This is a genomic window from Pseudomonas monteilii (assembly GCA_001534745.1).
Lineage (GTDB): Bacteria > Pseudomonadota > Gammaproteobacteria > Pseudomonadales > Pseudomonadaceae > Aquipseudomonas > Aquipseudomonas alabamensis.
Genome location: CP013997.1, coordinates 57,672 through 114,495 on the forward strand (window position 1 = coordinate 57,672; position 56,824 = coordinate 114,495).

The 56,824-nt window shown below is 65.7% G+C and carries 54 protein-coding genes (2 of these 54 only partly in view); 23 read left to right on the forward strand and 31 right to left on the reverse strand.

All coding sequences use genetic code 11. The annotated features are described in order from the left end of the window. The 6 genes from APT63_00265 to APT63_00290 all read right to left on the reverse strand — a co-directional run. A protein-coding gene (locus tag APT63_00265) for a histidine kinase (protein ID AMA44161.1) crosses the window boundary here: on the reverse strand, positions 1-160 show its start. 1,229 nt of this gene lie to the left of the window's left edge; 160 of the gene's 1,389 nt are visible here — the first part of the coding sequence; the start codon lies at positions 158-160; its stop codon lies beyond the left edge, outside the window. A gap of 67 nt (positions 161-227) precedes the next feature. Then, positions 228-2,306 (reverse strand): ATP-dependent DNA helicase RecG, encoded by a 2,079-nt coding sequence (locus APT63_00270; GenBank protein AMA44162.1) that lies wholly within the window; start codon positions 2,304-2,306, stop codon positions 228-230. A gap of 3 nt (positions 2,307-2,309) precedes the next feature. Next, positions 2,310-3,236, reverse strand: coding sequence for a LysR family transcriptional regulator (locus tag APT63_00275; GenBank protein AMA44163.1), 927 nt, complete (start codon positions 3,234-3,236; stop codon positions 2,310-2,312). Between the two features lie 91 nt (positions 3,237-3,327). Further along, entirely contained in the window at positions 3,328-4,065 is a 738-nt protein-coding gene (locus tag APT63_00280; protein ID AMA44164.1) for an energy transducer TonB, read from the reverse strand. Further along, the gene (locus APT63_00285; GenBank protein AMA44165.1) at positions 4,062-4,490 is read right to left on the reverse strand and encodes a protein TolR; all 429 of its coding nucleotides are present in this window, start codon (positions 4,488-4,490) and stop codon (positions 4,062-4,064) included. Before APT63_00285 ends, APT63_00280 begins: the two co-directional genes overlap by 4 nt. Before the next feature lie 3 nt (positions 4,491-4,493). After that, entirely contained in the window at positions 4,494-5,444 is a 951-nt protein-coding gene (locus tag APT63_00290) for a biopolymer transporter ExbB (GenBank protein AMA44166.1), read from the reverse strand. 184 nt (positions 5,445-5,628) lie between these two features. Between APT63_00290 and APT63_00295 the strand changes: the two genes are divergently transcribed. Further along, complete coding sequence (locus tag APT63_00295; protein AMA44167.1) at positions 5,629-6,483, forward strand: NAD(P)-dependent oxidoreductase; 855 nt, start codon at positions 5,629-5,631, stop codon at positions 6,481-6,483. A 5-nt stretch (positions 6,484-6,488) separates the two neighbouring features. On the opposite strand, the gene APT63_00300 is transcribed toward APT63_00295, so the two are convergent. From APT63_00300 to APT63_00320, 5 genes are all read right to left on the reverse strand, one after another. Beyond that, positions 6,489-7,223 carry a hypothetical protein gene (locus APT63_00300; GenBank protein ID AMA44168.1) on the reverse strand — a complete coding sequence of 245 codons (735 nt, stop codon included), beginning with the start codon at positions 7,221-7,223 and terminating at the stop codon, positions 6,489-6,491. A 53-nt stretch (positions 7,224-7,276) separates the two neighbouring features. After that, positions 7,277-7,657, reverse strand: coding sequence for a reactive intermediate/imine deaminase (locus APT63_00305; protein ID AMA44169.1), 381 nt, complete (start codon positions 7,655-7,657; stop codon positions 7,277-7,279). 23 nt (positions 7,658-7,680) lie between these two features. After that, positions 7,681-9,789 (reverse strand): (p)ppGpp synthetase, encoded by a 2,109-nt coding sequence (locus APT63_00310; GenBank protein ID AMA44170.1) that lies wholly within the window; start codon positions 9,787-9,789, stop codon positions 7,681-7,683. Positions 9,790-9,848: 59 nt separating this feature from the next. Then, the gene (locus APT63_00315) at positions 9,849-10,112 is read right to left on the reverse strand and encodes a DNA-directed RNA polymerase subunit omega (protein AMA44171.1); all 264 of its coding nucleotides are present in this window, start codon (positions 10,110-10,112) and stop codon (positions 9,849-9,851) included. A 189-nt stretch (positions 10,113-10,301) separates the two neighbouring features. Further along, positions 10,302-11,177 carry a LysR family transcriptional regulator gene (locus tag APT63_00320; protein AMA44172.1) on the reverse strand — a complete coding sequence of 292 codons (876 nt, stop codon included), beginning with the start codon at positions 11,175-11,177 and terminating at the stop codon, positions 10,302-10,304. A 503-nt stretch (positions 11,178-11,680) separates the two neighbouring features. Between APT63_00320 and APT63_00325 the strand changes: the two genes are divergently transcribed. Further along, on the forward strand, positions 11,681-13,216 hold the full coding sequence (locus APT63_00325; GenBank protein ID AMA44173.1) for an amino acid transporter: 1,536 nt from the start codon (positions 11,681-11,683) through the stop codon (positions 13,214-13,216). A 52-nt stretch (positions 13,217-13,268) separates the two neighbouring features. Here APT63_00325 and APT63_00330 read toward each other — a convergent pair whose 3' ends face one another. After that, positions 13,269-13,889 (reverse strand): guanylate kinase, encoded by a 621-nt coding sequence (locus tag APT63_00330; protein ID AMA44174.1) that lies wholly within the window; start codon positions 13,887-13,889, stop codon positions 13,269-13,271. A 12-nt stretch (positions 13,890-13,901) separates the two neighbouring features. Continuing rightward, complete coding sequence (locus APT63_00335; GenBank protein AMA44175.1) at positions 13,902-14,765, reverse strand: hypothetical protein; 864 nt, start codon at positions 14,763-14,765, stop codon at positions 13,902-13,904. Positions 14,766-14,954: 189 nt separating this feature from the next. Between APT63_00335 and rph the strand changes: the two genes are divergently transcribed. Beyond that, positions 14,955-15,677, forward strand: coding sequence for a ribonuclease PH (gene rph / locus APT63_00340; protein AMA44176.1), 723 nt, complete (start codon positions 14,955-14,957; stop codon positions 15,675-15,677). Between the two features lie 77 nt (positions 15,678-15,754). On the opposite strand, the gene APT63_00345 is transcribed toward rph, so the two are convergent. Continuing rightward, the gene (locus APT63_00345) at positions 15,755-16,534 is read right to left on the reverse strand and encodes an exodeoxyribonuclease III (protein ID AMA44177.1); all 780 of its coding nucleotides are present in this window, start codon (positions 16,532-16,534) and stop codon (positions 15,755-15,757) included. An 80-nt stretch (positions 16,535-16,614) separates the two neighbouring features. Between APT63_00345 and pyrE the strand changes: the two genes are divergently transcribed. Beyond that, complete coding sequence (gene pyrE, locus APT63_00350) at positions 16,615-17,256, forward strand: orotate phosphoribosyltransferase (protein ID AMA44178.1); 642 nt, start codon at positions 16,615-16,617, stop codon at positions 17,254-17,256. Between the two features lie 675 nt (positions 17,257-17,931). Here pyrE and APT63_00355 read toward each other — a convergent pair. The 4 genes from APT63_00355 to APT63_00370 all read right to left on the reverse strand — a co-directional run bounded on the left by APT63_00355 (position 17,932) and on the right by APT63_00370 (position 22,037). Next, entirely contained in the window at positions 17,932-18,837 is a 906-nt protein-coding gene (locus tag APT63_00355; GenBank protein ID AMA44179.1) for an acetylglutamate kinase, read from the reverse strand. A 30-nt stretch (positions 18,838-18,867) separates the two neighbouring features. Beyond that, positions 18,868-20,265 carry a phosphoglucomutase gene (locus tag APT63_00360; GenBank protein ID AMA44180.1) on the reverse strand — a complete coding sequence of 466 codons (1,398 nt, stop codon included), beginning with the start codon at positions 20,263-20,265 and terminating at the stop codon, positions 18,868-18,870. Between the two features lie 99 nt (positions 20,266-20,364). After that, entirely contained in the window at positions 20,365-20,820 is a 456-nt protein-coding gene (locus APT63_00365; GenBank protein AMA44181.1) for a deoxyuridine 5'-triphosphate nucleotidohydrolase, read from the reverse strand. A 5-nt stretch (positions 20,821-20,825) separates the two neighbouring features. Then, complete coding sequence (locus tag APT63_00370; protein AMA44182.1) at positions 20,826-22,037, reverse strand: phosphopantothenoylcysteine decarboxylase; 1,212 nt, start codon at positions 22,035-22,037, stop codon at positions 20,826-20,828. Positions 22,038-22,164: 127 nt separating this feature from the next. On the opposite strand from APT63_00370, the gene APT63_00375 reads away from it, so the two are divergent. Next, positions 22,165-22,851: a hypothetical protein gene (locus APT63_00375; GenBank protein AMA44183.1), complete on the forward strand. Its 687-nt coding sequence runs from the start codon at positions 22,165-22,167 to the stop codon at positions 22,849-22,851. Here APT63_00375 and APT63_00380 read toward each other — a convergent pair. Then, complete coding sequence (locus tag APT63_00380) at positions 22,835-24,424, reverse strand: peptide ABC transporter substrate-binding protein (protein AMA44184.1); 1,590 nt, start codon at positions 24,422-24,424, stop codon at positions 22,835-22,837. The two genes, APT63_00375 and APT63_00380, sit on opposite strands and share 17 nt — an antisense overlap. Positions 24,425-24,770: 346 nt before the next feature. Further along, positions 24,771-25,034, reverse strand: a complete 264-nt coding sequence (locus APT63_00385; GenBank protein ID AMA44185.1) for a hypothetical protein — start codon at positions 25,032-25,034, stop codon at positions 24,771-24,773. On the opposite strand from APT63_00385, the gene rpmG reads away from it, so the two are divergent. After that, positions 25,033-25,188 (forward strand): 50S ribosomal protein L33, encoded by a 156-nt coding sequence (gene rpmG, locus APT63_00390; protein ID AMA44186.1) that lies wholly within the window; start codon positions 25,033-25,035, stop codon positions 25,186-25,188. The two genes, APT63_00385 and rpmG, sit on opposite strands and share 2 nt — an antisense overlap. Before the next feature lie 64 nt (positions 25,189-25,252). Here rpmG and APT63_00395 read toward each other — a convergent pair whose 3' ends face one another. From APT63_00395 to APT63_00405, 3 genes are all read right to left on the reverse strand, one after another. Continuing rightward, positions 25,253-25,453 (reverse strand): hypothetical protein, encoded by a 201-nt coding sequence (locus APT63_00395; protein ID AMA44187.1) that lies wholly within the window; start codon positions 25,451-25,453, stop codon positions 25,253-25,255. 206 nt (positions 25,454-25,659) lie between these two features. Beyond that, positions 25,660-25,866 (reverse strand): hypothetical protein, encoded by a 207-nt coding sequence (locus APT63_00400; GenBank protein ID AMA44188.1) that lies wholly within the window; start codon positions 25,864-25,866, stop codon positions 25,660-25,662. 148 nt (positions 25,867-26,014) lie between these two features. After that, a complete protein-coding gene (locus APT63_00405; GenBank protein AMA44189.1) occupies positions 26,015-26,374 on the reverse strand; it encodes a transcriptional regulator in 360 nt (119 codons plus the stop codon). Positions 26,375-26,567: 193 nt separating this feature from the next. Here APT63_00405 and APT63_00410 point away from each other — a divergent pair, with 193 nt between their 5' ends. Next, positions 26,568-28,061, forward strand: a complete 1,494-nt coding sequence (locus APT63_00410) for an aldehyde dehydrogenase (protein ID AMA44190.1) — start codon at positions 26,568-26,570, stop codon at positions 28,059-28,061. Between the two features lie 94 nt (positions 28,062-28,155). After that, complete coding sequence (locus tag APT63_00415) at positions 28,156-29,295, forward strand: MFS transporter (GenBank protein AMA44191.1); 1,140 nt, start codon at positions 28,156-28,158, stop codon at positions 29,293-29,295. On the opposite strand, the gene APT63_00420 is transcribed toward APT63_00415, so the two are convergent. Further along, positions 29,292-30,845 carry a phospholipase gene (locus APT63_00420; GenBank protein ID AMA44192.1) on the reverse strand — a complete coding sequence of 518 codons (1,554 nt, stop codon included), beginning with the start codon at positions 30,843-30,845 and terminating at the stop codon, positions 29,292-29,294. The genes APT63_00415 and APT63_00420 overlap by 4 nt on opposite strands. A 117-nt stretch (positions 30,846-30,962) precedes the next feature. After that, positions 30,963-32,255: an FAD-dependent oxidoreductase gene (locus APT63_00425; protein AMA44193.1), complete on the reverse strand. Its 1,293-nt coding sequence runs from the start codon at positions 32,253-32,255 to the stop codon at positions 30,963-30,965. 262 nt (positions 32,256-32,517) lie between these two features. On the opposite strand from APT63_00425, the gene APT63_00430 reads away from it, so the two are divergent. Then, complete coding sequence (locus tag APT63_00430) at positions 32,518-32,871, forward strand: Fe-S oxidoreductase (GenBank protein ID AMA44194.1); 354 nt, start codon at positions 32,518-32,520, stop codon at positions 32,869-32,871. A 2-nt stretch (positions 32,872-32,873) separates the two neighbouring features. Here APT63_00430 and APT63_00435 read toward each other — a convergent pair whose 3' ends face one another. Then, positions 32,874-33,362, reverse strand: coding sequence for an AsnC family transcriptional regulator (locus APT63_00435; GenBank protein AMA44195.1), 489 nt, complete (start codon positions 33,360-33,362; stop codon positions 32,874-32,876). A gap of 156 nt (positions 33,363-33,518) precedes the next feature. Between APT63_00435 and APT63_00440 the strand changes: the two genes are divergently transcribed. The 5 genes from APT63_00440 to APT63_00460 all read left to right on the forward strand — a co-directional run bounded on the left by APT63_00440 (position 33,519) and on the right by APT63_00460 (position 39,101). After that, positions 33,519-34,820: a D-amino acid dehydrogenase small subunit gene (locus tag APT63_00440; GenBank protein ID AMA44196.1), complete on the forward strand. Its 1,302-nt coding sequence runs from the start codon at positions 33,519-33,521 to the stop codon at positions 34,818-34,820. Positions 34,821-34,909: 89 nt separating this feature from the next. Beyond that, entirely contained in the window at positions 34,910-35,983 is a 1,074-nt protein-coding gene (alr, locus tag APT63_00445) for an alanine racemase (protein ID AMA44197.1), read from the forward strand. Positions 35,984-36,102: 119 nt separating this feature from the next. Continuing rightward, positions 36,103-36,651 (forward strand): XRE family transcriptional regulator, encoded by a 549-nt coding sequence (locus APT63_00450; GenBank protein ID AMA44198.1) that lies wholly within the window; start codon positions 36,103-36,105, stop codon positions 36,649-36,651. A gap of 86 nt (positions 36,652-36,737) precedes the next feature. Then, on the forward strand, positions 36,738-37,154 hold the full coding sequence (locus tag APT63_00455; GenBank protein AMA44199.1) for a cytochrome C: 417 nt from the start codon (positions 36,738-36,740) through the stop codon (positions 37,152-37,154). Between the two features lie 81 nt (positions 37,155-37,235). Then, positions 37,236-39,101 (forward strand): acetyl-CoA hydrolase, encoded by a 1,866-nt coding sequence (locus APT63_00460; GenBank protein AMA44200.1) that lies wholly within the window; start codon positions 37,236-37,238, stop codon positions 39,099-39,101. A 396-nt stretch (positions 39,102-39,497) separates the two neighbouring features. Here APT63_00460 and APT63_00465 read toward each other — a convergent pair whose 3' ends face one another. Both APT63_00465 and APT63_00470 read right to left on the reverse strand, forming a co-directional pair. Then, complete coding sequence (locus tag APT63_00465) at positions 39,498-40,070, reverse strand: xanthine phosphoribosyltransferase (GenBank protein AMA44201.1); 573 nt, start codon at positions 40,068-40,070, stop codon at positions 39,498-39,500. Positions 40,071-40,132: 62 nt separating this feature from the next. Beyond that, a complete protein-coding gene (locus tag APT63_00470; GenBank protein ID AMA44202.1) occupies positions 40,133-42,142 on the reverse strand; it encodes an ATP-dependent DNA helicase Rep in 2,010 nt (669 codons plus the stop codon). 351 nt (positions 42,143-42,493) lie between these two features. Between APT63_00470 and APT63_00475 the strand changes: the two genes are divergently transcribed. Then, entirely contained in the window at positions 42,494-44,170 is a 1,677-nt protein-coding gene (locus tag APT63_00475) for a diguanylate cyclase (GenBank protein AMA44203.1), read from the forward strand. A 40-nt stretch (positions 44,171-44,210) separates the two neighbouring features. On the opposite strand, the gene APT63_00480 is transcribed toward APT63_00475, so the two are convergent. From APT63_00480 to APT63_00490, 3 genes are all read right to left on the reverse strand, one after another. After that, positions 44,211-45,599 (reverse strand): MATE family efflux transporter, encoded by a 1,389-nt coding sequence (locus APT63_00480; protein ID AMA44204.1) that lies wholly within the window; start codon positions 45,597-45,599, stop codon positions 44,211-44,213. Positions 45,600-45,713: 114 nt separating this feature from the next. After that, the gene (locus APT63_00485; protein ID AMA44205.1) at positions 45,714-47,108 is read right to left on the reverse strand and encodes a hypothetical protein; all 1,395 of its coding nucleotides are present in this window, start codon (positions 47,106-47,108) and stop codon (positions 45,714-45,716) included. 111 nt (positions 47,109-47,219) lie between these two features. After that, a complete protein-coding gene (locus APT63_00490; GenBank protein AMA44206.1) occupies positions 47,220-48,113 on the reverse strand; it encodes a LysR family transcriptional regulator in 894 nt (297 codons plus the stop codon). 128 nt (positions 48,114-48,241) lie between these two features. Between APT63_00490 and APT63_00495 the strand changes: the two genes are divergently transcribed. From APT63_00495 to APT63_00530, 8 genes are all read left to right on the forward strand, one after another. Further along, positions 48,242-49,732 (forward strand): aldehyde dehydrogenase, encoded by a 1,491-nt coding sequence (locus tag APT63_00495; protein AMA44207.1) that lies wholly within the window; start codon positions 48,242-48,244, stop codon positions 49,730-49,732. A gap of 110 nt (positions 49,733-49,842) precedes the next feature. After that, positions 49,843-51,129, forward strand: coding sequence for an FAD-dependent oxidoreductase (locus tag APT63_00500; protein ID AMA44208.1), 1,287 nt, complete (start codon positions 49,843-49,845; stop codon positions 51,127-51,129). Positions 51,130-51,205: 76 nt separating this feature from the next. Beyond that, positions 51,206-52,024, forward strand: a complete 819-nt coding sequence (locus APT63_00505) for an arylesterase (GenBank protein AMA44209.1) — start codon at positions 51,206-51,208, stop codon at positions 52,022-52,024. Positions 52,025-52,630: 606 nt separating this feature from the next. Then, positions 52,631-53,653 carry a transcriptional regulator gene (locus APT63_00510; protein AMA44210.1) on the forward strand — a complete coding sequence of 341 codons (1,023 nt, stop codon included), beginning with the start codon at positions 52,631-52,633 and terminating at the stop codon, positions 53,651-53,653. Positions 53,654-53,723: 70 nt separating this feature from the next. Beyond that, the gene (locus APT63_00515; protein AMA44211.1) at positions 53,724-54,503 is read left to right on the forward strand and encodes an AP endonuclease; all 780 of its coding nucleotides are present in this window, start codon (positions 53,724-53,726) and stop codon (positions 54,501-54,503) included. Further along, positions 54,496-55,446: a 2-dehydro-3-deoxygluconokinase gene (locus APT63_00520; protein ID AMA44212.1), complete on the forward strand. Its 951-nt coding sequence runs from the start codon at positions 54,496-54,498 to the stop codon at positions 55,444-55,446. The genes APT63_00515 and APT63_00520 overlap by 8 nt, the downstream gene beginning before the upstream one ends. Before the next feature lie 55 nt (positions 55,447-55,501). After that, on the forward strand, positions 55,502-56,794 hold the full coding sequence (locus APT63_00525) for an MFS transporter (GenBank protein AMA44213.1): 1,293 nt from the start codon (positions 55,502-55,504) through the stop codon (positions 56,792-56,794). 9 nt (positions 56,795-56,803) lie between these two features. After that, positions 56,804-56,824, forward strand: the start of a protein-coding gene (locus APT63_00530; protein ID AMA44214.1) for a D-glycerate dehydrogenase. It continues 945 nt past the right edge of the window; 21 of the gene's 966 nt are visible here — the first part of the coding sequence; it begins with the start codon at positions 56,804-56,806; the stop codon falls past the right edge of the window.

Below are 56,824 nucleotides of genomic sequence, written 5' to 3' on the forward strand. Positions count from 1 at the left end.
CACCGACTTCGTCATCCAGCAGCACGGCCTGGACCTTGCGGGCCGGCTGGTGACCGGGCTGGTCTGGAACCTCGCGGTAGGTGACGCCCAGCTTGTCGAGCAAGCGACAGATCACGGACGGTGCACGAGCGGCGGTGGTTTCCAGAGCAACTTCAGTCATGATGACGATCCAGTGTTAAGCGCGAATATAAACAGTCCCAAGGGCGGACGGTTCCAGGTGAAGCAGGTCACACTTGGCCATACTGCTGGCCATGGCGCAACCAGCGGTCGAGCAGGGGGCTGACGTGATCGGGCCAGCGGGCCAGCAACGCCTGAGCCGCATCACGCACCGCCGGCAGCAGGTCCGCGTCGCGCATCAGGTCGGCTACCTTGAACTGTAGCAAGCCGGTCTGGCGCGTACCGAGCATCTCGCCGGGACCACGCAGTTCGAGGTCCTTTTCGGCGATCACGAAGCCGTCGTTGGTCTCGCGCATGATGCCCAGACGCTCACGACCGACCTGCGACAACGGCGGATGGTACAGCAGCACGCAGTGACTGACCGCGCTGCCCCGACCTACGCGACCCCGCAACTGATGCAACTGGGCCAGGCCCAGCCGCTCGGGGTTCTCGATGATCATCAGGCTGGCATTGGGCACGTCGACCCCGACCTCGATCACCGTGGTGGCGACCAGCAGCTGCAGGTGGCCGGCCTTGAACTCGGCCATGATCGCGGCTTTCTCGGTCGGCTTCATGCGACCGTGGATCAGGCCCACGCTGAGCTCGCCCAAGGCGCTGCCCAGGTCTTCGTAGGTGCTTTCGGCCGCCTGGCAGGTGAGTTCCTCGGATTCCTCGATCAAGGTGCAGACCCAGTAGGCCTGCCGACCTTCGGCGCAGGCGGCACGCACCCGCTCCACCACTTCGAAGCGTCGGCTGTCGGCGACCAGCACCGTGTTCACCGGGGTTCGCCCCGGCGGCAGTTCGTCGAGCACCGACGTGTCCAAGTCGGCATAGGCGCTCATGGCCAACGTCCGCGGAATCGGTGTGGCGGTCATGATCAGCTGGTGCGGGCACAACGCGCCGCCCACGCCTTTCTGGCGCAGGGCCAGGCGCTGCTGAACGCCGAAGCGGTGCTGCTCGTCGATGATCGCCAGGGCCAGGTGCTTGAATTTCACCTCTTCCTGGAACAGCGCATGGGTGCCTACCACCATCGGTGCGCCTGCAGCGATGCGTTCGAGGGCATTGACCCTGGCCTTGCCCTTGAGCTTGCCGGCCAGCCAGGCGACCTCGAGACCCAAGGGTTCGAGCCAGCGCTTGAAGGTGATGAAGTGTTGCTCGGCAAGGATTTCGGTCGGCGCCATCAATGCCACCTGGTACCCGGCCTCGAGCGCCTGCAGCGCTGCCAGGGCCGCGACCACGGTCTTGCCGGCGCCGACATCGCCCTGCACCAGCCGCATCATCGGTTCGCCCTGGCTGAGGTCGTAGGCGATCTCGTTGCCCACGCGCTGCTGCGCGCCGGTGGGTTGAAAACCCAGGTTGGCCAGGTAGCGGGCGGGCAGGCGGCTGGCTTTCGGCAGCACGGGTGCACGCAGGGTGCGCAGGCTCTCGCGCACGCGCTGCTGGGAGAGCTGGTGCGTCAGCAGTTCTTCGAAGGCCAGGCGGTGCTGGGCCCAATGGTGCCCTTCGACCAGTTCGTCGACGTCCGCGTCCGCGGGCGGGTTGTGCAGGTAGCGGATGGCTTCGTCCAGCGGTGCCAGCTGGTAGTCGCGGGCCAGCTCGTCCGGTATCCAGTCCGGCAGGCTGCTCGGGCCGAGCTGCGCCAGGCTCTGCTGGCACAGCGCGCGCAGGCGCTGCTGGGTCAGCCCCTCGGTGGTCGGGTAGATCGGCGTCAGGGTCTGCTCGACCGCCGGTGGTGGTTCGTCACCATTGAGCGCTCGGTATTCGGGGTGGTAGATCTCGAGACCCGAAGCGCCCGGGCGAACCTCGCCATAGCAGCGCAGGTGCGTGCCCCGCTTGAGGCCTTCGCGCTGCGCATGGCTGAAATGATAGAAGCGCAGGCTCAGCACACCGCTGCCGTCGCCCATGCGCACCACCAGGCTGCGGCGCTTGCCCATCACCACGTCGGCACCGCTGACCACGCCCTCGACCACGGCATCCTGGCCGGGGCGCAAGGCGCCGATGGGAATCACGCGGGTGCGGTCCTGGTAGCGCAGGGGCAGGTGGAACAGCACGTCCTGCAGGTTTTCCAGGCCGACCTTGGCGAGTTTCTGCGCCATGGCCTCGCCTATCCCCTTGAGCGCGGTCACCGGCACCTTCGACAGCTCGTTCATGGGTCAGGCCATCGGGTCCACGGGCGGCTTGGCGACCGAGCACAGGCGTATCGAGTCGGCGAGGATCTCGATGGCCTTGGGCCGCGGGAAGCTGGCACGCCAGGCGATGGCTACGGTACGGAAGGGCGACGGCGCGGTCAGCGGGCGGACCTCGATGACGCCAGGCGCATAGTGATGACTGTGCACGGCCGACAGGGGCAGGATCGAGATGCCCAGGCCGGAGGCGACCATGTGCCGGATGGTTTCCAGGGAGCTGGACTCCACCGTGGTATGACGCGAGCCTTCGCCGCCCTTGGTCAGGGTCGGGCAAGCCTCCAGGACCTGGTCGCGGAAGCAGTGGCCTTCGCCCAGCAGCAGCAGGCTCTTGTCGTTGAGCGCCGCGGTGTCGATGCTCTTCTTGGCCGTCCAGGGGTGGTTGCTCGGCATCAAGGCATAGAACGGCTCATCGTAGAGCGGCATGGTCAGCACGTCGGCCTCGTTGAACGGCAAGGCGATGATCACCGCGTCGAGTTCGCCATTGCGCAACTTTTCGCGCAGCACGTGGGTGAAGTTCTCTTCGATGTACAGCGGCATCTGCGGGGCGACCCGGTGCAGCTGCGGAATCAGGTGCGGGAAGAGGTAGGGACCCACGGTATAGATGGCGCCGACCTTGAGCGGGGCGGTCAGCTGGTTCTTGCCGGCCTGGGCCAGTTCGCGGATGCCCTGGGCCTGCTCGAGGACCTTCTGGGCCTGGGCCACGATGCTTTCGCCGACCGGCGTCAGACGGACCGCGCTCTTGCTGCGCTCGAAGATCAGCACGCCCAGCTCGTCCTCGAGCTTCTTCACGCCCACCGACAGGGTCGGCTGACTGACGTGGCAGCGTTCGGCAGCATGGCCGAAGTGTTGCTCCTGGGCGAGGGTGACGATGTAGCGGAGTTCTGTGAGGGTCATAACGTGCGTCCATGAAGTTGCGGCCCCAGCATAGCGGCTGCACTCGATGGACGCACGCTATCAGACGTGCGTTTTCGCCACGGGAACGCCTTCAGCGACGGTCCAGGGAGTAGACGAAAGGCGCGACCACTTCGATGGTGCCGTTGTTGAGCACCTCCTGAGGCGGCTTGGGCACCGGCTGCGCCCGCCGGATCATCTCCAGCGTGGCCCGGTCCAAGGCTGCGCTGCCCGATCCGCCGGCCAGGGCATAGGACAGGATCTTGCCATCGGCATCGACCGTGAAGCGCAAGCGGTTGATGCCCTGCAGGCCGCGACGGCGCGCGTCCTCGGGGTAACGCTTGTACTTGGCCAGATGGCGCAGCAGGTCACTCTGCCAGGTCGGCAGGGCCTTGCTGTTGGACGCGACGCTCGGTGCCGGCGCGGCCGAGGGTTTCGGCGGTGTCGTTGTCGGCGGCGTCTCGGCCACGTGCTCGGTCGGCGGCTTTTCCTGGGGCGGCTCAGGCTTCTTCTCAGGCTTGGGCGGCTGCGGCTTGGGCTTGGGTTGAGGCTTGGGCGGCTTGGGAATGGCGATCTTGGGCTTAGGGGCTTCCGCGACCTTGGGCAACGGAGGCTCCTCCACGGGCGTCGGCGGCTGCGGTGCAGCCTTCGGCGGTGGAGGCGGCGCCGGCTCCGGCAGCGGGGCCATCTGGACCATCATGGCCGCAGGGGGCAGTTCGACGACCTGTGGCTTGGTCCAGTTCATGGCGAGCAGCACCGCAGCGGCATGCAGGCCGAGCACGAGCGCCAGGCTGCCACTGTAGCGTGCCAGGTTATGCCGCTTCTTGGTCATTTCTTGGCTGCCGTCTCTAGTCCGACCAGGCCGACCTTGAGGTAGCCTGCCGCGCGCATGGTGTTCATCACTTCCATCAGGTCGCCGTAGTCGACACCCTTGTCGGCCTGGAAGAAGATCGTGGTCTCTTTGTCGCCCTTGGTGCGCGCGTCGAGCATCGCCCCAAGCTGACCGGGTTGCGCCACCAGGTCATCGCCGACGTACAGCTTCTGGTCGGCCTTGACGCTGACGAACACCGGCTTCTCCGGCCTCGGCGCCGGCTTGGCGGTCGAGGCCGGCAGGTCCACCTTGATGTCGACCGTTGCCAGAGGCGCGGCGACCATGAAGATGATCAGCAGCACCAGCATCACGTCGATGAACGGCGTGACGTTGATTTCGTGGTTCTCGGCGAGGTCGTCGCCGCCTTCGTTGAGATGCAGGCCCATGGCTTACCCCACTTTCACCATGTGGGGGGCGGCGCGGTCGCTGCCCTGATGATCCAGGTCGCGGCTGACCAGCAGCAGCACCTGGGCCGAGGCGTCGGAGACCTGCGCCTTGTAGCCGGCGATCGAACGCGCGAAGACGTTGTAGATGACCACCGCCGGAATGGCCGCGACCAGGCCCAGGGCCGTGGCGAGCAGGGCTTCGGCGATACCGGGTGCGACCACGGCCAGGTTGGTGGTCTGGGTCTTGGCGATGCCGATGAAGCTGTTCATGATGCCCCAGACGGTGCCGAACAGGCCGACGAAGGGTGCGGTGGAGCCGATGGTGGCGAGCACGCCGGTGCCGTTGCTCATGTTGCGACCGCTGGCCGCGACCAGGCGCTCCAGGCGGAAGCTGACACGTTCCTTGATGCCTTCCTTCTCGCGCGCGTTGGCCGACAGGCGCATCTCTTCGAGCGCGTCGTGCACCAGGGTGTGGGCCAGGGTGCCTTCCTTCTGGCTCGACTCGCTGGCTTCGCGCAGGGTGGCGGAGCGCTTCAGCGTGGCGATTTCACCGCGCAGGCGGCGCTTGGCCCCGAGCAGCTCGAAGCCTTTGGCGATCCAGATGGTCCAGGTGATGATCGACGCGATGGCCAGACCGATCATGACCGCCTTGACCACGATGTCGGCGTTCTTGTACATGCCCCAGGGCGACAGGTCGTGCGCCATGCCGAGGCTGGTATCCTCGACCAGGGCCTGGGTGTCGTCGGCGTCAGCTGGCGCCGGGGTCACGGCAGGCGTATTCGGCGTCGCGTTCGGTGCTGCGGCGGCGGGCGCCGTCGCCGTGGAAGTGGCCGGCTGCGCAGCCGGCTCGTCTGCCATGGCCGCCGGGGCCAGTGCCAGGCTGAACATCAGCGCGGCAATGGCGCGCCAGGCGCGCGAGGTGGTTGGCGAAGCGGAGGGTTGAATACGTGTCATGCTGGCCGGACCTGATGAAGATGAAGGTGGATGTCCTCGAGGCCTGAGGAAGACCGAGAACAGGCAGGCCGGCATTATTGCAATTAATTCTTGTTAGCAGAAGCAATAGAGTATCTTTTTTTTACGAACGGCCCGCCCAGGCAGGCGCGCGGCGGTTCGAAGGCGAGGCAGAGGAGAGGCATCGATGTCCGAACGTTACGCAATGATCGTGGGCTGCGGCGACGTGGGCGGCCGCTTGGCCAAACGACTGCTCGCCCAGGGCTGGCAGGTCAGCGGGCTGCGCCGTCATGTCGAAGGGTTGCCCGAAGGGGTGCAGCCGGTCGCCGCCGACTTGCACGAGCCGGCGTGTCCTGCGGACTGGCCACGGCAGACCCCGGACTGTCTGATCTACTGCGTGGCAGCGAGCCAGCATGACGAAGCCGGCTATCGCGCCGCCTATGTCGACGGTCTGCGCCATGTACTCGACTGGCTTCAGGCCCATGGGCAGCGGCCTCGGCGGTTGCTCTTCGTGTCGAGCAGCAGCGTGTATGGGCAGCAAGCTGGCGAGTGGGTCGATGAGACGTCCCCCACCGAGCCGCAGGGGTATTCAGGGCGCCTGATGCTGGAGGCCGAGCGACTGGCCTTGGACAGCGGCCTGCCGGCGACCGTGGTACGCCTGACCGGGCTCTACGGGCCAGGGCGCCAGTGGTTGCTCGGCCAGGTGCGCCAAGGCTACCGGGTGACCGAAACCCCGCCGCTCTACGGCAACCGCATTCATGTCGAGGATGCGGCCGGGCTGCTGGACTTCCTGCTGCAGGCCGACCTGCAAGGCGTGCCGTTGCAGACGCTGTACCTGGGCGTGGACGATGCACCGGCGCCGCTGGCCGAGGTGGTGGGCTGGTTGCGTCAGCAGTTGGGGGTCACCGCATGGTCCGACCAGGAGCGCGTGCGGCGTACGGGCAGCAAGCGCTGCAGCAATGCCCGGGCCAGGGCCTTGGGCTGGATACCTGTCTATCCGAGTTACCAGGAGGGCTACGGCGCGCTCCTGGCCTCGTCATGACCTGATCAGTCGCGCTCCAGCAACCACTGGCGTGGCCCGGGTGTCAGGTTCGGCATCTGGCCGGCCGGTGCGTTGTCGAGCGCCTGGAAGATTTCCAGCTCATCGCCATCGCGTTTGAAGATCCATGGGCCACCGCGCTGATCGCGCTCGAGCCACAGGCTGTCGTGTTCGCCGCTGAGCGTCGTGCAGTCGCCTGCCAGGCACAGTGCGTAGCGGTCGAGCTGAGGGAGGCCTTCGACCTTGCCGTCGTCATGGAAGCGAACCTGCGCGCCCTTGCCGGGGCCTTCGACGATCTGCCACTCGCCGCCCAGGTAGGCGGCATAGAGTGCCTTCTCGAAGCTGGCGCCAACGGGCGCTTCGGCAGAGACAGGGGTGGTGGCGCGTTCGAAGTCCAGGCGCGGGGTCTGGTCGTGCCCGGTCTGCACCAGCTCGTCACCGTTCAGGTCGAGCTGCTCGGTCTGGCCGTTCTCGAAGACGACCCGCCATTTCGCATCATCGGCCTCCAGGCGCCCTTCGGCCACCTCGAAACCATTGCTGTAGCTGGCCTGGTGGCGATTCATGTCGATCTTCCATTCGAAGATCGGACCGTTGCCGGCCAGGGCCTTGCGCAGGCTGACGCCCTTGGCGGCCGCATCGATCGCATTCTGGTTGAGCCAGGTGCCGTTGTAGTCTTCCGGCGCATGGCTTGCGCAGCCGCCCAGTACCAGGGCAGCCAGTGAGATAAGCACTGCACGTTGCATGATGGGTCTCTTTCGGGGAGGGCGGCAGGCACCGGGGCCTGCCGCAGGGAGCGTCATTCCAGGACCAGGATGGCGTCCATTTCGACCTGGGCGCCTTTCGGCAGCGCGGCGACGCCGATGGCGGCGCGGGCAGGGTAGGGCTGCTGGAAATAGCGACCCATGACTTCGTTGACCGTGGCGAAGTGGCCGAGGTCGGTCAGGAAGATGTTGAGCTTGACGATGTCCTTGAAGGAACCGCCTGCGGCCTCGGCCACGGACTTGAGGTTCTCGAAGACCTGGACGGTCTGTGCTTCGAAGCCTTCGACCAGTTCCATGGTCTTGGGGTCGAGCGGGATCTGGCCGGACATGTACACGGTGTTGCCGGCCTTGATGGCCTGGGAGTAGGTGCCGATGGCGGCCGGGGCCTTGTCGCTGTTGATGACGGTCTTGGTCATGGTGACTCCTTGTTGTTGACGGGCTACGCGCGCATGCGAGTGATCCGGACCACACCGAGCAGGGTACGCAGCTTCTTGATCACGCGCGCCAGGTGCACACGGTCACGCACGCTGACCACCAGCTGGACCACGCTGACCCGACCGTCGCGCTCGTCCATGCTGATCTTCTCGATGTTGCCGTCGGCAGCGTTCACGCTGCTGGCCAGCAGGGCGATCAGGCCGCGTTGATGCTCCAGTTCCACTCGAAGCTCGACATTGAATTCGCCGGTGACGTCCTTGGCCCAGGACAGCTGGACGCATTTTTCCGGGTTGTGACGGATCTCGCTGATGTTCCGGCAGTTCTCCAGGTGCACCACCATCCCCTTGCCCGCCGAGAGATGACCGACGATGGGGTCACCCGGGATCGGCGTGCAGCACTTGGCGTAGCTCATCACCAGGCCTTCGGTGCCGCGGATGGCGAGCGGGCCTTCCGGTGCCGGCAGCTGCTCGCCCTCGGTCGACAGCAGGCGACGCGCCACGACATAGGCCATGCGGTTGCCCAGGCCGATGTCTTCGAGCAGGTCCTCGATCAACTCCAGACGGTACTCGTCGAGGATCGATTGGACGCGCTCGGCGGGAATCTGCTCGAGGCCGCTGTCGAAGCCGGTCAGCACCTTGTTGAGCAGACGCTCGCCCAGGTTGATCGATTCGGAACGGCGCTGCAGTTTGAGCGCATGGCGGATGTGCGTACGCGCCTTGCCGGTGACCACGAAGTTGAGCCAGGCAGGGTTCGGCCGTGCCCCCGGCGCGCTGACGATCTCCACCGTCGAGCCGCTTTGCAGCGGCTCGGAGAGCGGGGCCAGGCGGCGGTTGATGCGGCAGGCGATGCAGCTGTTGCCGACGTCGGTGTGCACTGCGTAGGCGAAGTCGACGGCCGTGGAGCCCTTGGGCAGCTCCATGATGCGGCCTTTGGGCGTGAAGACGTAGACCTCGTCCGGGAACAGGTCGATCTTCACGCTTTCGATGAATTCCAGGGAGTTGCCGGCCCGTTGCTGCAGTTCCAGCACGCCCTTGACCCACTGGCGGGCACGGGCGTGGTTACCCTTGGGCTGTTCCTCGCCATTGGACTTGTACAGCCAGTGGGCAGCGATGCCGTTGTTGGCCATCTCTTCCATCTCGCGGGTGCGGATCTGGATCTCGATGGGCACGCCGTGCATGCCGAACAGCGTGGTGTGCAGCGACTGGTAGCCGTTGGCCTTGGGGATCGCGATGTAGTCCTTGAAACGCCCTGGCAATGGCTTGTACAGGTTGTGGACGGCGCCCAGCACGCGGTAGCAGGTGTCGACCTTGTCGACGACGATCCTGAAGGCGTACACGTCCATGATCTCGTTGAAGGCACGGTGCTTGCCGCGCATCTTCTTGTAGATGCCATAGAGGTGCTTCTGCCGGCCGCTGACCTCGCCATCGATGCCATCGACCTTCAGGCAGTGGACCAGCGACTGCTCGATCTTGCCCACCAGCTCCTTGCGGTTGCCGCGGGCGCGCTTGACCGCCTGGTGGATGCGTTCCGAGCGCATCGGGTGCATGGCCTTGAAGCCAAGGTCCTCGAACTCCACGCGCACGGTGTGCATGCCCAGCCGGTTGGCGATGGGCGCGTAGATCTCGAGGGTTTCCTTGGCGATGCGCCGGCGTTTTTCCCCGGACAGCACTTCCAGCGTGCGCATGTTGTGCAGGCGGTCGGCCAGCTTGACCAGGATCACGCGAATGTCGCGCGCCATGGCCATGGCCATCTTCTGGAAGTTTTCGGCCTGGGCCTCGGCCTTGGTCTCGAAGTTCATCTGGGTCAGCTTGCTGACCCCGTCCACCAGTTCTGCGACGGTCTCGCCGAACTGCTGGCTGAGCGCTTCCTTGGCGATGCCGGTGTCTTCGATCACGTCGTGCAGCATGGCGGCCATCAGGCTCTGATGGTCCATGTGCATGTCGGCCAGGATGTTGGCCACCGCCAATGGGTGGGTCACATAAGGCTCGCCGCTACGGCGACGCTGGCCGTCATGGGCCTGTTCGGCGTAGAAGTAGGCGCGCCGGACCAGGTTGACCTGCTCCGGGCCCAGGTAGGACGACAGCCGATCAGCGAGGGCTTCTATGCTCGGCATGAGTGGACCTCCTGCCGGACAAGATGACCTGACGCCGCTCGATGTCGACCGGGCATGATTCAGACGGCCTCGTTGGGCTCGTCCTCGAATGCCGCGAAGACGGGATCTTCGGTGACGATCTCTTCAGCCGCGATGAACTCGGGGGTGACGATGCCTTCGGCGATTTCGCGCAGGGCGACGACGGTCGGCTTGTCGTTTTCCCATGCCACGCGTGGCTCCTTGCCGCCGGTAGCCAGCTGACGGGCACGCTTGGTGGACAGCATGACCAGCTCGAAGCGGTTATCCACGTGTTCCAGACAGTCTTCAACAGTTACGCGGGCCATGGTCTTCCTCAGTAGCAGATGCGATAGGCAGGCAGCCCAGAATGGGCGAGCGGACTCGGTAGTTTAAAAAATCACCAGCCAATAGGGAAGGGCTGTTTTGCAGGCGGCCGCCCGGCGGAAGGTGCACGACAGGCGTATCGAGTCGGACGATACCGCGTGAGGCACCGCTTGCACAGCCTGCGCGAGGCGTCAGCGCAGCAGCGCATCCCGCAGGCGCGGGGTCAATTCCTCGAACAGCGCCTGCACCGAGCGCAAGGCGCGGCAGTCCGGGCGGGTCAGCAGCCACAGCTGCGTATCGCAGCCCGGCAAGGGGTCGCTCAAGGCTTCGACGCCCGGCAGGTCGCGCACCATGTAGTCGGCCAGCGCCGTGACGCCCAGGCCCTGGCTGGCCAGCTGCGCCAGGGTCGACATGCCGCTGCACTGATAACGCGGCATCAGGTCCGGGTAGTGTCGCGTGCGCCAGATGGCCGTCGGGTGATCGTGCATCGAATCGTCGAGTGCGATCCAGGGCACGGCGGTAGGGGCTTCGGTCAGGCGCTCACGCCATTCGGGCCGCCCACAGACGACGTAGGACGTCGACCCCAGGCAGCGACCGACCAGGTGCTCCGGTGGCGTATTGGTCAGGCGCAGGGCGATGTCGGCATCGCGGCGACTGAGGTTGGCGAAGGTGTTGGAGGTGCTCAGCTCCAGCGACAGGGCTGGATAACCCGGCATGAAGTCGGCCAGGGCGGGCAGCAGAAGGCTGTGCAGCACCGCTTCGGTACAGGTCAGGCGCACCGTGCCGCTGACGACCTGCTCGCCGCTGGTCAGGGCGATGCGGGCGGCCTCGAGGGCCTGTTCGGCACGCTCGGCCTGTTCGGCCAGCGCCTGAGCGGTGTCGGTGGGCAGGTAGCCTTTGCGGCTCTTGACGAACAAGGCCGTGCCCAGCGCCGACTCCAGGCGGCGGATGGAGCGGAATACGGTTGATACGTCGACCTTGAGCAATTCGGCGGCCTTGGCCAGGGAGCGGCCCCGTTCCAGGGCGAGCACCAGCGTGAGGTCGGCATGGGAGATCTGGTATTGCATAGGTGCACGCTCTGATTGCCAAAACGCCAATGTCTGTTGCATTGGGGCCATTTTATAGTGAATCGGCACCCGCTTGGCAAACGGGGTCAGTACCTCGCTTCACCGGCCTGTCCGGCGTGAGGTCCCACAACAATAAGTCGCCCGCTTTCGTCCCGACACGGTCCGTCCATGGTCGTCGTCTGGTCAGCAGAGGATGTAACGCCATGTCGGTCTCCACCTGCGCCACCCCCTGTCACGCCTTGATCGCGCCTGCCGCCCGCCGGTTCGCCTTCACAACACGTCTCACCGCTCTACAATGGCCGTTTCGATTCGACGGGCCTCTCCTCCATGACGCTTTCCTCTGCTCTGTGGCCACCCCTCCAGGCGTCCGGCAGCGCTCGCCTGGCCTGCGCCCACCGACCCTGTGAGGCCGGATCGATCGCCTGTACCCACACGTGCATGGCATGAAGCGCTGGCTTCGTGCACGCCCTTCACAACAACTCCAACAGCGACGGCAGACCTCCATGAGTGAATACAGCGACACCCGTCAGCCCCCCGACGCGCCCACCCTCTCCACCACGTCTGGAAAGGGCCTGGCCAAGGGGCGCCTGGGCCTGCTGGCGAGCATCGTGCTGGGCATCTCGACCATCGCGCCGGTCTATACCCTGACCGGCGCCCTCGGCCCGACCGTGCGCGAAGTCGGCGCCCACCTGCCGGCGGTGTTCATCGTCGGCTTCCTGCCCATGCTGCTGGTCGCCCTGGGCTACCGCGAGCTCAATGCCGCCGAGCCGGACAGTGGCACCTCGTTCACCTGGTCGGCTCGCGCCTTCGGCCCGATGATCGGCTGGATCGGTGGTTGGGGGCTGGTGACCGCCACCACCATCGTGCTGTCCAACCTGGCCGGGGTCGCAGTGGATTTCTTCTATCTCTTCCTGGGCCAGATCACCGGCAGCGAGGCGGTGGTCGCGCTGAGCGACAACCTGTTGATCAACGTCACCACCTGTTGTGTGTTCATCGCCCTGGCCGTGTGGATCTGCTGCCGAGGCATGGGCACCACCATGACCGTGCAGTACGGCCTGGTGGCGCTGCAACTGCTGGTGCTGATCGGGTTTGCCTTCGCCGCGTTCGGCGAGACCACCGCGCCGGCGCCCCTGGCGTTCGATGTCGACTGGTTCAACCCGTTCGCGGTCGGTTCGTTCTCGGCCTTTGCCGCCGGTTTGTCACTGTCGATCTTCATCTTCTGGGGATGGGACGTCTGCCTGACCGTCAGCGAGGAATCGGTCGGCAGCGAGGAAGTACCCGGCAAGGCGGCGACCTGGACGGTGCTGCTGATCCTGGGCCTGTACCTGCTCACCGGCATCGCCACGCTGCAGTTCGCAGGCATCGGCGAAGCCGGCCTTGGACTCGGCAACCCGCGCATCCAGGAGAACGTGTTCGCTCACCTGGCCGGTCCGGTCATGGGGCCCCTGGCGATCCTGATGTCCATCGCGGTGCTCGCCAGCACGGCCGCGTCGCTGCAATCGACCTTCGTCTCGCCGGCCCGCACGCTGTTGGCCATGGGGTACTACGGCGCGGTGCCACGGCGCTTCGCCCGCGTCTGCCCGCAGTCGCAGACGCCACGCTATGCGACCATCTGCGCCGGCATCGCCGCGGGGGTGTTCTACGTGACCATGCGCACGCTCAGCGAAAACGTGCTGGCCGATACCATCACCGCCCTGGGCATGATGATCTGCTTCTACTATTCGCTGACCGCCTTCGCCTGCGTCTGGTACTTCCGCCACAGCCTGTTCTCCAGCCTGCGCAACCTGCTGATGCGCGGCCTGTGCCCGTTGCTGGGCGGCTCGATCCTGTCGGTGATTTTCGTGCGCACGGCGATCGACAGCGCTTCACCGGACTTCGGCAGCGGCTCGCACGTCGGTGGGCTGGGGCTGGTGTTCGTGATCGCGTTGATCATTTCGTTGCTGGGCATCGGGCTGATGCTGCTGGCGCGACTGCGGGCGCCGGCCTACTTCCTCGGCACCACGCTGAACCGGCAGGTGGCGTTGCACGTGCCGGACTGACGGTCAGGTCCGACCCGGGGGCCGCCTTGCGCGGCTCCGGGTCGAAGGCGACTCAGGCCAGCAACTGGTCGAGCAAGGCCTGATGACGCTGCTGCTGGACTGCCCGGTGCAGGCGGTTGGCGCGGAACACGGCTTTGAGGTCTTCCAGCGCGACGGCAAAGTCATCGTTGATGATGAGGTAGTCGTACTCGGCGTAGTGCTGCATCTCGCTGACGGCTTCGCGCATGCGCCCTTCGATGATCGCATCGCTGTCCTGGCCCCGGTTGTTCAGGCGCTGGCGCAAGGCCTGCTGGCTGGGCGGCAGGATGAACACCGAGCGTGCGTCAGGCATCAGTGCGCGGACTTGCTGAGCCCCTTGCCAGTCGATTTCCAGGATCAGGTCGTAGCCTTGGTCCAGGGTCTGCTGCAAGGCCGTGCGCGAGGTGCCGTAGAAGTTGCCGAACACCTCGGCATGTTCGAGAAAGTCGTCCTGCTCGATCAGGGCATGGAACTCGGCATGGGGCACGAAGTGATAGTTCACGCCGTGCTGTTCGCCCGGGCGCATGCTCCGGGTGGTGTGCGAGACCGAGACCTTGATGGCCGGGTCGGCATCGGTCAGGGCCTTGACCAGGCTGGTCTTGCCGGCGCCAGAAGGCGCCGAGACGATGTAGAGGGTGCCGCGGGTGGGGTTCATGGTGGGAATGGCCTACTCGATGTTCTGTACTTGTTCGCGCATTTGTTCGATCAGCACCTTGAGGTTGACCGCCGCCTGCGTGCTGCGGGGGTCGAACGCCTTGGAGCCGAGCGTGTTGGCTTCGCGGTTGAGTTCCTGCATCAGGAAGTCCAGGCGCCGGCCCGTGGCGCCGCCGGAAGCGAGCACCCGACGGACCTCGGCCACGTGCGTGCCCAGGCGATCGAGCTCTTCGGCCACGTCGCTCTTCTGGGCCAGCATGACCATTTCCTGTTCCAGGCGCTGGGGGTCCAGCTCGGCGCGCAGGTCGGCGAAGCGGTCCAGCAGCTTCTGCCGTTGCGTGGCCAGCATCTGCGGCACCAGCGTGCGCAGGGTGGCGACTTCCTCGCTCATGGCGTCCAGCCGCTCGTTGATCAGTCGTGCCAGTTCGGCGCCTTCGCGGGCGCGGCCGGCCTTGAGCTCTGCCAGCGCCTGTTCGAACAGCGTCATGGCCTGGGCGTTGAGCGCCTGGGGGTCGCTGGCATCGGCGACCAGCACGCCCGGCCAGGCCAGCACTTCCAGCGGATTGAGCGGAGCAGGCTGCTGGATCAGGCTGGCCACGGTCTCGGCGGCGGCCACCAGCTGCGCGGCACGCGTGCGGTCGACCTGTAGCGGCCTGCCGGCACTGTCCTCGCTGAAGCGCAGGGTGCATTCGATCTTGCCTCGCGAAACCCCCTGGCGCAGGGCCTCGCGCACGGCGCCTTCCAGGTCGCGCAGGGCTTCGGGCAGGCGCAGGTGCGGCTCGAGGTAGCGGTGGTTGACCGAGCGCAGCTCCCACGCCAGGGTACCTTGGTCCCCGGCGTGTTCGGCCCGGGCAAAGGCGGTCATGCTGTGCACCATGGGGTGTACCTCGCGTGTCGAAATGGATGCGCCTTGGCGGCGGCAAAGCGCGTGATTGTAGCCTAGTGCGGCCTGGGCGCCCAATGCGACCGCCATCTGGTCGCGCCTGTCGCGACGATAGGCGTGTCTTCGAAGGGCAGGCGTCTTTATACTGTCCGGCAGATCTAAATCCCGGTACAGGTATCCCGCATGAAACGTCCTAGTGGTCGCGCCGCCGATCAGCTTCGCCCGATCCGCATCACCCGCAACTACACCAAGCACGCCGAGGGGTCGGTACTGGTCGAGTTCGGCGACACCAAAGTCGTCTGCACGGTCAGCGTCGAGAATGGTGTCCCACGCTTCCTCAAGGGCCAGGGCCAGGGCTGGTTGACCGCCGAGTACGGCATGCTGCCGCGCTCCACCGGCGAGCGTAACCAGCGCGAGGCCAGCCGTGGCAAGCAAGGCGGGCGCACCCTGGAAATCCAGCGCCTGATCGGTCGTTCGCTGCGCGCGGCGCTGGACATGAGCAAGTTGGGCGACGTCACGCTGTACGTCGACTGCGATGTCATCCAGGCCGACGGCGGCACCCGTACCGCGTCCATCACCGGTGCGATGGTGGCGCTGGTCGATGCCCTGCGCGTGATCAAGAAGCGTGGCGGTCTCAAGGGCGGCGACCCGCTCAAGCACATGATCGCCGCCGTGTCGGTGGGCATGTACAAGGGCGAGGCCGTGCTCGATCTGGACTATCTGGAAGATTCCTCGGCCGAGACCGACCTGAACGTGGTCATGACCAGTGCCGGTGGTTTCATCGAGGTGCAGGGGACTGCCGAAGGTGCGCCGTTCCAGCCTGAAGAGCTCAACGCCATGCTGGCGCTGGCGCAGCAGGGCATGGGTGAGCTGTTCGAACAGCAGAAGGCGGCACTGGCCGACTGAGCCAGCCCGGCTCGAGACCGTCGCAGCGTGACCTCATCGAGGGGTGAGGCCGCGCTGCGGCGAGGCGCTCGCCTTGGTCAGATGGTCAGCGTCCAGTCGTAGTCGACGATCAGCGGCGCATGCTGGGAGAAGCGTGGCTGGCGCGGCAGGCGTGCGTTGCGCACGAAACGGCGCAGGCCCGGTGTCAGGATCTGGTAGTCGAAGCGATAGCCGAGGTTGAGCATGTCGGCCTGCTCGTTGTCCGGCCACCAGCTGTACTGGTCGCCTTCACGGCTGACTTCACGCAGCGCGTCCACATAGCCCATGTCGCCGACGATCGCTTCCATCCAGGCGCGCTCGGGCGGCAGGAAGCCAGGCGACTGCTGGCTGTCACGCCAGTTCTTGATGTCGAGCTTCTGCTGCGCGACGTAGAACGAGCCGCAGTAGATGTACTCGCGGCGCTTGCGACGCTGCTTGTCCAGGTACTTGGCGAAGTCGTCCATCAACTTGAATTTCTGATTCAGGTCTTCGTCGCCGTTCATGCCCGAAGGCAGCAACAGGCTGGCGATGCTGACCTTGTCGAAGTCGGCCTGCAGGTAACGTCCGTAACGGTCGGCCGTCTCGAAGCCCAGGCCCGTGATGACTGCCTTGGGCTGCATGCGCGAATACAGCGCCACGCCCCCTTGGGCGGGCACTTCCGCGTCGCAGGCGTACAGGAAGTAGCCATCGAGCTGATAAGCTGGGTCGTCGAGTTCAAAGGCCGAGGCGCGGGTATCCTGAAGGCAGATGACGTCGGCATTCTGGGCTTGCAGCCAGCTGAGCAATCCGCGCTCGGCCGCAGCCTGAATGCCGTTCACGTTCACACTGATGATCCGCATAAATGGCCCCAAAAATCTCGTGCGTGTATGATACCCGAGCTCAACTCATTTAGCTAAATCCGTGGTGTTTGGGACCTTTCATGCAGCCGTATCAGCGCGACTTCATCCGTTTTGCCATCGATCGGGGCGTGCTGCGCTTCGGTGAATTCACCCTGAAATCGGGGCGTACCAGCCCGTACTTCTTCAACGCTGGCCTGTTCAACAGCGGCTCGGCCCTGGCCGAGCTGGGCCGTTGCTACGCCGCCGCGATCGTCGACAGCAAGATTCCGTTCGACGTCCTGTTCGGCCCTGCCTACAAGGGCATTCCGCTGGCGGCGACCACGGCCGTCGCCCTGGCTGACCAGCACCAGCACGACGTGCCCTGGTGCTTCAACCGCAAGGAAGCCAAGGACCACGGCGAGGGCGGTAGCCTGGTCGGGGCCCCGCTGGCCGGTGACGTGCTGATCATCGACGACGTGATCACCGCCGGTACGGCGATCCGCGAAGTCATGCAGATCATCCAGGCCCAGCAGGCCCGTGCCGCCGGCGTGCTGATCGCGCTCAACCGTGAAGAACGCGGCAATGGCGAGCTGTCGGCCATCCAGGAAGTGGAGCGCGACTTCGGCATCCCGGTGGTCAGCATCGTCTCGCTGACCCAGGTGCTGGAATTCCTGGCCGATGACCCGCAGCTCAAGCAGCACCTGCCTGCCGTCGAAGCCTATCGGGCGCAGTACGGGATCTGAGCCTGAACCGCAACGAAAAAGGCGACCCTTGCAGGTCGCCTTTTTTGGTTACGCTCGCCAGCAAGGCACAAACCCCTACCTGCGCACTGAGTCGACCGGTGTCGTAGGGGGCTGTCACGGCCTTGTGGGAGCAACTGTCTTTTCTACTCCGTACATGCCCGGCCGCATGCGGCGTCTGGCAGGGCCCTATCGCTGGCAAGCCAGCTCCCACCCAGACCCCGGCAGTCGTCAATGTAGGCATGGCTGCGCAAGCGGCCTGTGGGAGCGGGCTTGCCCGCGATAGCGGCGGTAGATTCGATACATGGCCGACAGGATTAATGCTGGCCTGTCAGCCTTGAGACGAATGAACTGGCCCTATCGCTGGCAAGCCAGCTCCCACCCAGACCCCGGCAGTCGTCAATGTAGGCATGGCTGCGCAAGCAACCTGTGGGAGCGGGCTTGCCTGCGATAGCGGCGGTAGATTCGATACATGGCCGATAGGATTAATGCTGGCCTGTCAATCTTGAGGCGAATGAACTGGCCCTATCGCTGGCAAGCCAGCTCCCACCCAGACCTCGGCAGTCGTCAATGTAGGCATGGCTGCGCAAGCAGCCTGTGGGAGCGGGCTTGCCCGCGATGGCGTCCGGACTCATCACCGCCTGCATCGAAGGCAAGTCTGCTCCCGCAAAGGGACGCTCAGCGCGAGGCGTGATTGGTGATCAGCGTGCCCACGCCCGTGTCGGTGAAGATTTCCAGCAGAACGGCGTTCGGGACGCGCCCATCGACGATGTGCGAACTGTTCACGCCACCCTGGACGGCCTCCAGCGCGCACTTGATCTTCGGCAGCATGCCGCCGTAGATGGTGCCATCGGCGATCAGCTCGTCGACCTGCGTGGTGGTCAGGCCGGTCAGGACCTGGCCCTGCTTGTCCATCAGGCCGGCGATGTTGGTCAGCAGCATCAGCTTCTCGGCCTTGAGCGCTTCGGCGACCTTGCCGGCGACCAGGTCGGCGTTGATGTTGTAGGACTGGCCGTCGGCACCGACGCCGATGGGGGCGATCACCGGGATGAAGTCACCCTTGACCAGCATGTTCAGCAGGTCGGTGTTGACCCCAGCCACTTCGCCGACCTGGCCGATGTCGATGACTTCGGGGGCGCTCATGCCCTCGGTCTGCCGGGTGACGGTCAGCTTCTTCGCACGAATCAGCTCGGCGTCCTTGCCGGTCAGGCCGATGGCGCTGCCGCCATGGCGGTTGATGAGGTTGACGATCGATTTGTTGACCTGCCCGCCCAGCACCATCTCGACCACGTCCATGGTCTGCGCATCGGTCACGCGCATGCCGTCGATGAAGTGGCTCTCGATGGACAGGCGCTTGAGCAGGTCACCGATCTGCGGCCCGCCGCCGTGGACCACCACCGGATTGATGCCGACGGCCTTCATCAGCACGACGTCCCGGGCGAAGCCGGTCTTGAGCTCTTCGCTCTCCATCGCGTTGCCGCCGTACTTGATCACCAGCGTCTTGCCGACGAAGCGGCGAATGTAGGGCAGCGCTTCGGACAGTACCTGGGCGACATGGGATGCGGCATCGCGGTCGAGGGTCATGCGGGACTCCAGCAGGGAAGGGTTGATCGGTCAGAATGGCAGGCGCAGGTCGTGGGCGACCCGCAGTAGCTGCGTGCGGAAAACGGCCTGGATACGACGCAGTTCGGCCTCATCGTCGGCCTCGAAGCGCAGCACCAGGACCGGCGTGGTGTTGGAGGCACGCACCAGGCCCCAGCCGCGGGCATAGTCGACCCGGATGCCATCGAGGGTGGTCAAGGTGGCCTCACCCCAGTCGGCGTCGTGCCTCAGCGCTTCAATGATGCTGAATTTACCGTCGTCGGTCACATCGATGTTGATTTCCGGTGTGGAAATGTCACTGGGAAACGCCGCGAACAGCGTGTCGGCATCGGCGTCGCCGCGCGACAGGATCTCCAGCAGGCGTGCGGCGCTGTAGAGGCCATCGTCGAAGCCGTACCAGCGTTCCTGGATGAACAGGTGCCCGCTCATTTCACCGGCCAGCAGCGCGCCGGTCTGCTTGAGCTTCTTCTTCATCAGCGAGTGGCCGGTCTTCCACATGGTGGCGCGCCCGCCCAGCCCTTCGATCAGCGTGATCAGCCGACGCGTGCATTTGACGTCGAAGAGGATCTCGGCGCCCGGGTTGCGCTGCAGGACATCCTGGGCGAACAGCATCAACAGACGGTCCGGATAGACGATCTGCCCCTGGGGCGTCACCACGCCGACCCGGTCGGCGTCGCCATCGAAGGCGATCCCCAGGTCCGCACCGGTGTCGCGTACGGCCGCGATCAGGTCCTGCAGGTTCTCGGGCTTGCCGGGGTCTGGATGATGATGGGGGAAGTGGCCATCGACCTCGCAGAACAAGGGCACGACCTCGCAGCCAAGGCGCTCGAACAGCGCCGGGGCGATGACGCCGGCCACGCCATTGCCGCAGTCCATGACGATCTTCAAGGGCCTGGCCAGGGTGACGTCGGCCAGGATTCGCGCACTGTAGCGCTCCAGCAGCTCGACCTGCTCGACGCGGCCCTGGCCGGTGCTGAGGTCGTTGTCCTGCAGGCGCTGCAACAGCGCCTGAATCTGCGCATCGGCCAGGGTATCGCCGGCGATGACGATCTTGAAGCCGTTGTAGTCGGGCGGGTTGTGGCTGCCGGTGAGCATGACGGCCGAGGTGCCTTCCAGCACGTGGGCCGCGTAGTACAGCGTCGGTGTCGGCACCATGCCCAGGTCGCTGACCTGGCAGCCTGCGTCGACCAAGCCCTGGATCAACGGCCCCACCAGCAGCGGGCCGGACAGGCGACCGTCGCGGCCGACCGACACCTTCGCCTCGCCCTGGGCCAGGCTTTGCGCACCGATGGCCCGCCCGATCCAGTAGGCGACGTCGGGGGTCAGCGTGCTGCCGACCACGCCGCGGATGTCATAGGCGCGAAAGATGCTGGCAGGCAGCGCGGGGGGTCGCAGAGCGCGGTCGGTCATGGGCGATTCCAGTCAGCGAGGGCGGGGGCCCTGGGGCATGGCCCGCGTTGGACGACGAAGCGCTTGTCGAGTTCGCCGTCCCTGCGAACCGTCATCGGGTCAGCGGGTGCCGGAGTGGCCGAAGCCGCCGGTGCCACGCTGGGTTTCGTCGAAGGCCTCGACCAGCTCGAACTGTGCCTGGACCACGGGCACCAGCACCAGCTGGGCGATGCGCTCGCCGACGGTGAGCGTGAAGGGGGTCTGGCCGCGGTTCCAGCAGGACACCATCAGCTCGCCCTGGTAGTCGGAGTCGATCAGGCCGACCAGGTTGCCGAGCACGATACCGTGCTTGTGGCCCAGGCCCGAGCGCGGCAGGATCACGGCGGCCAGGCCCGGGTCGCCGATGTACACCGACAGGCCCGTGGGGATCAGCAGGGTCTGCCCCGGCTCCAGGACGGTGTCCTGCGCCAGCAGTGCGCGCAGGTCCAGCCCGGCCGAGCCCGGCGTGGCGTACTGCGGAAGAGGAAAGTCGCGACCCAGGCGGGGGTCGAGGATCTTGGCTTGAAGAGCGTGCATGTAACCTATTGAACCTGGTTGAGCCGTTCGGCGATGAAGGCGACCAGCTGGCGGGCGATCTTGCCTTTGCTGGTCTGCGCGAAAAGGGTCTGGTGTTGCTGACGGTCGATGACGGTCAGGGCATTTTCCTCGCTGTTGAAGCCGATGCTGGGGTTGGCCACGTCATTGGCGACGATCAGGTCGAGGTTCTTGTCCTTGAGCTTGCGCGTCGCGTAATCGAGCAAGTGCTCGGTCTCGGCGGCGAAGCCGACGCTGAACGGTCGATCCGCACGGCCCGCGAGGGTGGCGAGGATATCGGGATTGCGCACCATCTGCAGCAACAGACCATCGCCTGTCGTAGGATCTTTCTTGAGTTTCTGCGCGGCGACGACCTCGGGTCGGTAGTCCGCGACCGCTGCCGAGGCGATCAACAGGTCACAGGGCATGGCCGCCTCGCAGGCCGCGAGCATGTCCCGCGCACTCACCACGTCGATTCGGGTGACGCGATCGGGGGTCGGCAGGTGCACCGGACCGGTCACGAGGGTCACGCGAGCACCGGCTTCGGCGGCCGCCTCGGCCAATGCGAAACCCATTTTCCCGGAGCTATGATTGGTGATGTAGCGCACCGGGTCGATGTTTTCCTGGGTCGGCCCTGCCGTGATCAGCACGTGCCGTCCGGTCAGCGCCTGGCGCTGGAAGCTTTCTGCGGCCAGCCAGGCCAGTTCGGTCGGCTCGAGCATGCGGCCCAGCCCGACGTCGCCACAGGCCTGGCTGCCGGAGGCCGGCCCGAACACGCGCAGGCCACGGCTTTGCAGCAGGTCGAGGTTGGCCTGGGTCGCCGGGTCGCGCCACATCGCCTGATTCATGGCGGGCGCCACGGCGACGGTGGCATCGGTGGCCAGCACCAGCGTCGTCAGCAGGTCGTCGGCCATGCCTTGGGCCAGACGGGCCAGCAGGTCGGCCGTGGCCGGGGCGATCAGGACCAGGTCGGCCCACTTGGCCAGCTCGATATGGCCCATCGCGGCTTCGGCGGCAGGGTCCAGCAGGTCCAGGTGCACGGGGTGGCCGGACAGCGCTTGCAAGGTCAGGGGGGTGATGAACTCGGCACCGCCGCGGGTCATGACGACGCGCACCTGGGCGCCGTGTTCCAGGAGTCGGCGAATCAGCTCGGCACTTTTGTAGGCGGCGATGCCGCCCCCCACGCCGAGAACGATGCGCTTGCGATACAACCGCTGCATAGGCCTGCCTTTTGTTCCAGTAGAAGCGTGCGACGACGATGAGTGCCTGCGGCAGATCGTCACATGAACGAGCGGACTAGATTACCACAGCGCCCGGAGGCGCCGCAGTGACATCCAGGGAGGGTGCATGAATATCAGGGAATGGCCGCTGCGCGAGCGGCCTCGGGAAAAGCTGCTGCAGTACGGTGCGTCGCAGTTGTCGGACGCCGAGCTGCTGGCGGTGTTCCTGGGTTCGGGCGTGAAAGGCTGCAACGTGGTCGACCTGGCGCGGCGGCTGCTGGGCCGCTTCGGCAGTCTGCGCCAGTTGCTCGAGGCCGATCGGGAGGCGTTCCTGGGCGAGGCCGGGCTTGGACCGGTCAGGTACTCGCAGCTGCAGGCGATGCTGGAGATCGGACGACGCCATCTGGCCGAGTCCATCGAGCGCGAGTCGGCACTGGAGGGGCCGCAAGCGGTCCGCCGCTACCTCAAGTCCAGGCTGCGCCACGAGGCCAACGAGGTCTTCGCCTGCCTGTTCCTGGACACCCGGCACCGACCGCTGGCGTTCGAAGTGCTGTTTCGCGGGTCGATCGACCGTGCCAACGTGTACCCACGCGAGGTGGTCCGGCGCTCGCTGACGCACAATTGCGCGGCGCTGATCCTGTGCCACAACCACCCCTCCGGCAACCCCGAGCCCAGCCGCGAGGATGTCCAGCTGACCCACGTGCTGCGTGATGCCCTCAGGCTGATCGACGTGCGGATCCTCGATCACGTCATCGTGGGCGAGGGCGAACCGCTGTCGATGGTCGAGCAGGGCTGGCTCACCGGGTCACCGTGACCTTGGACAGGTCGAGCCGCCCGAACGGGCTGACGGCATAACCTGCCACGCCCTGGCGCGTCAGGCTCGCTGCAGTCGGGTGGGCCAGCGGCAGCCACAGTGCCTGCTGTTGAATCAGGGTCTGGGCCTGTTGGTACAGACGGCTGCGCACGCTCTGGTCGTTGGTGGTCCGGCCTGCGTTGATCAGCTGGTCCAGACGGCTGTCGCAGTAGCGCGCGAAGTTGGTGCCGGAGGTGACGGCGGCACAGGAAAACTGCGGCGTCAGGAAGTTGTCCGGGTCGCCGTTGTCGCCGGCCCAGCCCATGAACAGCAGGTCGTGCTCACCCTGCTTGGCACGGCGGATCAGCTCGCCCCATTCGATCACGCGGATCTCGGCCTTGATGCCGACCTTGGCCAGGTCCGCCTGCAGCATCTGCGCACCCAGGTTGGGGTTGGGGTTGAGCAGGCTGCCCGACGGCCGTGTCCACAGGGTGGTGGTGAAGCCGTCCGGCAGGCCGGCCTTGGCCAGCAGGCGCTTGGCCTTGTCCACATTGGTCGGGTACCCCGGCAAGTGTTCGGCGTAGCTCCAGGTATTGGGCGGGTAGGGGCCGGTCGCTGCGATGGCCGTGTCCTCGAACACCGCCTTCAGGTAGCTCTCCCGGTCGAACGCCAGGTTGATGGCCTGGCGCACCTCAGGCTTGTCCAGAGGCGGGTGCTGGGTATTGAGGGCGACGAACGCGGTCATGAACGCCGGCGTGCTCTCGACCTTGAGGTCGGGCAACTGCTTGGCATCGGCAATGTCCAGCGGCTTGGGTGACAGGGCGATCTGGCACTCGTTGCGCTTGAGTTTCTGCAGGCGGACGTTGGCATCGGGGGTGATGGCGAAGATCAGCGGGTCGACGGCAGGCTTGCCGCCAAAATAGTTCGGGTTGGCGCGGTAGCGGACCACGGCATCCTTCTGGAACCGCTGGAACACGAACGGCCCGGTGCCCACGGGCTGGACATTGAGCTTTTCCGGCGTGCCGGCCTTGAGCAACTGATCGGCGTACTCGGCCGAATAGATCGAGGCGAAGCCCATGCTCAGCGTCGCCAGGAAGGTGGCGTCCGGGTGGGAGAGGGTGAAGCGCACGGTGGTGGGCGTCGGCGCATCGATGGACTTGATCAGGCTGCCCAACTGCAGGGACTGCGCATGGGGATAGCCGCCAGGTGCGGTCTTGTGCCAGGCGTGGGCGGGGTACAGCATGCGCTGGAAGCTGAACAGCACGTCGTCGGCGCTCAGCGTGCGGGTGGGCTTGAAGTAGGAGGTGGTGTGGAACTTCACGCCTTCGCGCAGCGTGAAATCATAGACCAGGCCATCGTCCGACACCGTCCAGCGCTGCGCCAGGCTGGGCACGACCTTGCCCTGGGCGGCATCGAACTCCACCAGGCGGTTCATCAGCACATCGGCCGAGGCGTTGGTGGTGGTCAGCGAGTTGTACTGGACCACGTCGAAACCTTCCGGGCTGGCTTCGGTACAGACGCTCAGGGGTGCGGCCTGGACCAGGGCCGAGGCGAACAGGGAGGCGAACAGCAGGGGAAGGACGGGGCGACGCATGGTGACTCCTTGACTGGTCAGTGGCCCATCTGCCAGAAGCAGCCTGGAAACGATGTAACCCTAGAATGAGCGTCGACAAAAGGCTACATGCATTTTTACAAATCGACCGACGAACGGTGGGCGTGGCTGCCGCCTTGCCGCTATGCTTGCGGGCTCGCAGCCGTCGTCACCTGGTCATGACCCTGTTGTCGTGACCCGGTCTTTCTGGTATAAAGCAGCGCTCTTTTCTAGGGGCTCGGCCTGTCGCTTCGGCGATTCCGGTCGATAAGACCTCGGAAAACACGGCGCCTGGCGCCAAAGACTGAGAGATTAAGCGGCCAACCCATGCCGGGTTGGGCATGTGGTTTTAGAGGGCTGAGGTATGTCGAGAGTCTGTCAAGTTACCGGTAAGGGTCCGGTAACGGGGAACAACATTTCCCACGCAAACAACAAAACCCGTCGTCGTTTCCTGCCAAACCTGCAACATCACCGTTTCTGGGTTGAAGCCGAGAAGCGCTTTGTCCGTCTGCGCGTTTCCGCCAAGGGCATGCGCATCATCGACAAGCGTGGTATCGAAGTCGTGCTGTCCGAGCTGCGTGCTCGCGGCGAAAAGGTTTAAGGAGACTGTCATGCGTGAACTGATCCGTTTGGTGTCCAGCGCCGGTACCGGCCACTTCTACACCACCGACAAGAACAAGCGCACTACCCCGGACAAGATCGAGATCAAGAAATACGATCCGGTCGTCCGTAAGCACGTGACGTACAAGGAAGCCAAGATCAAGTAATTGATCGGCAACCCAAAAAAACCGCATCCCAGGATGCGGTTTTTTTGTCTCTGGCGTTTGCGGATCAAACGAAACTGAATCCAGTGATCATGCCTTCATCGACGACGATGAAGACCCTGTCGGTGCGATAGTCTTTGGTGGCAGGCTCTTTAGGGCCTATGACCAGGGGCAGGCTGGTCAATTCGCGGATGTAGCCTTTCACGCTCTCGACGTAGCGGGTGCCGATGAGGTGATTGAGTGTCGTCTTGTCGACTGGATATTCCATGAAGGTTCCTCTGTAGGGTGTCAGCCCAATGCCGGGCAGGCTCATGGTCGGTGTCATCGGGCCTGTCATTGGCATATCTAAATCTGCGTCCAGAGCGATCCTCGCTAGGAAATCCTACGTACGCGCTCCGCAGGTTTAGCCCGAGTGATGGAGCAGCGGCCAAAAAAAACCGTATCCTGAGATACGGTTTTTCTGACGCCAGCGGCTTAGCCAATACGCAGTCGGCTGATGTTGCCTGCTTCATCGACCTCCACGTAGATGCGGTCGGTGCGAAGTTCCGTGGTCGTTATTTCACCAGGGCCGATGACGTATGGCAGTCCTGTCATTTCACTGATGTAGTCTTTCACGCTCTCGACGTAGCGGGTGCCAATGAGGTGTTCCACAAGCATTGTAGGGATCAGGCAGCCTTTCATGATAGTTCCTCTTTCTGATGTCAGCCCCGATTGGGCGTACCCATGGTCGGCGCTGTCGCCTCACTGCATGGCATATCTATCGCTGCCCAAGGAGTTATCGTCGAGAGGAAACGTTACGCGTCTGCCAGTCAGCCCTTTGCGCCACTGCTCACTTCGGCTCGAACATGACGTAGATCTTGCGGCAGGCTTCGAGCACCTCCCACGTACCCTTGAAACCTGCCGGGATCACGAACCGGTCGCCTGCGCGCAAGGTCTTGGCCTGGCCGTCCTGGTCGCGCAAGACCGAGACCCCCTGAACGATCTCGCAGTATTCATGCTCGGTGTAGTTGACCTCCCATTGCCCCAGGGCACCTTCCCAGACACCGGCGGCGAACTGGCCGCACGGGCTGGCATAGTGGTTGTAGACCTGCTGTTCGGGATCGCCCTTGAGAATCTTGTGCGCGGCCGGCCGGTAGGTCTCGGCCTGCATCAGTACCTGGGCGAAGTCGACGATGGAATCGATGCGCATGATCTGCCTCGTATTGTTTAAAAAAACAAACGCTATAAGAGCTTTGAGCGTTTTCTGTCAAATATATTGATAGTTCCACGTGGCTGGTTTAGGGTGGACGACACCTAGGGTCGTTTCGCAGACCTGTCCAATTACCCCAGCGTGGGTGAGTGTCGAGCCTGACGCTGTCCCTGACAACAAGAGGAGTTTCTACATGGCCACCCTGACGCGTGCAGATTGGGAACAACGCGCCCAGCAACTGACGATCGAAGGCCGCGCCTTCATCAACGGTGAGTACACCGCCGCCGCCTCCGGTGAAACCTTCGAGTGCCGCAGCCCGGTGGATGGCCGCTCGCTGGCCCAGGTCGCCAGCTGCGACCTGGCCGACGCCAACCGCGCGGTCGAGAATGCCCGCGCCACGTTCGAGTCGGGCGTCTGGTCGCGTCTGGCACCGGCCAAGCGCAAGGCCACGCTGATCCGCTTCGCCAACCTGCTGCGCCAGCACGTCGAAGAACTGGCCCTGCTGGAAACCCTCGACATGGGCAAGCCGATCGGGGATTCCTCGACCATCGACATTCCAGGCGCAGCCAACGCCATCCACTGGAACGCCGAAGCCATCGACAAGGTGTACGACGAAGTCGCGCCGACGCCGCATGACCAACTGGGCCTGGTGACGCGCGAGCCGGTCGGTGTGGTCGCCGCCATCGTGCCGTGGAACTTCCCGCTGCTGATGGCCAGCTGGAAGCTCGGCCCGGCCCTGGCCACGGGCAACTCGGTGGTGCTCAAGCCTTCCGAGAAGTCGCCCCTGACCGCCATCCGCGTCGCCCAGTTGGCGATCGAGGCGGGCATCCCGGCTGGCGTGCTCAACGTGCTGCCTGGCTACGGCCACACCGTCGGCAAGGCACTGGCACTGCACATGGACGTCGATACCCTGGTGTTCACCGGCTCCACCAAGATCGCCAAGCAGTTGATGATCTACGCGGGCGAATCGAACATGAAGCGGGTCTGGCTCGAAGCCGGCGGCAAGAGCCCGAACATCGTCTTCGCCGATGCCCCTGACCTGCAGGCCGCCGCCCAAGCCGCCGCCAGCGCCATCGCCTTCAACCAGGGCGAGGTCTGCACCGCCGGTTCGCGTCTGCTGGTCGAGCGCTCGATCAAGGACAGCTTCCTGCCCATGGTGGTCGAGGCGCTCAAGGCCTGGACTCCGGGCAACCCGCTGGATCCGGCCACGACCATTGGTGCGCTGGTCGACCAGCAACAGATGAACACCGTGCTGTCCTACATCGAAGCCGGGCACCGCGATGGCGCGACCTTGCTGACCGGAGGCAAGCGTACCCTGGAAGAGACCGGTGGCACCTACGTGGAGCCGACCATCTTCGATGGCGTCACCAATGCCATGAAGATCGCCCAGGAAGAGATCTTCGGCCCGGTGCTGTCGGTGCTGACCTTCGACTCTGCCGAAGAAGCCATCGCCATCGCCAACGACACGCCCTATGGCCTGGCGGCAGGCATCTGGACGTCCGACATTTCCAAGGCCCACCGTACGGCCCGTGCCGTGCGTGCCGGCAGCGTGTGGGTCAACCAGTACGATGGCGGCGATATGACCGCACCGTTCGGCGGCTTCAAGCAGTCGGGCAATGGTCGGGACAAGTCGCTCCATGCACTGGAGAAATACACCGAGCTGAAGGCGACCTGGGTCAAGCTCTGACCCACGCCTGCGGCCTCATGCACAGCCGGGACGGTACGCGCCGTCCCGGCTGTGTCGTCTTCGTCGATCCGGTTTCGCTGCAAGGAACGCTGCCATGCGCTGGGGTACCTATTTCGCCGTTCTGGGCGCTGTACTGAGTGTCGGGTTGGCCCTCGGGGTCAGCATGCCACTGGTGTCGCTGCGGCTGGAAAGCTGGGGGTATGGCGCCTTCGCCATTGGCGTGATGGCGGCGATGCCAGCGGTGGGTGTGTTGCTCGGGGCCAGCCTGGCCAGCCGCCTGGCAGGCTGGATCGGCGTGCCGAGCGCCATGCGTCTGTGCCTGTGGGGCAGTGCGCTGTCGATCGGCCTGCTCGGGCTGCTGCCTGGCTATCCGCTGTGGCTGGCGCTGCGCCTGCTGATCGGCATGTGCCTGACTGTGGTGTTCGTGCTGGGGGAGAGCTGGATCAACCAGCTGGTGGTCGAGCGGTGGCGAGGCCGGCTCGTGGCGCTGTATGGCAGCACCTATGCCTTGAGTCAGCTGGCCGGTCCGCTGGTGCTGGGTCTGCTGGGGTCCCAGGACGATTTCGGCTTCTGGGCGGCTACCGGCCTGCTCATGGTCGCGCCGCTGTTGCTGGTGGGGCGGAGCGGTGCCCCGGTCGCAGAGGCCTGCAGCGTCACCTTGGGCGATCTGCGCCGGTTCTGTGGACGGCAGCCGGTGATCGCCTGGGCGATCGCGCTGTTCGCCGCCTTTGAGGCAATGATTCTTACCTTGCTGCCGGTCTACTCCCTGCGCCAAGGTTTCAGCCCCGAGATGGCGATGTTCATGGTCAGCACCGTGGTCATCGGCGATGCGGTCCTGCAACTGCCGATTGGCGCGCTGGCCGATCGCTTGTCCCGCCCGGCCTTGTTCAGCGGTTGCGCTTTGGTATTGCTCGGTTCCAGCCTGGCGATTCCGCTGCTGCTGCATACCCCGGCCATCTGGCCCCTGTGGGTGGTGTTCGGCGCCAGCGCTGGCGGCCTGTTCACGCTGTCGCTGATCCTCATCGGCGAGCGCTACCGAGACAATGCGCTGGTGCGCGCCAACGCCCACGTGGCGCAACTGTGGGGCATCGGCTGTCTGCTGGGCCCCTTGCTGGCCGGTGCAGGCGGGCAATGGGTGAGCGGGCACGCCCTGCCGTTGCTGATGGCGGCAGGGGCCTTCGGCCTGGTCCTGCTGACGCGTCGTCGCGGCGCCTTCGAGGTGGCCAAGATCTAGAGCATGCGCTCCAGGCCGACGGCCTTGCTCACCCAGGCGTTGAAGCGACGCCACGTGCCGCCGGGTTCGTGGGTCAGCACATGGCGCTGGCCATTGTCCTCGGTGACCCACACCAGCTCGCCCTCGCGCAGCTCGGGTTGGTAACTTACCGCGGGCGCCATGCCCTGCAGGGCCAGTTCGCGGGTGTACTCGGCCAGTTCCGGGCTGTCCACCATGACGCCGACCTCGGTGTTCCACAGCACCGACCGTGGGTCGAAGTTGAACGAGCCGACGAAGGTCTTGCTGCGGTCGAAGATGATCGCCTTGCTGTGCAGGCTGGAGTTCGAGCTGCCCTTGTAGCTCAGCTTGGCGCTGGAAGGGTCGCCCGGCTGACGGCGCATCTCGAACAGCTGGACGCCATGGCGCAGCAGAGCCTTGCGGTAGGGTGCATAGCCACCGTGCACCGCCGGTACGTCGGTGGCTTCCAGGGAGTTGGTTAGCAGCTTCACCGTCACGCCTTCGTCGGACTTGCCGGCCAGGTAGCGCAGACCGTACTCGCCCGGCACGAAATAGGCCGACAGCAGGATCAGCTCGTGCTGCACGTCGTTCAGGGCCGGCGCCAACTGGCGGGTCATCAGCAGGGCCGGATCCGGTTCGCCTTCGGCCAGGATCTTTTCGGGGGCGTCCCACAAGGCTTGGGCGTGGGCCCAGATCAGTTCCTTGCGCCAGGTGTCGAGCCTGGGCTCGGTCTGGTAGGCCATCAGCCGATCGTACAGCGCTTTGCGCTCGACCTTGGCCTTGGCCAGCGATGCGTCCAGGCGTGCCCGGCTCACACGCAAGGCATCCGGGCTGGGCGGCTCCGAGAGAAAATCGCCGATGGGGCGGCTCAGCTCGCTGTTCCAGTACTGGTCGAAACTTTCGCCGAGCTGCCGTGCCACCGGGCCGACGCCGAGCATGTCGATGTCGGTGAAGTTCATGTTCGGTTCGGCGTCGAAGTACTCGTCGCCCAGGTTGCGTCCGCCGACGATGACCATGCTGGTGTCGGCCATGAACAGCTTGTTGTGCATGCGCCGGTGCTGCAGCGACAGGTTGAACAGGCGCCCGAGGGCGCGGGTGACGCCCGTGCTGCGGCCCTGGTGCAGCGGGTTGAAGACCCGGATCTGGATGTTCGGGTGCGAGGCCAGGGTCGCGATGGCGCTGTCCTGTCCGGCACTGGTGGTGTCGTCGAGCAGGATGCGTACCCGCACGTCACGGTCGGCGGCCAACAGCAACTCATGAATCAGCGCGCGCGTGCTCAGACCGTCGTGCACGATGTAGTACTGCAGGTCGATGCTGACCTGGGCGTTGCGAATCAGCTCGGCACGGGCACGGAAGGCGTCGGTGCTGTTGGACAGCAGGCGAAACCCCGACTGCCCCTGATGCGGCGCAGCCTGGTGCAGAACGGAGCGGCCGAACGCCGACTCGTCGGCAGGCAGGACGTGGCTGGTCTCATGGGGCGCATTGACGCTGGCGCAGCCTGAAACGACGAACAGCGTGGTCAGCCAGACAGGCAAGGCTCTCTGGAGTCTCAAGGAGGTTCATCCTGTAGGAACGGGGGTCAGGGATATGGACCGTGCGTGTACACAGAAAGTTACGGCCGGGTAGCGCCGCACGGTTGTCTCGTTTCGGAGGACGACCGTGCGCGCCCCTCAGGCCAGCTCCTTGAGCCGATGCCAGAGCATGCCCAGCGCCAGCAAGGGCGAGCGCAGGTGCCGGCCGCCGGGGAAGGTCATGTGCGGGACCTTGGCGAACAGCTCGAAACGGCCGCTTTCCTGGCCGCTGATCGCCTCGCCCAGCAGGCGCGCCGCCAGGTGCGTGGCGTTGAGGCCATGGCCGGAGTAGGCCTGGGCATAGAACACGTTGGGGTGTCGGCTCAGGCGCCCGACCTGCGGCAGGCGATTGGCGCCGATGCCGATCATCCCGCCCCATTGGTAGTCGATGCGCACATCGGCCAGTTGAGGAAAGACCTGAAGCATCTTGGGGCGCATGTAGGCCGCGATGTCCTTGGGGTCACGTCCGGAGTAGTGGCAGGCGCCGCCGAACAGCAGACGGTGATCGGCGCTGAGCCGGTAGTAGTCCAGCGCCACGCGCTGATCGCACACCGCCATGTTCTGCGGCAACAGCGAACGGGCACGGGCTTCGCCCAGCGGCTCGGTGGCGATGAGGTAGCTACCGGCCGGCAGCACCTTGCCACCCAGCTCACGGTCGAGGCCGTTCAGGTAGGCATTGCAGCACAGCACCAGCGTCTTGGCCCGCACCCGGCCCTGGGCCGTGTGTACCTGCACCTCGGCGCCATGATCGATGCGCGTGACCTCCGACTGCTCGTAGAGCTTCACGCCCAGGCGGCTGGCCACCGCTGCTTCGCCCAGGGCCAGGTTGAGCGGGTGCAGGTGGCCGGAGCCCATGTCGATCAGACCGCCGGCATAGCAGTCGGCGCCTACCACGCTGTGCAGATCGTCCTTGCCGACCAGACGCAGCTCGTGGGCATACCCCAGGCTGCGCAGATGCTCGACGTCCTCGGCGAAGCCCTTCAGTTGCGCAGGCTTGTTGGCCAGGTCGCAGTAACCCCAGGTGAGGTCGCAGGCGATGGCATGCCGCTCGACCCGCTCACGCACGATCTGCACGGCTTCCAGCCCCATCAGGTGCAGGCTGCGCACACCGTCCTCACCCAGCACCGGCAGGAACTGCTCCAGCCCATGACCGACGCCGCGAATCAGCTGCCCGCCGTTACGCCCGCTGGCGCCCCAGCCCAGCTTGCGGGCTTCCAGCAGAACCACCGAAAAACCACGTTCGGCCAGCTCGATGGCGGTGTTCAGGCCCGAGTAGCCACCCCCCACGATGCACACATCGGCACGTTGCTCGCCTTGCAGAAAGGAATGCGCCGGGTGCGGCATGCTGCTGGCGGCGTAGTAGGAGGCGGTGTGCTGTGCGCTGTGGATCATGGGGCGGGTCCTGGGTGATCGACCGAGCAGGGAGGATAAGCGGGGGCTACGCGGTGAGCAACCGGGCCGACGCGCGGGACGTTCGCAGACGCTGCCATTCGGTACGCTGACCGGCGCTGCAAGCGAGTAGAATGCGAGGCTCACGCGACAGGCACGTTCTGCAGGACGTCGTGGGCGCCTTCGCGCTTTCTCGACCGTTTAGCAGAGGCGACCTGACCGTTTCCAGTGCGTCTGCACCTTCGGATGAACAGCCTTTTCCGTCATGTCCTGTAATCGCCACAAGATCCACTTCCTGCGTGAACTCATCCCGTCGTTCGAATGCGTGCCCGGCTGTCATGACTGCTGTGGCCCGGTCACCACGTCCACGGACGAAATGGCCCGTCTGCCCCGCAAGTCGCCGGCCGAGCAGGCGGCGGCGCTGGAGCGCCTGGACTGCGTTCACCTGGGGCCGGACGGCTGCACGGTGTACGAGGAGCGCCCGCTGATCTGCCGGCTGTTCGGCACCACTCCGCGCATGGCCTGCCCGCGCGGGCGTGGTCCCGAGCCGATGATCGAGCCTGCCGCGGAGCAGTTGGTGCACCAGTACATCGCCAGTACGCGCCAGGTCCTGGTCTGACCTCAGTCCGGGATCGGCAGGCAGAGGCTTTCCTTGACCTCCTCCATGACGATGTAGCTCTTGGACTCGCGCACGTGGGGCAGCTTCAGCAGGATGTCGCCCAGCAGCTTGCGGTATGACGCCATCTCCGAGATGCGCGCCTTGACCAGGTAGTCGAAGTCGCCGGACACCAGGTGGCACTCCAGCACGTGGGGCAGCTTCAGCACTGCGCGGCGGAACTCCTCGAAGGTGTCGCCCGACTTGTAGTCCAGGCTGATTTCTACGAACACCAGCAGGCTGGCCTTGAGCTGTTGTGGGTTCAGCCGCGCGCTGTAGCCCATGATGATGCCCTCGCGCTCGAGACGACGGACGCGCTCGGTGCAGGGGGTGGTCGACAGCCCGACTTTCTCGCCCAGTTCGGTGAAGGAGATACGCCCCTCGTCCTGCAGGATGCGCAGGATGTTGCGGTCGATCTTGTCCAGTTCACGCTTGCTTTGATGCTGGGTTCTCATAGGGGATGCGCCTTTGCGAAAGCTGATATAGCCAAGAATTCTCGCCAAATATAGGCTTTTATATAGTGAATTGCACTGCCTCCAACTTCTTATACTGCGCGCATCGGGCAGTGCCCAGGATCGAGGTCGCGGCGTGCCGCGCAAGAGGGAAGAGCGATGCGAGTGATGGTGCTTGGGGGCGGTGTCATCGGCACGGTCAGTGCCTACTACCTGGCCCGGCAGGGCTTCGAAGTGGTGGTGGTCGATCGCCAGCCGGCCGTGGCGCTGGAGACCAGCTTCGCCAACGCCGGGCAGATCTCCCCAGGCTATGCCTCGCCCTGGGCGGCCCCCGGCGTACCCCTCAAGGCCATCAAGTGGCTGCTCGAGCGCCACGCGCCCCTGGCCATCAAGCTGACCGGCGACGTCGATCAGTACCTGTGGATGGCCCAGATGCTGCGCAACTGCACGGCGTCGCGCTATGCGGTGAACAAGGAGCGCATGGTCCGGCTGTCCGAATACAGCCGTGACTGCCTCGACGAGTTGCGCGCCGAGACCGGCATCGCCTACGAGCACCGCACACTGGGCACGACCCAGCTGTTCCGTACCCAGGCGCAGCTCGATGCGGCGGCCAAGGACATCGCCGTGCTCGAGCGTTCCGGCGTGCCTTACGAACTGCTCGACCGCGATGGCATTGCCCGTGTCGAGCCGGCACTGGCCCGCGCCCGCGACCTGCTGGTCGGTGCCTTGCGTCTGCCTAACGACCAGACCGGCGATTGCCAGCAGTTCACCCGCCGCCTGGCGGAGATGGCCGAAGGGCTGGGGGTCGAGTTCCGCTTCGGCCAGGACATTCAGCGTCTGGACGTCACTGGCGACCGGCTCAATGGCGTGTGGATCGACGGTACGCTGGAAACGGCAGACCGCTACGTGCTGGCCCTGGGCAGCTACTCGCCGCAACTGCTCAAGCCCCTGGGTATCCGGGCGCCGGTCTATCCGCTCAAAGGCTACTCGCTGACCGTGCCGATCACCGACCCGGCCATGGCTCCGTCGTCGACCATTCTCGATGAAACCTACAAGGTGGCCGTCACGCGCTTCGACGACCGCATCCGTGTCGGCGGCATGGCCGAGATCGCCGGCTTCGACCTCTCGCTGAACCCGCGTCGGCGCGAGACGCTGGAGATGATCGTCAACGACCTTTATCCTCTCGGCGGTGACCTGCAGCAGGCCAGCTTCTGGACCGGGTTGCGCCCGGCGACCCCCGATGGCACGCCCATCGTCGGCGCCACGCCCATCCGCAACCTGTTCCTCAACACCGGGCACGGTACGCTGGGCTGGACCATGGCCTGCGGTTCCGGTCGCCTGCTGGCCGACCTGATCGCACACAAGACGCCGCAGATCAGCGCGGCCGGTCTGGACCTGTCGCGCTACGGTGCAGGGGGTGCGCATGCCCGGTCGGGCAGCGCCACTCCTGCGCATACGTAACACGCCTCCGGTCGCCAACCGTTGTCGTCGGTGCAGGGTCGACCTGCGCCGACTCGAACCTCCAACCGCTTTACCAGAAGGCTGTCTTCATGCGTCCCGCCCGTGCCCTGATCGATCTTCAAGCCCTGCGTCACAACTACCGGGTGGCCCGTGAGCTGGCCGGTGCCAAGGCGCTGGCCGTGGTCAAGGCCGATGCCTACGGGCATGGTGCGGTGCGCTGTGCGCTGGCCCTGGAAGCCGACGCGGACGGCTTCGCCGTGGCCTGCATCGAAGAGGCGCTGGAACTGCGTGCCGCTGGCATCAAGGCGCCCATCCTGCTGCTCGAAGGGTTCTTCGAGGCCAGCGAGTTGCCGCTGATCGCCGAGCACGGCCTGTGGTGTGTGGTGCATGCGACCTGGCAGGTCGAGGCCTTGGAGCGCGCACGCTTGCACACGCCCCTGAACGTCTGGCTCAAGCTCGACACCGGCATGCACCGGGTCGGCCTGCACCCCAAGGATTACCTGACGGCCTACGAGCGCCTGCTGGCCAGCGGTCAGGTCGCGCGCATCGTGCTGATGAGCCATTTCGCCAGGGCGGACGAGCCGGGCGTCTCCACCACGGGTGAGCAACTGGCCGTGTTCGATCAGGCGCGTCAGGGATTGCAGGCCGAGACCAGCCTGAGCAACTCGCCGGCCTTGATCGGCTGGCCGTCGGTACGAAGCGACTGGGCACGTCCCGGCATCATGCTGTACGGCGCTACGCCGTTCGAGGCCGAACAGTCCCAGGTCGAGCGTCTGCAGCCGGTGATGACGCTGCAATCGCGGGTGATCAGCGTGCGCGAACTGCCGGCCGGCGAGCCGGTGGGGTACGGCGCGCGGTTCATCTGCGCGCGGCCGACGCGCGTGGGCGTGGTCGCCATGGGCTATGCCGACGGCTATCCACGGCATGCCCCGACTGGCACGCCCGTGCAGGTGGCCGGGCAGCCGAGCCGCCTGGTCGGCCGCGTCTCGATGGACATGCTTTGCATCGACCTGACCGACGTGCCCCAGGCCGATGTCGGCAGTCCGGTCGAGCTGTGGGGCAAGCAGGTGCTGGCCAGCACCGTGGCGGCCCATGCCGAGACCATTCCCTATCAGCTGTTCTGCAACCTCAAGCGCGTCCCGCGCGAGTACCACGGCGACTGAACCGACGCGGGTCCAGGTCAGTGGCAGGGGTTGGGGTGTTGTAAATACTGAACGCTGTTACCATGATAGCGATCACTGCCCCTCGACCCTTGTCCGCTCGCCTTAAGGAGACTCACGCTTTGGACGTCGGCCAACGACTGCAAGCCATTCGCACGCTCAAGGGCCTGTCCCAACGGGAGCTGGCCAAGCGCGCCGGGGTGACCAACAGCACCATCTCGATGATCGAGAAGAACAGCGTCAGCCCCTCCATCAGCTCGCTGCGCAAGGTGCTGGGCGGCATTCCGATGTCCATGGTCGAGTTCTTCTCCGTGGAACTGGAGCCGGAAACCCCGTCGCAGATCGTGTACAAGGCCCATGAACTGCTCGACATCTCCGATGGCGCGGTGACCATGAAGCTGGTCGGCAAGGCGCATTCCAGTCGGGCGATCGCCTTTCTCAACGAGGTCTATCCACCCGGAGCCGATACCGGGGACGAGATGCTCACCCATGAGGGCGAAGAGACCGGCATCCTGCTCGAAGGGCGGCTGGAACTGGTGGTGGGCTACGAGACCTTCGTGCTCGAGGCCGGCGACAGCTACTACTTCGAAAGCACCCGGCCGCACCGTTTTCGCAACCCGTTCGACGAGCCTGCCCGGCTGATCAGCGCTGCCACGCCGGCCAACTTCTGAAGACCTTGACGGCGGGACGCCAGGCTCACCGGCCAGCGACCCGCAGGCGCTCACCCGATCCGACCCTCATGACCCCGAGGCGACCTGTGAACCTGATCCACCGTTTGGCAACGTTATCGCTGCTCTACACCCTGGGCCTGGCCAGTGCCGTACACGCGACACCCGACGACGACATGGCCCGGCGCCTGGCCCCGGTCGGCCAGGTCTGCGTTCAGGGTCAGCCCTGCGACGAGCCGCCGGCCACTCGCCCGGCCGTCACGGGACGCGACCCTGCCGAAATCGTCACCCGGCATTGTCAGACCTGCCATGGCATGGGCCTGCTCAACGCACCCAAACCCGGCGACACGTCGGCCTGGCAAGCGCTCGCCGACCGCAATGGCGGCCTGGACGGCCTGCTGGCCCGGGCGATCAGCGGGGTCAACGCGATGCCGGCGCGGGGCACGTGCGGCAACTGCACCGACGACGAATTGCTCAGCGCCATCAAGCAGATGTCCGGCCTCTGAGCAGGCGGTAGACCCGGCGGGGAGCAAACGCGTGCGGGCATCGGTCCAACGGCTGCATGCAAGGACGTCCGGGAGGCCAAGATGCCGCATCGCTGCTCCATCGAACAGGCTGTCGACCAGGTGCTGGCGCGTCTGCCCGCACACATCCACATGGGCCTGCCCCTGGGCCTGGGCAAGCCCACGGCCTTCGTCAATGCGCTGTACCGACGGATTCGCCAGACCCCGGGACGTCAGCTGACGATCTATACCGCATTGACACTCGGCAGGCCTGCGTTGGGCGATGGCCTGCAGCGGCGCTTTCTGGAACCGTTCGTCGAGCGCGTCTTCGCCGATTGCGAGGAGCTCGACTACCTGGCCGACCTGCGCGGCGACAGCCTGCCCGGCAACATCCGGGTCGAGCAATTCTTCATGCAGCCCGGCAGCCTGCTGGGCAGCCACACGGCGCAACAGGCCTACGTCAGCAGCAACTACAGCCATGCGGCGCGCGATATCAATGCCAAGGGCCTGAACCTGGTGGCGCAGCTGGTGGCTACCACGCCCGAGCGCCCCGGGCACGTGAGCCTGGCCTGCAACCCGGACATCACGCTCGACCTGCTGCCGATGCTCGACAAGCGCCGCGCCAGGGGCGAGACCGTGTTGGTGCTCGGGCAGCCCCATGACGAGCTGCCGTACATGCCTGGCACGGCCGAACTGCCTGAAACGACCTTCGACCTGCTCATCGATCAACCCGAGACGCGTCGCCTGTTCTCCACGCCGAACATGCCGGTGTCGACGCAGGATCATTTCATCGGGTTGTACAGCAGCCTGCTGGTGCGCGACGGCGGCACCCTGCAGATCGGCATCGGCGCCATGGGCGATTCGGTGACGGCCGCCTTGCTGGCGCGCCAGGGGGACAACGACGGCTACCGCGCCCTGGCCGAAGAGCTGCAGCTCACACCCTGGCAGACGTTGATCGAGCGGGAAGGGGGGCTGGCGCCCTTCGCCAAAGGGTTGTACGGCTGCAGCGAAATGTTCGTCAACGGTCTGCTGGCCCTGGCTGAAGCCGGCGTGGTGCGACGGCCGGCGGACGAGCACGGCGTGCTGGTGCATGGTGGGTTTTTCCTGGGGCCGGGCAGTTTCTACCAGCGGCTACGGGAAATGCCCCTGGCGCAGCGCGCCCGTTTCGCCATGACCGCGATCAGCTTCATCAACGAGCTGTATGGCGACGAAGCGCTCAAGCGGCGCCAGCGCCGTGATGCACGGTTCATCAACACGGTGTTCGGCATGACCTTGATGGGCGCGGCGGTGGCCGACCAACTGGAAGACGGTCGTGTGCTGAGCGGCGTGGGCGGGCAGTACAACTTCGTCGCCCAGGCCCATGCCCTGGAGGATGCGCGCTCGCTGCTGCTGGTGCGCAGCTGGCGCGAGTCCGCGGGCGAAGTCACCTCGAACCTGACCTGGACGTACGGGCACTGCACGATTCCTCGGCATCTGCGTGACCTCGTGGTGACCGAGTACGGCATCGCCGACCTGCGTGGGCAGACCGACAGCGAGGTAATCGCCCGGCTGCTGGCGATCAGCGACTCGCGGTTCCAGCCAGAGCTGATGGCCAAGGCCAAGGCGGCCGGCAAGCTGCCGGCGGATTTCCAGCTCGATCCGCGGTTCACCGACAACACGCCCGAACGGCTCGAGGCGATTCGCCAGCGGCATGGACGGTTGTTTCCGGAGTATCCCCTGGGCTGCGATTTCAGCGACGAAGAGCGGGCGCTGCTGCGTGCCCTGGACTGGCTCAAGCGCAAGTTCAGGCTGAGCGAAATGCTGGACCTGGGCAAGGCGGCCCTGGATGCGCCGGCGCCCGAGACCTTCCCCGCGCACCTCGAACGTATGGGGCTCGAGCAGCCGCAAGGGTTCAAGGAGGAGCTGTATCAGCGGTTGTTGCTGGCGGGGTTGCAGGCGACGCAGGGGTAAGGGGGCAGTGTCTGAGGCGGGCTGTGAGCGGTGTGCATCATGCCGATCAGGCGGCGCTTCCTGACGGGCCCTGCGGGCCCGATCGCGGCCGGTCCGGCGCCCCGGCAGGTGCCGCTCCTACACCCGTAGTTACACCGCGGCGATGCAGGTCATCGCGGTCCCTGTGGGAGATTCTATGGTTTCTGCCAAGTGCTGATGTGAACCCTGGCGGGCCCAATCGCGACACAGGGGTCGCTCCTACACCCGTAGTCGCACCACGGTGTTGCAGGTCATCGCGGTCCCTGTGGGAGCGGCCCCAGTGCCGCGATCGGGCCCGCAGGGCCCGCAAGCAAGCCCTGCACATCGAGTGCCCTGCACCGCGCCGACAGCACCGCCCGACGGCCTCCGAAGCCGACCTCACTCCACGAAGCTGACGACCCCACCGGCCAGCGACTTGACCCGCGCCAGCGATTCGACCCGGTAGCCCTGGCTGTCCAGCTCGGCACGCCCGCCCTGGAACGACTTCTCGATCACGATGCCCAGCCCGGCGACGGTGGCGCCGGCCTGCTTGATGATCGAGATCAGCGCCTGGGACGCCTTGCCGTTGGCCAGGAAGTCGTCGATCACCAGGACGCGGTCATGGCTGCTCAGGTGACGCGGCGAAATGGCCACGGTGTTTTCGGTCTGCTTGGTGAACGAGTACACCGAGGCGGTCAGCAGGTTCTCGGTCAGGGTCAGCGACTGGTGCTTGCGGGCGAAGATCACCGGCACGCCGAGCTTCAGGCCGGTCATGACCGCAGGTGCGATACCGGAGGCTTCGATGGTGACGATCTTGGTCACGCCCGCCTCGGCGAAGCGCTGGGCGAATTCGTCACCGATCAGTTGCATCAGGGCAGGGTCGATCTGGTGGTTGAGAAACGCATCGACTTTGAGAACCTGGTCGGAAAGCACGATGCCTTCTTCGCGAATCTTCTGGTGCAGTGCTTCCACGGCGGTAGTTCCTCGATGTAACGGACAGAGCCACGGCAACGGCCGTGGCATAGATGGGTGGTCTAGCGTTTGAGCATGGCGCGAATGTCGGCCAGTGCGTTGTTGCCGCGCGCGGCCTTGACCTCCACCGGCGCGTCGTCGAGGCCTTCCCAGGCCAGGTCGTCGGGCGGCAGTTCGTCGAGGAAGCGGCTCGGTGTGCAATCGATGATCTCGCCGTACTGCTTGCGCTTGGCGGCGAAGGTGAAGGCCAGGGTCTGGCGGGCACGGGTGATGCCCACGTAGGCCAGCCGGCGCTCCTCCTCGATGGTGTCGGCCTCGATGCTGGAGCGATGGGGCAGGATCTCTTCCTCCATGCCCATGATGAACACGTAGGGGAATTCCAGCCCCTTGGAGGCGTGCAGGGTCATCATCTGCACGCCTTCGGCGTTCTCTTCTTCTTCCTGCTGGCGCTCGAGCATGTCGCGCAGCACCAGCTTGCCGATGGCGTCCTCGATGGTCATCTCGCCCTCTTCGTCCTTCTCGAGGGTGTTCTTCAGCGCATCGATGAGGAACCAGACGTTGCTGATGCGGAACTCCGCCGCCTTGTCGCTGGCGGTGTTCTGGCGGATCCAGTTCTCGTAGTCGATGTCGCGCACCATCTCGCGCAAAGCGGCGATCGGGTCGTCCGAGGCCACCCGCTGGCGCACGCCGTCGAGCCAGTGCTTGAAGCGCTGCAGGCGTTCGGTGTAACGCGCGTCCAGGTGCTCGCCCAGCCCCAGCTCCTCGCTGGCGGCGTACATCGACACGTCGCGCTGGGTGGCGTAGTTGCCGAGCTTCTCCAGCGTGGTCGAGCCGATCTCCCGGCGCGGCACGTTGATCACCCGCAGGTAGGCGTTGTCGTCGTCGGGGTTCACCAGCAGCCGCAGGTAGGCCATGAGGTCCTTGACCTCCTGGCGCCCGAAGAAGCTGTTGCCGCCCGAGAGCCGGTACGGCACCTGGTGGTGCTGCAGTTTCAGCTCGATCAGCTTGGCCTGGTAGTTGCCCCGGTAGAGGATGGCGAAGTCGCGATACGGCCGGTTGGTGCGCAGGTGCAGCGTGAGGATTTCCATGGCCACGCGCTCGGCCTCGGCGTCCTCGTTGCGGCAGCGGATCACGCGGATCTCGTCGCCATGGCCCATCTCGCTCCACAGCTGCTTCTCGAACGCATGGGGGTTGTTGGCGATCAGCACGTTGGCGCAGCGCAGGATGCGGCTGGTCGAACGGTAGTTCTGCTCGAGCATGACCACCTTCAGGGACGGGTAATCGTCCTTGAGCAGCATGAGGTTCTCGGGCCGAGCGCCGCGCCAGGCATAGATCGACTGGTCGTCGTCGCCGACCACGGTGAACTGGTTGCGCGTGCCGATCAGCATCTTCACCAGCAGGTACTGGCTGGCGTTGGTGTCCTGGTATTCGTCCACCAGCAGGTAGCGCACGCGGTTCTGCCACTTCTCCAGCACGTCGGGGTGGGTCTCGAAGAGCTTGACCGGCAACAGGATCAGGTCGTCGAAGTCCACCGCGTTGTAGGCCTTGAGGGTGCGCTGGTAGTGCGTGTAGACGATGGCGGCGGTCTGCTCGCGCGGGTTGCGAGCCTTCTCCAGGGCTTCGGGCGGCAGGATCAGGTCGTTCTTCCAGGCCCCGATCATGTTCTTGACTTCGTCGATGCCGTCGTCGCCCGCGTACTCCTTCTGCATGATGTCGCTGAGCAGCGCCTTGATGTCGGTCTCGTCGAAGATCGAGAAGCCCGGCTTGTAGCCCAGCCGCGCATGTTCCTTGCGGATGATGTTCAGGCCCAGGTTGTGGAAGGTGCAGACCGTCAGGCCGCGTCCTTCGCCGGGGCGCAGCAAGGTCCCGACCCGCTCCTTCATCTCGCGCGCTGCCTTGTTGGTGAAGGTCATGGCGACGATGTACTGGGCGCGGATCCCGCAGTTCTGTACCAGGTGGGCGATCTTGCGGGTGATCACGCTGGTCTTGCCGGAGCCGGCACCGGCGAGCACCAAAAGAGGGCCGCCGACGTAGTTCACGGCTTCTTGCTGCCGGGGATTGAGTCGGGACATGGCTATAAACCGGGGGGAGCAGAAAATAGCCGCGCATTCTAACAGGCATGCGGCAGATGGTGGATAACCGTCTGCCCAGTCAGGAAACGAGTCGAGCGCAGCGCGTCAAGGCGGTCATCCAGCGACGGAAGAAATTTTCGAGGTCACTGGAAGGTCGATGGTAATGGCAGCAGGCTGCGAGAGGAGGTTTGCCGAGTTCGGTAGAATCGAGCAGGATGCACGACATAATGGGTCGCAAGCCAATAGCAAAATGGCATGATTCAAGTGAAAAGCATTATCAAACATACGTTAGGATGTCGGTCATTCGCTGCGTCATGTCGTTGTGACACTTCCGCGGCGTAAGGAGCATGCTTGTCCACGCTTGTCGTACCCTTGCGTCTGTTGCTGCTGGCCAGTGAACCGTACTGGGCTGCCGCCTTGCGCGAGCATTTGCCCCTGGCATCCGCCCATCACGCTGTACTGCTGACTGCGCCAAGCTGGGATGCCGTGGACAGCCTGTTCGCCGACGACCGCTTGACCATCGTACTGACCACGCCCGACCTGCAGCCATGCGTCGAGCGTTGCGGTTTGCCGATGGTGCTGCTGCTGGAGCAGGACCCCGAGGAGCTGCCACTCGGCGTCAGCGACTGGCTGGTTCAGGGCCAGCTCACCCCCGACACTTTGCGCCGGTGCCTGCGCCACGTACGCGAGCGTCGCCTGCTGGAAACGACCCTGCAACGCCTGACCGAACTCGACGCTTTGACCGGAGTGGCCAACCGCCAAGGGTTCCAGGCCCTGCTGACTCGACGGCTGGCCGAGCACGAGGGCCGTGGCGTGGCCTTGGGTCACCTGGACCTGGACAACTTTCGGCATGTGAACGATGCCCTCGGTCACCAGATCGGTGACCGCCTGATCCTGCAGGTGGTCGACCGCCTCAAGCAGCAGCTGGGGCCTGACGATCAGATCGCCCGGCTGGGCAGCGACGAGTTCGCCTTGCTGATCGACACACGACAGCAGGCTGCACGGGCCGAGCAGGTGGCCCGTCACCTTGTCGATGCGCTGAGCGAGGCCTTCTGGGTCGAGGGTGAAAGCGTGCTGCTGGGGTGCAGCCTGGGCGTGGCCCATGCTCGTGCCCACAATGGCCCCGACCCCCTGATGTGGCATGCGCACATCGCCATGCAGCAGGCCAAGCGCAGGCGCGGCTGTACCTTTCATGTGTTCGACGAGCGCATCAACCGTCATGCACGCAGCCTGGCCGATCTCGAAAGCGAATTGCGCCGGGCCCTGCGTCGCGACGAGCTGGAGCTGCACTACCAGCCACGCCTGGACCTGGCCAGCGGGCGCATCGTCGGGCTCGAGGCGTTGGTGCGCTGGCGGCATGGCGAGCGGGGTCTGTTGCCGCCGGGCGAATTCATTCCCCTGGCCGAACAGAGCGGCCTGATCGTGCCCCTGGGCTACTGGGTCATCGCCCGGGCGCTGCGCGATACCCAGGTCTTGCGCGCGCGTGGCCTGGCGCCCTTGCACATCGCCGTCAACCTGAGTTTCCGGCAATTCCACGACAGCCAGTTGCTGGCGACCTTGAGCCGGCAGATCGCCGAGTACGGCATCGACGCCAGCTGGCTGGAATTCGAGCTGACCGAGACGGCCGTGATGCACTGCAACGAGCGCGTCCAGCAGACCCTGGATGCGCTGGGTCGCTTGGGCGTGAGGTTCTCGCTGGACGACTTCGGCACGGGGTTTTCCTCGTTCGTGCACCTGAACAGCCTGCCGATCACCCTGCTCAAGGTCGATCGCAGCTTCGTCGCCGGCATGGAGCAGCGCGAGGAAAGCCGCAAGCTGGTGCAGGCGATGATCAACCTGGCACACAACCTCAACCTGCACGTGGTCGCCGAAGGCATCGAGAACGAGCGTCAGCTGGCCCTGCTGCGCGACTATGGCTGCGATCAGGTGCAAGGCTTTCTGGTCAGCCGGGCCTTGCCCATCGACGAACTCAGCGCCTGGCTGAGGGAGACAAGCGCCCGGTACGGTCGCTTCGACTACCGCCACTGAGGCATCCGGCCAGGCAGACTACCCTGACCGGATGCCTGGCTCAGCCCAGCGCCGGTGCCTGGCCGGCACGCGCTGCCCGCCGCAGCAGGCGCCCGGTCCGCCACTCGAACGCCACCACCAGGCAGATCGACGCGCAGGCCAGGCCCAGCGCCAGCCCCCACCAGATGCCCAGCGCACCGCCCTCGAAGGTGAAGGCGAACAGCCAGGCACTGGGCGCGCCCACCAGCCAGTAGCACCCCAGGCCGATCAGGAAGGTGATCTTGGCGTCCTTCAGGCCACGGATCGAGCCCATGGCGATGCTCTGCACGCCATCGAACAGCTCGAACCAGGCCGCGACCATCAGCAGCCCCACCGCCAGGTCGAAGATGGCGGCGAACGCCGGGTCCTGCCGGTCGATGAACAGCCCCACCAACGTGTCGGGCTGCAGCCAGAACAGCGCGGCGAAGGCGAACATGAGCGAAGCGCCGAAGGCGATGCCGACCCGCCCAGCGCTGCGCGCGGCGAGCAGCCGGTCAGCCCCGTAGTACAGGCCCACGCGCATGGTCACCGCGTAGGACAGCCCGGTCGGCACCATGAACGCGGTGGACACGATCTGCAGGGCGATCTGGTGCGCCGCCAGCTCGGTGCTGCCCAGCAGGCCCATGCACAGGGCGGCGAAGGCGAACAGGCCGATTTCTACCATGTAGGTGCCGCCGATCGGCAGGCCCAGGCGCAGCAGCTCGCGCAGGGCCGTCCAGGACGGACGCAGCAAGCCTTGGCGCAGCGGGTAGGCGTCGTAGGCGCGGTGCCAGCGGATGTACAGCGCCAGGGCCACGGCCATGCCCAGCGAGACCACCGCTGTCACCAGGCCGATGCCCATCAAACCCAGTTTCGGCAGGCCGAACATCCCCTCGATGAGCGCGTGGTTGAACAGGTAGTTGACCACCGTGCCGACCAGGCTGATCACCATCACCGGCGTGGAATGCCCCAGGGCGCTGGTGAAACCGCGTAGTGCCATGAAGCTCAGGTAGCCCGGCAGCGCCAGGGGCAGCAGCGTAAGGAACTCGGCGGCCGACGCGACGTTGTCCGGCTGCTGCCCGAACAGCAACAGCACCGGTTCCAGGTTCCACAGCGCCAGCCCGGCCAGCAGGGACAGGCCCCAGGCCAGCCACAGGCCGTTCTGCGCCAGGCGCGTGGCGCCCTGGACGTCGCCGCCGCCCTGGCGGATCGCCACCAGCGTGCCGACGGCAGCGATCACTCCCAGGCAGAAGATCGACACGAACGAGTAGGTCGCCGCGCCCAGGCCTCCGCCGGCCAGAGCCTGGGGGCTGATGCGCGCCATCATCAAGGTGTCGGTGAGCACCATGAGCATGTGCGCCAGCTGCGACGCCACCAGCGGGCCTGCCAGCCGCAGCAGGGCTTTCAGTTCGGTAGTGGGGGCGACGTGCATGGTGACATCCTCGAAAGCGCGTGACAGGGCAGACCGAGGATTCTGAGGCTTTGGTCAGGATTGCACAAAGGGCGATGGCGCAGCGGGCGCTTGCGTCATCGCCGAGCGCAACCGTTACACGGTGTCGAGACCCAGTTCCGCCGCGCACTGGGCCAGCGACTGCCGCTCGGCCTGGGCATACAGCGCCAGCTCATCGGCCACCGTCATGCCCAGGGCCGCCTCGAAGGCCTGACGGTTGGCCTGGCCCGCGTAGCTCGCCTGTGCCTCGCCGCCCAGGTTCGACTGGAAGATGCCTGCCGCGCTGACCGGCAGGAAGTCCTCGTACACCAGCGCTTCGTACTGCACGTGCCCTGCATCGATCAACGCCTGCAAGTGGCGTGGACGCTCCGCCGAGTGCCGCGCCGCGCGCCCTGCGTCGGTCACCGCATAACGGAAGTACGCCAGGCCCTGCGCGCGCATCTGCGCCAGGTCATCCGGAAAGTCGGCGAAGCAGGCATGCAGCAAGGCGTTGTAGTGCTCGGCATTGGCGTCGGTCGGTGCGCCGCCCAGTGCCTGACGTGTGGCGTCGAGCAGGCGGTCGTACAACTCACGGCCCTTGGGCGTCAGGGCCGCACCGCGTTGCTCGATCTCGCCGAAGCGTGCGGTATGGCTACCGTGCCCGGCAGCGTCGCCGACGAAGGCGACCGGCTCCTGCAGCGCCTTGAAGCTGGTTTGGCGCAGCAGGATCGGATGACGCCGAGTCGGCGGGCCTTCGATCACCGCCTTGGGCGAGATGCCATGGGCCGGCATGCCGGTCTGGATCGCATCGATGTCCAGGGTGCGTGGCGTCAGGTGATTGATGTGCGGCCCCTTGAACGCCACCACGTCGGCGATCAGCCGGTGCTGGTCGTGCAGTTGCCGGTACTGTTCGGCCGTGACGGTGGCCTCTCGGTGCCAGCGAAAGGTCTGCAAGGCTTCCTGGACGAAGCTGTCGGCATCGTCGGCGCTCAGGCCGCCGTCACGCTCGCACTGCTCGATCAGCGCCCGCACCTTGGGCGTGAAGATGTCACGTGCGGCGAGGATCCGTTCGGCCAGTGCCCGCAGGTGCGGGTCGTCGATCAGTTCCAGGCGCAGCAGCGAGGTGAACACCCGGAAAGGGTTGGCCCGCAGGGCCGCGTCGTCCACCGGGCGAAACGCCGTGGAATGCACCGGCACGCCGGCGCAGCTGAGGTCGTAGTAGCCCACCGGCTGCATGCCCATCACGGCGAACAGGCGGGCGAGGGTCGCCAGCTCCGCCGTGGTACCGACCCGGATCGCGCCATGCCGCTCCTGGTCGAGCCGCTCCAGGTCGCCGGTCCAGCGCAGGGTGTCGGCCAGCGCGGGCTGCGCGTCCAGCACCTGGCGGTTGACGTCGCTCACCAGTGTCAGCAGCGTGCCGTACAGCGGCACCTCCTGCTTGTACATCAACGACATGGCGGCGGAGAACTGCGCGCGAATGTGGTCCGGGCTGACGAAGGCATGGGCAGACATCGTAGGATTCCTGGCAGAAAAGGGACGGTTACATGAAAGCTGGGAATGCCCCGGCCCTACAAGCGAAAAAAAGTGCGTGCTTCATTCCTTTTCCGATCGACCCTAGGTGCCCTACAGCGTCTTGACCTGGGCCTCGATCCATTCCACCAGCGCACGTACCTTCGGCACCTCGGCAGCATGCTCGGGGAACGCCAGGTAATGCGCGCCGTGGCTGCGCATGGCGTGGCCCCAGGGGATCACCAGGCTGCCGGCCTCCAGTTCCGGCAGCGCCAGGTAGCGCGGCACCAGGGCCACGCCACAGCCGGACTGCGCCGCGCTCAGGGCCATGTAGAAGGTGTCGAAGCGCGGGCCCTGGTAGCTGTTGGCGCTGTGCAGGCCCTGCTCCAGGAACCAGTCGTGCCAGGCCTGCGGGCGCGAGGCGCTTTGCAGCAGGACCAGGTCGGTCAGTTCGGCGGCTTCGCTCAGCGTGCGGCCGGCCAGCAGCTCGGGCGCACACACCGGCACCACCTCTTCACGGAACAACTCCACGCAGGTGGCCCCCGGCCAGGTGCCCTGGCCGAAGAAGAACACCACGTCGGCGGTGGCCTGGAGCAGGGCGAACGGCTCCATCTCGTTGCGGATGTCCAGGTGGATGTTCGGGTGCCGCTTGCCGAAACCCTTGAGGTGCGGGATCAGCCAGCGCACGCCGAAGCTCGGCTGGGTGACCACCTTGAGCACTTCGGTCTGCTCGCCATAGGTCAGCACGTAGCGGCTGGACATGTCCACCTGGGTGAGGATCTTGTCCACCTCGGCCAAGTACAGGCTGCCGGCCGGCGTCAGTTGCAGGCGCCGGCGGATGCGCAGGAACAGGTGATGCTGGAGCAGGTCCTCGAGCTGGGCGACCTGCTTGCTGACCGCGCTCTGGGTCAGGTGCAGCTCTTGGGCCGCGCGGGTGAAGCTCAGGTGACGTGCGGCCGCTTCGAAGCACTGCAAAGCGGTCATGGAAGGGACGAGGCGTTTGGACATGGCGATCTCTGAGAAGTCATTACCCAGCGGAATGATAAGCGGAATAAAGGTCGTTTGTGGCTCGGGTATCGTCGGATTAATACTGATCCTCAGTGCATTCCACCCCATTCGTTGCAGGAGAGGCAAACATGGTTGCTGCATTGCTCGAGCGCCTTGGCGTCGCCGCCCAGGCCCACACCCAGGGCGACCACCCTGTCCATACCCCGATCGATGGCAGCCAGATCGCCTCGGTGACCTTGCTCGGCAAGGACCAGGCCGTAGCTTGCATTGCCCAGGCCCAGCAGGCGTTCGAGGCCTGGCGCAGCGTGCCGGCACCGCGTCGGGGTGAGTTGGTGCGCCTGTTCGGCGACGTGCTGCGCACGCACAAGGCCGACCTGGGCGAGCTGGTGTCCATCGAGGCCGGCAAGATCACCCAGGAAGGCCTGGGCGAAGTCCAGGAGATGATCGACATCTGCGACTTTGCGGTCGGTCTGTCACGCCAGCTGTACGGCCTGACCATCGCCTCCGAGCGTCCGGGCCACCACATGCGCGAGACCTGGCACCCGCTGGGCGTGGTCGGGGTCATCAGCGCCTTCAACTTCCCGGTGGCCGTCTGGGCGTGGAACACCACCCTGGCCCTGGTGGCCGGCAACGCCGTGGTCTGGAAGCCGTCGGAGAAGACCCCTCTGACTGCACTGGCCTGCCAGGCCCTGTTCGAGAAAGCGCTGGCGGCCTTCGGCGACGCGCCGCAAGGCATCGCCCAGCTGGTGATCGGTGGCCGTGAGGCCGGCGAGGCCCTGGTCGACGACCCGCGCGTGGCCCTGGTCAGCGCGACCGGCAGCACCCGCATGGGCCGTGAAGTCGGCCCGCGTGTCGCCGCACGCTTCGGCCGCAGCATCCTCGAGCTGGGCGGCAACAACGCGATGATCCTGGCGCCCAGCGCCGACCTCGACCTGGCTGTGCGCGGCATTCTGTTCTCCGCCGTCGGTACTGCGGGCCAGCGGTGCACCACCCTGCGCCGGTTGATCGTGCACCGTTCGATCAAGGACGACGTGGTCAGCCGGGTCAAGGCTGCCTACGGCAAGGTGCGCATCGGCGATCCGCGCCAGGACAACCTGGTCGGCCCGCTGATCGACAAGCTGTCGTTCGATGCCATGCAAGGTGCCCTGGCCAAGGCCCGCGACGAAGGCGGGCAGGTCTTCGGTGGCGAGCGCCAGCTGGCCAGCGACTACCCCAACGCCTATTACGTCTCGCCCGCCATCGTCGAGATGCCGACCCAGAGCGACGTCGTGCGGCACGAGACCTTCGCCCCGATCCTCTACGTGCTGGCCTACGATGACTTCGAGGAGGCCCTGCGCCTGAACAACGAAGTGCCCCAAGGCCTGTCGTCGTGCATCTTCACCACCGACCTGCGCGAGGCCGAGCGCTTCCAGAGCGCAGCGGGCAGTGACTGCGGCATCGCCAACGTCAACATCGGCACCAGTGGCGCCGAGATCGGCGGTGCGTTCGGCGGCGAGAAGGAAACCGGCGGCGGCCGTGAATCCGGCTCGGACGCCTGGAAGGGCTATATGCGCCGTCAGACCAACACCGTGAACTACTCCCGCGAGCTGCCATTGGCGCAGGGGATCGTGTTCGACTGAGACCATAAGGCTGCAGGGCCGGGGGAACATCCCCTGGCGCGCGGGGCGACCTGCGCAAGGGCGGCCACGCCGCCCCACTCCAACAAGAACAACATCGCTGGAGCCGGGCCATGTCCGAGTTGCGTCAAGAATGCTTGTGGGAATCCGTCAGCCGACCGGGCCTGACCGTCCAGGCCCTGGCCGGCGAGCACAAGGCCGATGTCTGTGTGATCGGGGGTGGCATCACGGGCCTGTCGGCGGCCCTGCACCTGCTCGAGCAGGGCAAATCGGTGATCGTGCTGGAGGCCTGGAAGGTCGGGCACGGCGGCTCGGGGCGTAACGTCGGCCTGGTCAACGCCGGTACCTGGATCCGCCCCGACGATGTCGAGGCGACGCTGGGCACACGGGATGGCGCGCGTTTGAACCAGGTGCTGGGCGAGGCGCCCGCGCAGGTGTTCGCCTTGATCGAGCGGCTCGGCATCGACTGCCAGGCACGCCACGAAGGCACGCTGCACATGGCCCACAATGCCGCCGGCCTGGCCGACCTGCAGGCCCGGCACCAGCAGTGGCGCCGCCGGGGTGCCGACGTCGAGCTGCTGACCGGCGCGCAGTGCCAGGCGTACTGCGGCACCGACAAGATTTCTGCCGCCTTGCTCGACCGCCGCGCCGGCACGATCAACCCCATGGCCTACACCCAAGGCCTGGCCCACGCCGTGACGCGCCTGGGCGGCGCGCTGTTCCAGCAGTCCGCCGTGGAGGGGCTGGTCCGCGAGGGTGCAGCCTGGCGGGTCAAGACCGCGCGTGGCTCGGTGCTGGCCGACAAGGTGGTGGTGTCCACCGGCGCCTACACCGAGCACGACTGGAGCCAGCTGCAGCAGCAGTTCTTCCGTGGCTATTACTACCAGGTCGCCTCCAGACCCTTGCAGGGGGCCGAGGCCGATAAGGTCTTGCCCCATGGCCAGGGCTCCTGGGACACGCGCACCGTCCTGAGCAGCATTCGCCGTGACGACCAGGGCCGCCTGCTGCTCGGCAGCCTGGGCCGGGTCGACAACAAGCCGGCCTGGTTCGTCCGGCGCTGGGCCGACCGCATCCAGCAGCACTACTACCCCCGCCTGGGCAAGGTAGACTGGGAGATGCACTGGACCGGCTGCATCGACTTCACCCCCGACCACCTGATGCGCCTGTTCGAACCGGCGCCCGGCGTGGTGGCCGTCACCGGCTACAACGGACGTGGCAATACCACCGGCACGGTGATCGGCCGCGCCTTCGCCGACTTCCTGCTCGGCGGCTCGGCCGAGCAGTTGCCGCTCCCGTTCTCGCCGATGAAACCCGTCAGTCGCTCGCGCTGGCGCACGCACGTGTATGAAACGGGCTTTTCGCTGTACCACGCCGGACAGTGCCTGCGCGTCGTGCTCTGACGCCAGGCCCGTCTTGCAGGAACCATTGCGCCGGGCGCCCACTCCAGATCAGGACAGACTTTTCAGGAGTACCGGCATGAGCACGCTCGTAACCCGCGACGGCGCAGCGATCTACTACAAGGACTGGGGCGAGGGCAGGCCAGTCCTGTTCAGCCACGGCTGGCCGCTGGACGCGGACATGTGGGACGCGCAGATGGAACACCTGGCCAGCCGTGGCTACCGTGCCATTGCCTTCGACCGCCGTGGCTTCGGCCGTTCGAGCCAGCCGTGGACCGGCTACGACTACGACACCTTCGCCGAAGACATCGCCCAGTTGATCGACCACCTCGACCTGCAGGACATTACCCTGGTCGGCTTCTCGATGGGCGGCGGCGACGTGACCCGCTACCTGGCGCGCCATGGCAGCGAACGCGTGTCCGGCCTGGTGCTGCTCGGGTCGGTCACCCCCTACCTGCTCAAGACCGACGACAACCCCGAGGGCATCGAAGTCTCGGTGTTCGATGGCATGCGCGAGGGGCTGCGTCAGGACCGTGCGCAGTTCATGAGCGATTTCGGCCCGACGTTCTACGGCCTCGACAAGGGCCAGCAAGTGTCCCAGGGCGTGCTGACCCAGACCCTGAGCATGGCGCTGCTGGCCTCGCTGCGGGGCACCCTGGCCTGTGTCGATGCCTTCTCCGAAACCGACTTCCGCCCGGACCTGGCGCAGATCGACGTGCCGACCCTGGTGATCCACGGTGACGCGGACCAGGTGGTGCCGTTCGAGCATTCAGGGCAGCGTGCCGCGCAGATGATTCCGGGCGCGCAGTTGAAGGTGTACCCAGGCGCGCCGCATGGGTTCGTGGTGACCCATGGGCCACAGCTGAGCGAGGATCTGCTGGCGTTTCTGAGAGGCTAGAGGCTGAAAGGCGGAGGGCAGGGCACTGCCCACGTCCTGGCGAGCCCGGCTGCCACCGGCCCTGTGGGAGCAACTGTCTTTTTCTACTTGGTAAATGCCCGATCGCATGGGCTGATATTTGGGCTTACCCGCGACGCAGGCGGTACCTGGCAGGGCCCTATCGCTGGCAAGCCAGCTCCCACCCAGACCTCTGCAGCCGTCGATATAGGCATGGCTGCGCAAGCAGCTTGTGGGAGCGGGCTTGCCCGCGATAGCGCCCGATCCGTCACCGCCTGCATCTTAGGACAGCCCGCTCTCACAGAAGGCTTTTCGCGCTTCCCCAGATCGGCATGCCACCGAGAAACGCCAAAGGCAGCACTCCAAGTTGTTCGATCAAGCGCGCCTGATCCACACAGCGCGCTGACATGACTTCAACGCCACCAAGTGAACGCGGCCACTGATAACCAAAACGCTTTTCATATCAGCATCTTAAGTATTTCCGGCCCATTTCCCGTCCCTTGTCCTCCCACACGCCAGACCAACGGTAGATTGACGAACGCCCGCGGTTTTGCTGTATTGAAACCGGTTTCAGTCTCCGTCGCCGACAATAATCACAAGAGACCTGCAATGACCGATGCACCTTTCTCCGCCCGCGAGCGGGTCACCATCAGCGAAGTCGCACGTGTGGCTGGCGTGTCCAAGGCCACCGTCTCGCGCTACATCGGCGGCGATCGCCAGCTGCTGGCCAGTGCCACCGCCGAGCGCCTGGAAGAGGTCATCGAACGCCTGGGCTACCGCCCGAACCAGATGGCCCGCGGGCTCAAGCGCGGCCAGACACGGCTGATCGGCATGCTGGTCGCCGATATCCTCAACCCTTATTCCGTGGCCGTGATGCAAGGCGTGGAAACCGCCTGCCGCCAGCATGGCTACAGCCTGGTCCTGTGCAACACCCAGCGCGACGACGAGCAGGAAGCCCACCACCTCAAGGCCTTGCAGTCCTACAACGTCGAGGGACTGATCGTGAATACCCTGGGCCACCAGCCCGGCGAACTGCTCACCTTGCAGCGTGACGTACCCATGGTGCTGGTGGACCGGCAGTTGCCGGACCTCAAGGTGGACATGGTCGGCCTGGACAATGCCGATGCCATCGAACAGGCCCTGGATCACCTGCAGGTGCGCGGCTACCGCGACATCCTGGCCGTGACCGAGCCCCTGGATGGCACCAGCTCGCGGCTGGAGCGGGTCGAGGCCTTCACCGCCTCGATCGACACCCGCGTCGGCATGCGTCGGCAGCTGCTGGAGGTCGATGCCCAGCTGCATGCCGCGATCGCCCGTTTCGTCGCCAGCCGAGGGCACGGTCCCCAGGCGATCTTCGCCTTCAACGGCGTGGCGGCCCTGGCCGTCAGCCAGGCGTTGCAACACCTGGATCGACAGCTGTTCGATGACATCGGGCTGATCGCCATCGACGAACTGAACTGGTACCCCCTGGTCGGCCGTGGCATCACCGCCTTGGCCCAGCCTACCGAGCGCATCGGCGCGGCGGCTTTCGAGTGCCTGCTCGAACGCCTGCGCGGCAGTGACCGTGCGCCGCGGCGCATCGACTTCAAGGCCGACCTGATCATCCGAGGTTCCACCCAACTCAACGACTAGTCGCCCGCAGTTGCCAGCGGTGCGACCTGTTTCACCCAGAAATGAAACCGGTTTCATAAGGACAAGAACAATGCATCCGAACCCCGTTTCCATCAGCCTTTCCAGCTACGGTGCCAGCCTGGTCCGACAGCATGGACAGGAAAGCTTCCTGCCCATGCTGGCCGCCGCCGGGGTGAACCGGGTCGAGCTGCGCGAAGAACTCTTCGTCCAGCCGCCGGACGCCGCCGCGCTGACGGCTGCCCTCGAGAGCGCCCGGCTGGAGTGCCTGTATTCCTCGCCCCTCGAGCTCTGGACCCCGACCGGAACGCTCGACGAGCGCCTGCCCGAGACGCTGGCCACAGCCCGCGCGCTCGGGGCGGTCGCCTTGAAGGTGTCGCTCGGGTATTACCAGGACCACTGCGATGTCGCGACGCTGAAGGCCGTGCTGAAGCCAGGCGATCCGCTGCTGCTGGTGGAGAACGACCAGACGCAGCAGGGCGGGCGGGTCGAGCCCCTGTTGCACTTCTTCCAGCGCGTCCAGGCGCTGGCGGTGCCGGTCGGCATGACCTTCGACATCGGCAATTGGCAATGGCGGGGCGAGTCGGCCTTGCAGGCCGCGCGCCTGCTGGGTCGCTGGGTGCGTTACGTGCACTGCAAGGCCGTGCAGCGTTCGGCGTCCGGTCGGCTGGCCGCTGTGCCGCCGCAGGCGTATGACCTCAACGCCTGGGAAACGCTGTTCGGCGCCTTCGCGCCCGGTGTGCCCCGTGCCGTGGAGTATCCCTTGGTCGGTGATGACCTGTTGACGGTGACCCGCGAGCAGGTCTGCCACCTGCGCACCCTGGGCGCCGCGCTGGAGGTGGGCCATGCCTGAGCATGACGTGCTGTGTTTCGGCGAAACCATGGCCATGTTCGTCGCCGAGCAGACGGGCGACCTGGCCGGTGTGCAAGCCTTTACCAAGCGCATTGCCGGCGCGGACAGCAACGTGGCCATCGGGTTGGCGCGCCTCGGGTTTCGGGTGCGCTGGCTGAGCCGCGTGGGCGACGACTCCCTGGGCCGCTTCGTGCTGGCCAGCCTGCGCAACGAGGGCCTGGACTGCAGCCAGGTCGAGATCGACCGCGACCATCCCACGGGCTTCCAGCTCAAGAGCCGCTGCGATGACGGCAGCGATCCGGTGGTGGAGTATTTCCGCGCCAACTCCGCGGCCAGCAAGCTGTCGACGACGCAGTGCACGCCGGCCTTGCTCGATGCCCGTCACGTGCATGCGACGGGTATTCCACTGGCACTGTCGCCGAGCTGCCGGGCGCTGTCCCACGCCCTGGTGGAGCACATGCGCGAGGCCGGTCGCAGCATTTCCTTCGACCCGAACCTGCGCCCGTCGTTGTGGCCAGATCGCGACACCATGGTGCGCGAGGTCAACGCGCTGGCCATCAAGGCCCATTGGGTCCTGCCCGGCCTGGAGGAAGGCCGCCTGCTGACCGGTCAGCATCACGCGGCCGACATCGCCGAGTTCTACCTGGACCACGGGGTGGAGCAAGTAGTAATCAAGCTGGGCGAGGAGGGTGCCTACTACCGTAACCGCCAGTCCCAAGGCGTCGTCGCGCCGGTCCCAGTGCCCAAGGTGATCGACACGGTCGGCGCCGGTGATGCGTTCGCCGTCGGTGTGGTCAGCGCGTTGCTCGAAGGTCTGTCTCTGGATGAGGCGGTGGCCCGTGGCAACTGGTGCGGCAGCCGTGCCGTGCAGTCGCGCGGCGACATGGAAGGCCTGCCGACGCGCCACGAACTGGAGGCGCATTTTCTCCGTATAAGCGCCTGATCGCCGGATCGCCGGCCCTGTTGCGACAAAAACAAAAAGCTCAGGAGTACGATTCATGCAGTCCACGACCCTTGCTCCACGCCGCTGGTGGTACATCATCCCCATCGCGTTCATCACCTACAGCCTGGCCTACCTGGACCGGGCCAACTATGGCTTCGCAGCTGCCTCGGGCATGGCTGACGACCTGAAGATCACGCCCGCCCTGTCGTCCCTGCTGGGGGCGTTGTTCTTCCTCGGCTACTTCTTCTTCCAGGTGCCCGGCGCCATCTACGCCGAAAAGCGCAGCGTGAAGAAGCTGATCTTCGTCAGCCTCATTCTCTGGGGCAGCCTGGCCACCCTGACCGGGATGGTCAGCAACGTCTATCTGCTGATCGGCATCCGCTTCCTGCTGGGCGTGGTGGAAGCCGCGGTCATGCCGGCGATGCTGATCTACCTGTGCCACTGGTTCACCCGCGCCGAGCGCTCGCGGGCCAACACCTTCCTGATGCTGGGCAACCCCGTGACCATCCTGTGGATGTCGGTCGTGTCGGGCTACCTCATCAAGCACTACGACTGGCGCTGGATGTTCATCATCGAAGGCCTGCCGGCCGTGCTGTGGGCGTTCATCTGGTGGCGCCTGGTCGATGACCGCCCGGCCCAGGTCGGCTGGTTGAGCGCGCAGGAAAAAGCCAGCCTCGAGCAGGCCCTGGCCGCCGAACAGCAAGGCATCAAGCCGGTGAAGAACTACCGTGAGGCCTTCCGCTCACCGCAGGTCATCGTGCTGTCGATGCAGTACTTCTGCTGGAGCATCGGGGTGTACGGGTTCGTCCTGTGGCTGCCCTCGATCCTCAAGCAGGCGGCCAACGTCGATATCGTGACGGCCGGCTGGCTCGCCTCGGTGCCTTACCTGGCGGCGGTGATCGGCATGGTGGGGGTGTCCTGGGCCTCGGACCGCCTGCAGAAGCGCAAACGCTTCGTCTGGCCGCCGCTGCTGATCGCGGCCGTGGCGTTCTACGGGTCCTACGCGCTGGGCACCGAGCACTTCTGGCTGTCGTATGCGTTGCTGGTCATTGCCGGCGCCTGCATGTACGCCCCCTATGGCCCGTTCTTCGCGATCGTGCCCGAGATCCTGCCCAGCAACGTCGCAGGCGGGGCCATGGCGCTGATCAACAGCATGGGCGCGCTGGGGTCGTTCGGCGGTTCATGGCTGGTGGGCTACCTCAACGGCGTCACCGGTGGGCCCGGCGCGTCGTACCTGTTCATGTCGGGCGCCCTGCTCACGGCCGTGGCGCTGACCGCCGTTCTGAAAACCTCGCACACGTCCAGCCGCACCAAGCGCGGCGGACCGCGTCTGGCCATGGGCCAATAGGAAGCTGTGATGAAGAAACGAATCGTCCTG

Bases quoted from the DNA above. Each gene is read 5' to 3' on its own strand.
- APT63_00270 (AMA44162.1), bottom strand. From the start codon at position 2,306: ATGAACGAGCTGTCGAAGGTGCCGGTGACCGCGCTCAAGGGGATAGGC.
- APT63_00275 (AMA44163.1), bottom strand. From the start codon at position 3,236: ATGACCCTCACAGAACTCCGCTACATCGTCACCCTCGCCCAGGAGCAA.
- APT63_00280 (AMA44164.1), bottom strand. From the start codon at position 4,065: ATGACCAAGAAGCGGCATAACCTGGCACGCTACAGTGGCAGCCTGGCG.
- APT63_00285 (AMA44165.1), bottom strand. From the start codon at position 4,490: ATGGGCCTGCATCTCAACGAAGGCGGCGACGACCTCGCCGAGAACCAC.
- APT63_00290 (AMA44166.1), bottom strand. From the start codon at position 5,444: ATGACACGTATTCAACCCTCCGCTTCGCCAACCACCTCGCGCGCCTGG.
- APT63_00295 (AMA44167.1), top strand. From the start codon at position 5,629: ATGTCCGAACGTTACGCAATGATCGTGGGCTGCGGCGACGTGGGCGGC.
- APT63_00300 (AMA44168.1), bottom strand. From the start codon at position 7,223: ATGCAACGTGCAGTGCTTATCTCACTGGCTGCCCTGGTACTGGGCGGC.
- APT63_00305 (AMA44169.1), bottom strand. From the start codon at position 7,657: ATGACCAAGACCGTCATCAACAGCGACAAGGCCCCGGCCGCCATCGGC.
- APT63_00310 (AMA44170.1), bottom strand. From the start codon at position 9,789: ATGCCGAGCATAGAAGCCCTCGCTGATCGGCTGTCGTCCTACCTGGGC.
- APT63_00315 (AMA44171.1), bottom strand. From the start codon at position 10,112: ATGGCCCGCGTAACTGTTGAAGACTGTCTGGAACACGTGGATAACCGC.
- APT63_00320 (AMA44172.1), bottom strand. From the start codon at position 11,177: ATGCAATACCAGATCTCCCATGCCGACCTCACGCTGGTGCTCGCCCTG.
- APT63_00325 (AMA44173.1), top strand. From the start codon at position 11,681: ATGAGTGAATACAGCGACACCCGTCAGCCCCCCGACGCGCCCACCCTC.
- APT63_00330 (AMA44174.1), bottom strand. From the start codon at position 13,889: ATGAACCCCACCCGCGGCACCCTCTACATCGTCTCGGCGCCTTCTGGC.
- APT63_00335 (AMA44175.1), bottom strand. From the start codon at position 14,765: ATGGTGCACAGCATGACCGCCTTTGCCCGGGCCGAACACGCCGGGGAC.
- rph (AMA44176.1), top strand. From the start codon at position 14,955: ATGAAACGTCCTAGTGGTCGCGCCGCCGATCAGCTTCGCCCGATCCGC.
- APT63_00345 (AMA44177.1), bottom strand. From the start codon at position 16,534: ATGCGGATCATCAGTGTGAACGTGAACGGCATTCAGGCTGCGGCCGAG.
- pyrE (AMA44178.1), top strand. From the start codon at position 16,615: ATGCAGCCGTATCAGCGCGACTTCATCCGTTTTGCCATCGATCGGGGC.
- APT63_00355 (AMA44179.1), bottom strand. From the start codon at position 18,837: ATGACCCTCGACCGCGATGCCGCATCCCATGTCGCCCAGGTACTGTCC.
- APT63_00360 (AMA44180.1), bottom strand. From the start codon at position 20,265: ATGACCGACCGCGCTCTGCGACCCCCCGCGCTGCCTGCCAGCATCTTT.
- APT63_00365 (AMA44181.1), bottom strand. From the start codon at position 20,820: ATGCACGCTCTTCAAGCCAAGATCCTCGACCCCCGCCTGGGTCGCGAC.
- APT63_00370 (AMA44182.1), bottom strand. From the start codon at position 22,037: ATGCAGCGGTTGTATCGCAAGCGCATCGTTCTCGGCGTGGGGGGCGGC.
- APT63_00375 (AMA44183.1), top strand. From the start codon at position 22,165: ATGAATATCAGGGAATGGCCGCTGCGCGAGCGGCCTCGGGAAAAGCTG.
- APT63_00380 (AMA44184.1), bottom strand. From the start codon at position 24,424: ATGCGTCGCCCCGTCCTTCCCCTGCTGTTCGCCTCCCTGTTCGCCTCG.
- rpmG (AMA44186.1), top strand. From the start codon at position 25,033: ATGCGTGAACTGATCCGTTTGGTGTCCAGCGCCGGTACCGGCCACTTC.
- APT63_00385 (AMA44185.1), bottom strand. From the start codon at position 25,034: ATGACAGTCTCCTTAAACCTTTTCGCCGCGAGCACGCAGCTCGGACAG.
- APT63_00395 (AMA44187.1), bottom strand. From the start codon at position 25,453: ATGGAATATCCAGTCGACAAGACGACACTCAATCACCTCATCGGCACC.
- APT63_00400 (AMA44188.1), bottom strand. From the start codon at position 25,866: ATGAAAGGCTGCCTGATCCCTACAATGCTTGTGGAACACCTCATTGGC.
- APT63_00405 (AMA44189.1), bottom strand. From the start codon at position 26,374: ATGCGCATCGATTCCATCGTCGACTTCGCCCAGGTACTGATGCAGGCC.
- APT63_00410 (AMA44190.1), top strand. From the start codon at position 26,568: ATGGCCACCCTGACGCGTGCAGATTGGGAACAACGCGCCCAGCAACTG.
- APT63_00415 (AMA44191.1), top strand. From the start codon at position 28,156: ATGCGCTGGGGTACCTATTTCGCCGTTCTGGGCGCTGTACTGAGTGTC.
- APT63_00425 (AMA44193.1), bottom strand. From the start codon at position 32,255: ATGATCCACAGCGCACAGCACACCGCCTCCTACTACGCCGCCAGCAGC.
- APT63_00430 (AMA44194.1), top strand. From the start codon at position 32,518: ATGTCCTGTAATCGCCACAAGATCCACTTCCTGCGTGAACTCATCCCG.
- APT63_00435 (AMA44195.1), bottom strand. From the start codon at position 33,362: ATGAGAACCCAGCATCAAAGCAAGCGTGAACTGGACAAGATCGACCGC.
- APT63_00440 (AMA44196.1), top strand. From the start codon at position 33,519: ATGCGAGTGATGGTGCTTGGGGGCGGTGTCATCGGCACGGTCAGTGCC.
- alr (AMA44197.1), top strand. From the start codon at position 34,910: ATGCGTCCCGCCCGTGCCCTGATCGATCTTCAAGCCCTGCGTCACAAC.
- APT63_00460 (AMA44200.1), top strand. From the start codon at position 37,236: ATGCCGCATCGCTGCTCCATCGAACAGGCTGTCGACCAGGTGCTGGCG.
- APT63_00470 (AMA44202.1), bottom strand. From the start codon at position 42,142: ATGTCCCGACTCAATCCCCGGCAGCAAGAAGCCGTGAACTACGTCGGC.
- APT63_00480 (AMA44204.1), bottom strand. From the start codon at position 45,599: ATGCACGTCGCCCCCACTACCGAACTGAAAGCCCTGCTGCGGCTGGCA.
- APT63_00485 (AMA44205.1), bottom strand. From the start codon at position 47,108: ATGTCTGCCCATGCCTTCGTCAGCCCGGACCACATTCGCGCGCAGTTC.
- APT63_00490 (AMA44206.1), bottom strand. From the start codon at position 48,113: ATGTCCAAACGCCTCGTCCCTTCCATGACCGCTTTGCAGTGCTTCGAA.
- APT63_00495 (AMA44207.1), top strand. From the start codon at position 48,242: ATGGTTGCTGCATTGCTCGAGCGCCTTGGCGTCGCCGCCCAGGCCCAC.
- APT63_00500 (AMA44208.1), top strand. From the start codon at position 49,843: ATGTCCGAGTTGCGTCAAGAATGCTTGTGGGAATCCGTCAGCCGACCG.
- APT63_00505 (AMA44209.1), top strand. From the start codon at position 51,206: ATGAGCACGCTCGTAACCCGCGACGGCGCAGCGATCTACTACAAGGAC.
- APT63_00510 (AMA44210.1), top strand. From the start codon at position 52,631: ATGACCGATGCACCTTTCTCCGCCCGCGAGCGGGTCACCATCAGCGAA.
- APT63_00515 (AMA44211.1), top strand. From the start codon at position 53,724: ATGCATCCGAACCCCGTTTCCATCAGCCTTTCCAGCTACGGTGCCAGC.
- APT63_00520 (AMA44212.1), top strand. From the start codon at position 54,496: ATGCCTGAGCATGACGTGCTGTGTTTCGGCGAAACCATGGCCATGTTC.
- APT63_00525 (AMA44213.1), top strand. From the start codon at position 55,502: ATGCAGTCCACGACCCTTGCTCCACGCCGCTGGTGGTACATCATCCCC.